Source organism: Allohahella marinimesophila (assembly GCF_039538005.1).
Lineage (GTDB): Bacteria > Pseudomonadota > Gammaproteobacteria > Pseudomonadales > Oleiphilaceae > Allohahella > Allohahella marinimesophila.
Genome location: NZ_BAABBO010000009.1, coordinates 115,344 through 173,014, shown reverse-complemented (window position 1 = coordinate 173,014; position 57,671 = coordinate 115,344). Strand labels below are relative to the sequence as shown.

49 protein-coding genes (2 of these 49 cut by a window edge) are annotated in these 57,671 nt (G+C 56.8%); 24 read left to right on the top strand and 25 right to left on the bottom strand.

The genetic code is table 11. The features are described 5' to 3' along the window. Window positions 1-355, bottom strand: partial view of a response regulator transcription factor gene (locus ABD735_RS09415; RefSeq protein WP_344805666.1) — the 5' portion only. The gene continues 332 nt to the left of window position 1, outside the view; the window shows 355 of its 687 coding nt (coding positions 1-355); the start codon lies at window positions 353-355; its stop codon lies off the left edge, out of view. A 145-nt stretch (window positions 356-500) separates the two neighbouring features. Here ABD735_RS09415 and ABD735_RS09410 point away from each other — a divergent pair, with 145 nt between their 5' ends. The 6 genes from ABD735_RS09410 to ABD735_RS09385 all read left to right on the top strand — a co-directional run bounded on the left by ABD735_RS09410 (window position 501) and on the right by ABD735_RS09385 (window position 6,908). After that, entirely contained in the window at window positions 501-1,181 is a 681-nt protein-coding gene (locus ABD735_RS09410) for a response regulator transcription factor (protein WP_344805664.1), read from the top strand. Then, window positions 1,181-3,718: a hybrid sensor histidine kinase/response regulator gene (locus ABD735_RS09405; RefSeq protein WP_344805662.1), complete on the top strand. Its 2,538-nt coding sequence runs from the start codon at window positions 1,181-1,183 to the stop codon at window positions 3,716-3,718. The genes ABD735_RS09410 and ABD735_RS09405 overlap by 1 nt, the downstream gene beginning before the upstream one ends. Window positions 3,719-3,752: 34 nt before the next feature. Further along, window positions 3,753-4,988 carry an RNA polymerase sigma factor gene (locus ABD735_RS09400; protein ID WP_344805660.1) on the top strand — a complete coding sequence of 412 codons (1,236 nt, stop codon included), beginning with the start codon at window positions 3,753-3,755 and terminating at the stop codon, window positions 4,986-4,988. A 117-nt stretch (window positions 4,989-5,105) separates the two neighbouring features. Continuing rightward, a complete protein-coding gene (locus ABD735_RS09395) occupies window positions 5,106-5,477 on the top strand; it encodes a YciI family protein (RefSeq protein WP_344805658.1) in 372 nt (123 codons plus the stop codon). A 134-nt stretch (window positions 5,478-5,611) separates the two neighbouring features. Further along, window positions 5,612-6,115 (top strand): hypothetical protein, encoded by a 504-nt coding sequence (locus ABD735_RS09390; protein ID WP_344805657.1) that lies wholly within the window; start codon window positions 5,612-5,614, stop codon window positions 6,113-6,115. 97 nt (window positions 6,116-6,212) lie between these two features. Next, on the top strand, window positions 6,213-6,908 hold the full coding sequence (locus tag ABD735_RS09385; protein WP_344805655.1) for a hypothetical protein: 696 nt from the start codon (window positions 6,213-6,215) through the stop codon (window positions 6,906-6,908). Between the two features lie 49 nt (window positions 6,909-6,957). On the opposite strand, the gene ABD735_RS09380 is transcribed toward ABD735_RS09385, so the two are convergent. From ABD735_RS09380 to ABD735_RS09370, 3 genes are all read right to left on the bottom strand, one after another. Beyond that, the gene (locus tag ABD735_RS09380; RefSeq protein ID WP_344805653.1) at window positions 6,958-7,311 is read right to left on the bottom strand and encodes a hypothetical protein; all 354 of its coding nucleotides are present in this window, start codon (window positions 7,309-7,311) and stop codon (window positions 6,958-6,960) included. Window positions 7,312-7,336: 25 nt separating this feature from the next. Beyond that, a complete protein-coding gene (locus tag ABD735_RS09375) occupies window positions 7,337-10,633 on the bottom strand; it encodes a TonB-dependent receptor domain-containing protein (protein WP_344805652.1) in 3,297 nt (1,098 codons plus the stop codon). Between the two features lie 159 nt (window positions 10,634-10,792). Then, window positions 10,793-12,784: a CHASE2 domain-containing protein gene (locus ABD735_RS09370; protein ID WP_344805650.1), complete on the bottom strand. Its 1,992-nt coding sequence runs from the start codon at window positions 12,782-12,784 to the stop codon at window positions 10,793-10,795. 89 nt (window positions 12,785-12,873) lie between these two features. Between ABD735_RS09370 and ABD735_RS09365 the strand changes: the two genes are divergently transcribed. The 3 genes from ABD735_RS09365 (at window position 12,874) to ABD735_RS09355 (ending at window position 17,068) form a co-directional block, all read left to right on the top strand. After that, window positions 12,874-13,524 carry a Crp/Fnr family transcriptional regulator gene (locus ABD735_RS09365; RefSeq protein WP_344805648.1) on the top strand — a complete coding sequence of 217 codons (651 nt, stop codon included), beginning with the start codon at window positions 12,874-12,876 and terminating at the stop codon, window positions 13,522-13,524. A 129-nt stretch (window positions 13,525-13,653) separates the two neighbouring features. Further along, window positions 13,654-15,246, top strand: coding sequence for an ABC-F family ATPase (locus ABD735_RS09360; protein WP_344806345.1), 1,593 nt, complete (start codon window positions 13,654-13,656; stop codon window positions 15,244-15,246). Window positions 15,247-15,427: 181 nt separating this feature from the next. Beyond that, on the top strand, window positions 15,428-17,068 hold the full coding sequence (locus tag ABD735_RS09355) for a M28 family metallopeptidase (RefSeq protein WP_344805646.1): 1,641 nt from the start codon (window positions 15,428-15,430) through the stop codon (window positions 17,066-17,068). Window positions 17,069-17,120: 52 nt separating this feature from the next. On the opposite strand, the gene arfB is transcribed toward ABD735_RS09355, so the two are convergent. The 9 genes from arfB to ABD735_RS20160 all read right to left on the bottom strand — a co-directional run bounded on the left by arfB (window position 17,121) and on the right by ABD735_RS20160 (window position 25,497). Next, on the bottom strand, window positions 17,121-17,531 hold the full coding sequence (arfB, locus tag ABD735_RS09350; RefSeq protein ID WP_344805644.1) for an alternative ribosome rescue aminoacyl-tRNA hydrolase ArfB: 411 nt from the start codon (window positions 17,529-17,531) through the stop codon (window positions 17,121-17,123). Window positions 17,532-17,604: 73 nt separating this feature from the next. Further along, the gene (locus tag ABD735_RS09345) at window positions 17,605-18,375 is read right to left on the bottom strand and encodes an NAD(P)H-binding protein (protein WP_344805642.1); all 771 of its coding nucleotides are present in this window, start codon (window positions 18,373-18,375) and stop codon (window positions 17,605-17,607) included. Window position 18,376: 1 nt separating this feature from the next. Then, window positions 18,377-20,119 carry an alpha-amylase family glycosyl hydrolase gene (locus ABD735_RS09340; RefSeq protein ID WP_344805641.1) on the bottom strand — a complete coding sequence of 581 codons (1,743 nt, stop codon included), beginning with the start codon at window positions 20,117-20,119 and terminating at the stop codon, window positions 18,377-18,379. Window positions 20,120-20,147: 28 nt separating this feature from the next. Further along, window positions 20,148-21,362 carry a glycosyltransferase family protein gene (locus ABD735_RS09335; RefSeq protein ID WP_344805639.1) on the bottom strand — a complete coding sequence of 405 codons (1,215 nt, stop codon included), beginning with the start codon at window positions 21,360-21,362 and terminating at the stop codon, window positions 20,148-20,150. 12 nt (window positions 21,363-21,374) lie between these two features. Continuing rightward, on the bottom strand, window positions 21,375-22,223 hold the full coding sequence (locus ABD735_RS09330) for an HAD-IIB family hydrolase (protein ID WP_344805637.1): 849 nt from the start codon (window positions 22,221-22,223) through the stop codon (window positions 21,375-21,377). 25 nt (window positions 22,224-22,248) lie between these two features. Continuing rightward, window positions 22,249-23,217, bottom strand: coding sequence for a hypothetical protein (locus ABD735_RS09325; RefSeq protein ID WP_344805636.1), 969 nt, complete (start codon window positions 23,215-23,217; stop codon window positions 22,249-22,251). Window positions 23,218-23,424: 207 nt separating this feature from the next. Next, on the bottom strand, window positions 23,425-24,264 hold the full coding sequence (bamJ, locus tag ABD735_RS09320) for a BamJ family beta-barrel-assembly machinery protein (protein WP_344805634.1): 840 nt from the start codon (window positions 24,262-24,264) through the stop codon (window positions 23,425-23,427). 112 nt (window positions 24,265-24,376) lie between these two features. Beyond that, on the bottom strand, window positions 24,377-24,880 hold the full coding sequence (locus ABD735_RS09315; protein WP_344805632.1) for a DUF4124 domain-containing protein: 504 nt from the start codon (window positions 24,878-24,880) through the stop codon (window positions 24,377-24,379). A gap of 14 nt (window positions 24,881-24,894) precedes the next feature. Beyond that, on the bottom strand, window positions 24,895-25,497 hold the full coding sequence (locus ABD735_RS20160) for a TIGR02444 family protein (protein WP_425548599.1): 603 nt from the start codon (window positions 25,495-25,497) through the stop codon (window positions 24,895-24,897). Window positions 25,498-25,553: 56 nt separating this feature from the next. Between ABD735_RS20160 and ABD735_RS09310 the strand changes: the two genes are divergently transcribed. After that, window positions 25,554-27,518, top strand: coding sequence for an ABC-F family ATP-binding cassette domain-containing protein (locus tag ABD735_RS09310; protein ID WP_344805630.1), 1,965 nt, complete (start codon window positions 25,554-25,556; stop codon window positions 27,516-27,518). On the opposite strand, the gene ABD735_RS09305 is transcribed toward ABD735_RS09310, so the two are convergent. Next, window positions 27,452-29,047 (bottom strand): Ppx/GppA phosphatase family protein, encoded by a 1,596-nt coding sequence (locus ABD735_RS09305; RefSeq protein ID WP_344805628.1) that lies wholly within the window; start codon window positions 29,045-29,047, stop codon window positions 27,452-27,454. The two genes, ABD735_RS09310 and ABD735_RS09305, sit on opposite strands and share 67 nt — an antisense overlap. Window positions 29,048-29,273: 226 nt before the next feature. Here ABD735_RS09305 and trxA point away from each other — a divergent pair, with 226 nt between their 5' ends. From trxA to ABD735_RS09285, 4 genes are all read left to right on the top strand, one after another. Continuing rightward, window positions 29,274-29,600 (top strand): thioredoxin TrxA, encoded by a 327-nt coding sequence (trxA, locus tag ABD735_RS09300; protein WP_344805626.1) that lies wholly within the window; start codon window positions 29,274-29,276, stop codon window positions 29,598-29,600. 315 nt (window positions 29,601-29,915) lie between these two features. After that, window positions 29,916-31,184, top strand: a complete 1,269-nt coding sequence (gene rho / locus ABD735_RS09295) for a transcription termination factor Rho (protein WP_344805624.1) — start codon at window positions 29,916-29,918, stop codon at window positions 31,182-31,184. A 35-nt stretch (window positions 31,185-31,219) separates the two neighbouring features. After that, window positions 31,220-32,725, top strand: coding sequence for a 4-hydroxy-3-polyprenylbenzoate decarboxylase (gene ubiD, locus ABD735_RS09290; RefSeq protein ID WP_425548598.1), 1,506 nt, complete (start codon window positions 31,220-31,222; stop codon window positions 32,723-32,725). After that, window positions 32,722-33,453, top strand: a complete 732-nt coding sequence (locus ABD735_RS09285; protein ID WP_344805623.1) for a CDP-6-deoxy-delta-3,4-glucoseen reductase — start codon at window positions 32,722-32,724, stop codon at window positions 33,451-33,453. Before ubiD ends, ABD735_RS09285 begins: the two co-directional genes overlap by 4 nt. Here ABD735_RS09285 and ABD735_RS09280 read toward each other — a convergent pair. The 7 genes from ABD735_RS09280 to ABD735_RS09250 form a co-directional block, all read right to left on the bottom strand. Continuing rightward, complete coding sequence (locus ABD735_RS09280; protein ID WP_344805621.1) at window positions 33,418-34,686, bottom strand: heme biosynthesis HemY N-terminal domain-containing protein; 1,269 nt, start codon at window positions 34,684-34,686, stop codon at window positions 33,418-33,420. The two genes, ABD735_RS09285 and ABD735_RS09280, sit on opposite strands and share 36 nt — an antisense overlap. A gap of 6 nt (window positions 34,687-34,692) precedes the next feature. Then, window positions 34,693-36,045: a uroporphyrinogen-III C-methyltransferase gene (locus tag ABD735_RS09275; RefSeq protein ID WP_344805619.1), complete on the bottom strand. Its 1,353-nt coding sequence runs from the start codon at window positions 36,043-36,045 to the stop codon at window positions 34,693-34,695. A 15-nt stretch (window positions 36,046-36,060) separates the two neighbouring features. After that, on the bottom strand, window positions 36,061-36,840 hold the full coding sequence (locus tag ABD735_RS09270) for a uroporphyrinogen-III synthase (protein ID WP_344805617.1): 780 nt from the start codon (window positions 36,838-36,840) through the stop codon (window positions 36,061-36,063). A 15-nt stretch (window positions 36,841-36,855) separates the two neighbouring features. After that, complete coding sequence (gene hemC / locus ABD735_RS09265; protein WP_344805616.1) at window positions 36,856-37,869, bottom strand: hydroxymethylbilane synthase; 1,014 nt, start codon at window positions 37,867-37,869, stop codon at window positions 36,856-36,858. An 83-nt stretch (window positions 37,870-37,952) separates the two neighbouring features. Continuing rightward, a complete protein-coding gene (locus ABD735_RS09260; RefSeq protein WP_344806341.1) occupies window positions 37,953-38,096 on the bottom strand; it encodes a LytTR family DNA-binding domain-containing protein in 144 nt (47 codons plus the stop codon). Continuing rightward, entirely contained in the window at window positions 38,096-38,779 is a 684-nt protein-coding gene (locus ABD735_RS09255) for a LytR/AlgR family response regulator transcription factor (RefSeq protein WP_344805614.1), read from the bottom strand. The genes ABD735_RS09260 and ABD735_RS09255 overlap by 1 nt, the downstream gene beginning before the upstream one ends. Further along, a complete protein-coding gene (locus tag ABD735_RS09250) occupies window positions 38,776-39,906 on the bottom strand; it encodes a sensor histidine kinase (protein ID WP_344805612.1) in 1,131 nt (376 codons plus the stop codon). Before ABD735_RS09250 ends, ABD735_RS09255 begins: the two co-directional genes overlap by 4 nt. A gap of 141 nt (window positions 39,907-40,047) precedes the next feature. On the opposite strand from ABD735_RS09250, the gene argH reads away from it, so the two are divergent. From argH to ABD735_RS09220, 7 genes are all read left to right on the top strand, one after another. Then, entirely contained in the window at window positions 40,048-41,517 is a 1,470-nt protein-coding gene (gene argH / locus ABD735_RS09245) for an argininosuccinate lyase (protein WP_344805610.1), read from the top strand. Beyond that, window positions 41,481-44,534, top strand: coding sequence for a class I adenylate cyclase domain-containing protein (locus tag ABD735_RS09240; RefSeq protein WP_344806339.1), 3,054 nt, complete (start codon window positions 41,481-41,483; stop codon window positions 44,532-44,534). Before argH ends, ABD735_RS09240 begins: the two co-directional genes overlap by 37 nt. A 49-nt stretch (window positions 44,535-44,583) precedes the next feature. Continuing rightward, window positions 44,584-44,808, top strand: coding sequence for an LPS translocon maturation chaperone LptM (lptM, locus tag ABD735_RS20155; protein WP_425548597.1), 225 nt, complete (start codon window positions 44,584-44,586; stop codon window positions 44,806-44,808). Between the two features lie 2 nt (window positions 44,809-44,810). Further along, the gene (gene lysA, locus ABD735_RS09235; protein ID WP_344805608.1) at window positions 44,811-46,109 is read left to right on the top strand and encodes a diaminopimelate decarboxylase; all 1,299 of its coding nucleotides are present in this window, start codon (window positions 44,811-44,813) and stop codon (window positions 46,107-46,109) included. Further along, on the top strand, window positions 46,106-46,936 hold the full coding sequence (dapF, locus tag ABD735_RS09230; protein ID WP_344805606.1) for a diaminopimelate epimerase: 831 nt from the start codon (window positions 46,106-46,108) through the stop codon (window positions 46,934-46,936). Before lysA ends, dapF begins: the two co-directional genes overlap by 4 nt. 47 nt (window positions 46,937-46,983) lie before the next feature. Next, the gene (locus ABD735_RS09225; RefSeq protein WP_344805604.1) at window positions 46,984-47,823 is read left to right on the top strand and encodes a DUF484 family protein; all 840 of its coding nucleotides are present in this window, start codon (window positions 46,984-46,986) and stop codon (window positions 47,821-47,823) included. A 136-nt stretch (window positions 47,824-47,959) separates the two neighbouring features. Further along, entirely contained in the window at window positions 47,960-49,567 is a 1,608-nt protein-coding gene (locus ABD735_RS09220; protein ID WP_344805602.1) for a GGDEF domain-containing protein, read from the top strand. A gap of 26 nt (window positions 49,568-49,593) precedes the next feature. Here the strand turns inward: ABD735_RS09220 and ABD735_RS09215 are convergent, their stop codons facing one another. Together ABD735_RS09215 and ABD735_RS09210 are read right to left on the bottom strand one after the other, a co-directional pair. Then, window positions 49,594-50,205 carry a response regulator gene (locus tag ABD735_RS09215; protein WP_344805600.1) on the bottom strand — a complete coding sequence of 204 codons (612 nt, stop codon included), beginning with the start codon at window positions 50,203-50,205 and terminating at the stop codon, window positions 49,594-49,596. A gap of 56 nt (window positions 50,206-50,261) precedes the next feature. Beyond that, the gene (locus ABD735_RS09210; RefSeq protein WP_344805598.1) at window positions 50,262-52,421 is read right to left on the bottom strand and encodes an ATP-binding protein; all 2,160 of its coding nucleotides are present in this window, start codon (window positions 52,419-52,421) and stop codon (window positions 50,262-50,264) included. 143 nt (window positions 52,422-52,564) lie between these two features. Here ABD735_RS09210 and ABD735_RS09205 point away from each other — a divergent pair, with 143 nt between their 5' ends. Further along, window positions 52,565-54,856 carry an ATP-binding protein gene (locus ABD735_RS09205; RefSeq protein WP_344805597.1) on the top strand — a complete coding sequence of 764 codons (2,292 nt, stop codon included), beginning with the start codon at window positions 52,565-52,567 and terminating at the stop codon, window positions 54,854-54,856. Here the strand turns inward: ABD735_RS09205 and ABD735_RS09200 are convergent. After that, window positions 54,853-55,053, bottom strand: a complete 201-nt coding sequence (locus ABD735_RS09200) for a CPXCG motif-containing cysteine-rich protein (RefSeq protein ID WP_344805595.1) — start codon at window positions 55,051-55,053, stop codon at window positions 54,853-54,855. The two genes, ABD735_RS09205 and ABD735_RS09200, sit on opposite strands and share 4 nt — an antisense overlap. 110 nt (window positions 55,054-55,163) lie before the next feature. On the opposite strand from ABD735_RS09200, the gene ABD735_RS09195 reads away from it, so the two are divergent. Then, window positions 55,164-55,736 carry a hypothetical protein gene (locus tag ABD735_RS09195; RefSeq protein ID WP_344805594.1) on the top strand — a complete coding sequence of 191 codons (573 nt, stop codon included), beginning with the start codon at window positions 55,164-55,166 and terminating at the stop codon, window positions 55,734-55,736. A gap of 11 nt (window positions 55,737-55,747) precedes the next feature. Here the strand turns inward: ABD735_RS09195 and ABD735_RS09190 are convergent, their stop codons facing one another. After that, window positions 55,748-56,410 (bottom strand): GntR family transcriptional regulator, encoded by a 663-nt coding sequence (locus tag ABD735_RS09190; protein ID WP_344805592.1) that lies wholly within the window; start codon window positions 56,408-56,410, stop codon window positions 55,748-55,750. A gap of 371 nt (window positions 56,411-56,781) precedes the next feature. Between ABD735_RS09190 and ABD735_RS09185 the strand changes: the two genes are divergently transcribed. Beyond that, on the top strand, window positions 56,782-57,671 hold the 5' portion of the coding sequence (locus ABD735_RS09185) for a L,D-transpeptidase family protein (RefSeq protein WP_344805590.1). Its footprint extends 16 nt past the window's final position; the window shows 890 of its 906 coding nt (coding positions 1-890); its start codon is at window positions 56,782-56,784; its stop codon lies beyond the right edge, outside the window.

Below are 57,671 nucleotides of genomic sequence, written 5' to 3'. Positions count from 1 at the left end.
GCAATAGCGCATCGAGGCGTTCAAGCAGGACCACGACAGAGAGCTGGGGCTGGCTCCGCTGAAATTCGTCAAGCAGCGCGAACACACTGCCGGACCTCAATTGGATATCGACAAAGACAAGGTCGAAACGGCAGCTCTTGAGGGCCGACCTGGCCTCACCGCCACTAGCCACCTGAACGATGTGGGAGCCTGGTATTCGGCGTTTGATAGCGGCTCGAAAGCCGTCGGCATAGAAGGGCTGATCTTCGATGAGCAGGAAACGCAGAGGTGTTTTCATGGGAGTGTCTTCATCCTTGAACGGCATCACGGTCACCCTGACAGCGTAGCGCGCACTGTCTCCGAGAGCCGTCATCATAGCGGACGAGTCTTCGCTGCCTATTGGCTATAAGGCATATCTATGATCGGAATGTGACCGTTATCCGGTCAGGCTTCGAATAAGCCTTTATGATTGCATTTAGTTAACCTTATAAAAATAGTGCAGCAGGATCAGGGACTTGGATATGACTGTTCACGAGGCGTATGCCCCTCAGCTTGAAGATGACCGCCAGCTACTGATGACCGAACCAATGCAGGGTCTGTTGTCGTTTCTGCTGATCGAAGACCACCCCATGTACGCCGAAGGTTTCCGATCCGCGGTGCACAGGATATTTCCCAAGGCTAGTCTTCAGGTCGCGACTAGCGGCTCAGCTGCGCGGCCACTACTCACACATCAACCTTTCGACCTGGTGTTTCTCGACATCAATCTGCCAGACGTAAACGGCCTGGATTTGCTGGTGGACCTTCAAAACGAGGGTATCTGGCAGCCCATCGCTATTCTGACGGGGGCGGTCGATGCACTGGCAGTAGAGACGGCAAGGCGTCGTGGCGCGCTTGGGCTGATTTCGAAGCGAAGTGACGATGCCAGTCTGGAGTCAATCTGCAGTCGATTGCTGGCAGGTGACACGGTGTTTGAAATGGGTCTGTCTCATGTCTGCCCTGGGGAAACGCTGGACGATATTACCTCGCGGGAGCTGGAAGTGTTGCAGAAGCTGGCAACCGGTCTGGAAAACAGCCAGATCTGCAAGGAACTCGGTATCTCCGATTCTACGCTCAGGACGCATCTGCGAGCCCTTTTCCAGAAAATGCAGGTGCCAAACCGAACTGCCTGCGTCGTCAAGGGAATCCGCCTGGGCTGGGTCTGATGTCTCCTGTTTTATCAGTCATAGGCCTGACCTTGCTCTGGCTGATCGCCTGTGCAGGCACGGCCTCGGCTTCTCTCGAAGACGAGTCGGCGAGCCCGGCGCTTTTGCTGACGTCAGCCGCCCTGAAGACCGGAAACCTCTCCCCATATCTTTATAGCCTGCCGGACCAGCCGCAGCGCTCACCGTCAAGTGTCATGTCGCTGCCACTGTCAGCCTGGGAGCCGCCTGACGGATCTGTCTTCAACGAAGGCTTCAATGGTCATGGATTCTGGCTCAGGGCAGACCTCGCTACTTTATCGATGCTTGCCGATGATGAATGGGTGGCGGTGCTGCATAACACGCATGTGAGCGAGTTGCGGGTCTGGTGGGTCGAGTACCCTGCGGCAAAGCCACTTGAACTGGACACATCACAGGACCGTCTGGCTTATCCTGGTCGCTACCACATCGTGCCCCTGAACATGGAAGCTGAGCGCCGGTACACGCTGTTCGTTTATATGAAAACTGACTGGGCCTCTCAGGCTCCGATGTCAGTGGTTCCGTATTCCAGACATCTTGTCAGCGAACTCGAAACGCTGTCTGCCCTGCATTTTGCACTCGGTGCGCTGGGTATACTGGCGACTATTTCACTGATAGTCGGGTGGGTGCTACGAGATGCTGCTTTGACCTATTACAGCGTGTTTATCGGCTGCATAGCACTGGTTCAGGGCAGTCTTCAGGGTGTGGGTGCACAGTGGGCTTTCTCTGATAACGAATGGCGTTCAACCGGGCTCATCTTTACCTTTATAACGCTGGCGGAGATGGCGGCAATTCTGTTCACCCGTGAGCAAATGCGCACTCGTGGCAATCGCTCGTCCTCGACCCGAATCTTGTCGACCATGATCTGTCTGTCCGCTTTCACATGGCTGTCAATGATCATGTTTCCCATCCCGGTTCACTGGTTCTGGCAGCTCATCATTCTCAAGGCCCTCGCCTTTGTCGCGGTCGGTGTATGGATCGGCATCTATAGCAGCCTGAGGCAACACTGGGCGGCCATCTATTATTCTGCAGGCATGGTCATCTTCTTCATCGGCACTGTTCTGCTGGCGCTCAATAAAGTTGGCTGGCTGCCCATGACCGTGTACACCGAGCATCTACAGCTATTCGGCAGCGTGGCGTCTTCAGTCATCTTCCTGCTCTCGGTGAGTGAGCGGGTCAAGTTGCAGCGTCGTTCGAAAATGCAGGCCAAGCAACGAGCGCTCGATTACGAATTGATGGCGCGCTCTACCCAGGCTCGTTTGCTCGCAGTGGAGCGCCAGACCTCGGAAGCGCTCGAGCAGCAGGTGAGTGCACGTACAGTAGAGCTTGAACTGGCGCTGGCAGAGCTACAGCGGGCGAAGCAGGAAGCCGAACAGGCAAACGAAGAGAAGGCCCGCTTTCTGGCGGCAGCCTCGCACGATATTCGCCAGCCACTACATGCCCTGGCTCTGCTATCGGAAGGGCTGCCGAAATCTGGCAGACGGCCCACCGGCAATTTGCTCGAGACCAGCCGCTATATGCGGCAGGCCGTGGGAGACCTGGTGAATCTCATCGATACCCTGTTCGATCTGTCGAAGCTCGACAACGATCTGCTCGAGCCTCAGTTGCAGTCATTGTCTCTCGGGCCGCTGTTGCTCAGCTTTACCGAAACAATGCGGCCTGTCTGCACCAAGGCTGGTGTCACGCTGGTCTTCGAACCTGTACGTCTTGAGGGCCTGGCTGCCAATGCGGACCCGGTGCTGATGTTTCGGATATTGTCGATCCTGGTGGACAACGCCGTTCAACATGCCAATTGCAGCCAGTTGACGATAGCCGTGTTGCCTAATAGCGAGCGCAGTACCTGTGAAATTCTCGTAACCGACAACGGCATAGGCATCGCTGCCCACGAACACGGCCCCATCTTCGAAGCCTTTTACCAATTGCATAATCCAGAGCGAAATCGAAGCAAGGGCATGGGGCTTGGACTGGCGCTCTGCAGACGCCTCACCGAAGTCATGGGGTTCTCGCTGACGCTGGAGTCCACGCCCGGTGCCGGATGCCAGTTCCGTATCGGCCTGCCTGTCGTGCACGAACAGCCTTCGACCCCACAGCTCATGGACGATTCGAGTCCGGACTGGATAGCGAGTTCAAAGCTCAGGGTGCTATTGGTAGACGATGATTATCTGGCGCGTAAAGCCACCAGATGCTTGCTGCTGAACTGGGGCCTGGACTGCCATGCCGTCGCTTCCACGCCCGCGGCGCTGCAAGCGCTCACGGACCAGTGGGAACCAGATTTTCTGGTGCTCGACTTTCGCTTGCCGGGGGAAGACACTGGCCTGACGTTGGCTCGCACTCTTCGTGCGCGCCTCCAGCGCGACATTCCGGTGCTCATCGTATCAGGTGATATTGGCGTTACCATAGACGACCGCTCGATTGTACTACTGCACAAACCCTTGAAACCCAGCCGCCTGCGGGCAGTCATCGAAGGTTTTATCCGCAACGCCGGCGATGTTGTGCCGGCCGAGGCAATATCGGAAGTTTGATTCGCAGCTGGCATTTCACATTTATGGATAGTCGATGCAGGTACTCGAGCAGATCTATCAACAGGAATCCCGGCGGATTCTGGCTACGCTGATCCGTCTGCTTGGCGACTTCGCCCTGGCGGAAGAGGCATTGCAGGAAGCGTTTGCAGCGGCCCTGAAACAGTGGCCCACGGCCGGTATCCCGCAGAATCCGCGCGCCTGGCTGGTCTCGGCCGGTCGTTTCAAGGCCATCGACCAGCTCAGGCGAAAGGCTCGCTTCGATGCCTCCCTGGCCGAGCTCCAGCTCGAACTACTGAGTGAAGCAGCACAGCTCGCGCCTACTGAAGAAGATGACAGCGAGATCGAAGATGACCGTCTTCGTCTGATCTTCACCTGCTGCCATCCAAGCCTGTCGGAAGAAGCTCAGCTTGCGTTGACACTACGTGAGGTGTGCGGTCTCACTACCGAGGAGGTCGGCTGTGCATTTCTCGTGAAACCCGCCACCATCGCCCAGCGTATCGTCCGCGCAAAGAACAAGATTCGTCAGTCCGGGATTCCCTACGAAGTGCCTGATGACGCGCAGATGCCGACGAGGCTTCGGACGGTACTGCATGTCATATACCTGCTGTTCAACGAGGGTTATTCAGCGTCTATGGGCGATACCGTTGTCCGACAGTCGCTGTGTGACGAAGCGATTCGCCTGTGTCAGCTGCTTCACGGCCTGTTGCCTGAGCGTGAAGTGGCAGGGCTGCTCGCACTCATGCTGCTACAGCACTCCCGCAGTGGCGCCAGAGTGTCTGCGGCGGGTTCGCTGATCACGCTTGAAAAGCAGGACCGAAGCCTGTGGGATCGAGAACGGATCACCGCTGGACTCGCCCTCATCGAGCCTGCGCTCTCTGGTGGGAATCCAGGGACCTATGCTGTCCAGGCTGCCATTGCCGCGCTTCACGCTGAAGCTGCCAACTACGCAGACACTGACTGGCCGCAGATCGCAGGACTGTATGGCGTCCTGCTCCATTTTCACCCATCGCCGGTGGTTGAGCTGAACCATGCGGTGGCTATCGCCATGGCTTTTGGCGAAGCGCAGGGCCTGGCGAGAATCGAGGCCCTGCTCAGCCGTGGGGAATTGACTGACTATCATCTGGCTTACGCCGCTCAGGCTGATCTCTATCGGAGGCTCGGAAATTATCCTGAGGCGAGAGCAGCCTACCAACGTGCGCTGTCTCTGACCCGGCAGGGACCAGAGCAGGCATTTCTGCACGCACGACTGGATGAACTGCCTGGGTCCTGAAAAATCTTGCCGAAGTTTGTCGATTCCGTATCCACCCAGTCGACTATTGAGTGTTCCCCGCCCGAAACGTGATAAGCGTTTCAGAAGGCCCTGGCTTATCAATCATGGAGTAGTGCAATGAAATACCTTGCCTTGGTGTATTACGACGAGCAGAAGATGAGTGCCATGTCAGAGAAGGACTGGCATGCACTGAACCGGGAATGCCTTGCCTGTGGCGAGAACCTTCGGGCGAGTTCGATCATGATCGGGGGCGAAGCCTTGCAGACAACTGACACCGCCACCACGGTTCGGGTCAGAGACGGAAAGGTCACGATCACGGATGGTCCATTTGCCGAAACCAAGGAGCAACTGGCGGGCTTTTATATGCTTGAGGCACGAGACCTGAACGAAGCCATTCAGGCGGCCAGCAAAATTCCGCCGGGCCGCTACGGATGCGTCGAAGTCAGGCCGGTTCGCGAATTGGATCCAGCGCTGTTCGAGGCGCGGTAATATTTCACATTGTTGAGCTGTACTGCTCGATACGCCAGCGAAGTGCGCCACTGGTAGCCTAGGTTCTGACGCGTTGATGTTCACGATCAACGCTTCAGTGAACCCTGACCCTACCAGAATGATGGAGCACTACAATGAAAACACCAAGCCTCAGACAGTCTGTAATCCTGCTGGCCTTTCCGCTGGTCACCGCCGTTGGTGTCTCGCCAGCCTACGCAGCAGATGCCAAGGTCTACCCCGGATCGATGGCTGTGAAATATTCAGGCCCGACCCCGACCTACAGCTGGGGGATGATCAATAATCCCTCCTCGAGCTCGTGGATGTATGTCGACCTGCCGGTCATCAATGACGATACCGGCAGCGGAATCGACTTATCCTGGGTGCAGGTCCTCGACCGCCACTACAGCAGCGACGTCCGCTGCTCCATCATCACCGTGTACTGGAACAATTCGGCCGATGCCATCTATGGCTATTTTGGTCCCAATCGTTACAGCACCGGCTCGAGCAACAATTCCCAGACGCTGTACACCGGTTCGGCTACCCATGGCAGCAGCCGACATGAGTATTTCAGCTGCGCAGTGCCGCCCAGCTATGCCGGTCAGACATCATCCATCGTGTCTTACTACGTTTCAGAATAGACGCCACTGGCCCGATGCTGACCTGCTTTGGGTTCTGACAGGCACATGGATGTGGCTGTCGTCGTCCAGCAGGGTATGACAGGGTAAGGAGATGATCATGAAAACATTTACAGGCGCAAGCCTTCCTTATATGGCAGCGGCTGCTGTCGGACTGGCCGTTCTCGGCTGGAGCCAGATGGGGAAACAGCACAGCGTTCAGCCCGAGGATTTCGCGCGTACGCCATCAGCACCGACTTCGCCGCTCGTTGCAGTGACGCAGCAGGAACAGACGGGCGGCGCAGCGGCAGAGATGTCTGCTGAGCTCATCACCGAGGTGAATACGCTACGTGAACATGTGGCGACGCTCGTCGAACACCAGAGCCTGACGCAGGAGGAGCTCGATGTTCTGCGAAACAGTATTGCTAGCGACGCATCGGTACTGGAGACTCACGACGAGCGCACAAGCACGCCGGAAGAGGAAGTCGTGGCTCTTGAAGCCCGCTTCTCGCAGATGGATGCCTATCTCGAGCGCGAGACGCCTGATCCCCAATGGGGCGCCGATACCAGGTCGAGCATCGAGAGCAGCATCGAGCAGGCGGAGCTGACAGGGGTGACACTGCTCGAGTCCAACTGCGGTACCACACTATGCAAGGTCAAGCTGAATCTTCCAGCAGATCTCACCCCTGAAGACAGTCTGCAACGGCTGGCTACCAGGCGTACCTGGGACGGCGCCACCATGTTCAGGCTTAGCGGAAGCGGCGAAGCGGATTTCTACATTGCCCGGGTGGGCCATGAGCTTCCGGTCGGGGAGTGATCAGCTGACTGGCCCGCATCCAGTGTGCGGGCGCCGTCAGGAAATGCCCTCAGTGAGGCAGAGGGATGAGATAGATGAACCCGCCAATCTTCAGCATGTACATGTGTGACCCCTCGTAGGACATCACGGTCATTGTTTCCAAAGAACGTATGGCCTGTGTCTTGACAGGAAAATCGATATCCCTGGGTTTGAGGGGCTCGCGATTTTCATCCACCACGACCGGCTTGCCTTCACGATCGAACATGATCGCGAATGGCAGGTATTCGCCTTGCATCTTTGAGTCAGTCGCTGTCCGCATACGCTGGTCATTCTTCTGTTCTGCTGCGCAAGCCGTCAACGATAGTCCCATCAGACTAGCGATCAGAAGCCCACACAGACGATTCTTTCCAGTCGATCTTGTCATGGCATTAATCCTTTGCATTGAGGAATCAGAACGAGAACTGCACTCGTCCATAGAGGAATCGGCCGGGATAGAACTGCAGGAAATCACCGTCCGAACGAATGATGGTGCGTTCGACATCACCGACATTGTCGATACCAGCCTCCACCATCCCAAAGCGTCGTGGCAGTCTGTACTGCAACGCGATATTGCCGATCCACACGCTTTCCCTGCCGCGCTGCGAAGCGGTCTGCAGGGTCTCGATATTGAGCAATGACGTTCGTGTCTGCTGGCGCAGATATTCTGCCTCCAGCGTCAGCTGCCAGCGCTGATGGAACAGATGGGCTGCGAGTGGTAGACGAGTAGTCTTTCGACGATCGGTCTCGCCGACGGCGCCTTGTAAGTAGGGCAGGTGCGCATGGTCGAACAGCAGCCGGCTGCTGAGCGTAAGCCAGGGGTTCACGATGTGGTTGAGATAGACTTCGGCCGATTTTTCCCTGACAGATCCAGATGCCGCCTGAATGGTCTCGTTACCGCCGGCGATGCGGAAGTCGAGCTCACGAAGCATGAGCTGTACGCCGGTGAAAGTCGCCGGGCCTGTCCTTGCGTCCACCCCAAGACCGTAGTTTTTGGCATCTGCAGTGTCGAAATCATCCTCGAACTGGTTGAAGCCAGCAATGCTGGTTGGCTCGATGGTCTGCTTCGCGACAGGCTCGCGTCTGAACGTGCGGAAGGCGGCCAGACGAAAGTCGAGCGTGGGAGCCGGCGAATATACCACCCCGAATTTCGGCGACCACTGTCGCAGGTCGCTGTCATCGTCAGATGTCAGCCGGTTTAAGGCGAGGCCGAGTTGCAGCGAGATGTCCGTCAGCGCGTGTGCTGTCAGATAGGTATAAGCGTTGTCCTGCTGAACGCGAGTGGCGGACTGAAACAGGATACTTAACGGTGGTCCGGGTGGAATTGACTGCACCGTCGTGGCGACTATATCGCGATCGCTTCTGAGTGTGCCTGCGCCACTGACCGTCCAGAACTCGCCGAAGTGACCGACGTGCTGTAATTCAAGCGAATAGGGACTGTCTTCCAGCTCAGAATCGATGGCGACGAACGGCGCCGGACTGTCGGCCTGGGTTTCAGTGAAACGCTGCCTGATCGCAGATACGAGCAGATGCTGGTCGGGTGCAATGCTGGTGCGACCACCCACACGCCAGGTATCTGTCCGTGTATCGGCATTCAAAGTGCCCAGGCTGTCTGGGTCGGCTAGAAAGCGCAGATCACCGCGTGTCCAGTCAAATCGGCGAAACTCGAACTGAAGGCTGGTGTCGGCCGAAGCCTGCCACTGTGCGAAGGCGTTATAGATCTTCTGGGTCTGTTCTGCATCGTCGCGAAAGCCTTCAGTGTCATAGTAATACTGCCCGAGGCTGAAGCTGACCGGCCCCTGCAGATAATTCACTACCGCATCGTTACCCAGCGTCGAATCAGCGCCGGCCAGCGCGCCAACTGTTCCGCTTAGTCCGTTCTTGAGATAGAGCGGGTGGAACTCGCTGAGGCCCGGCCGTTCAGGACCGAGGCCAGATACGATGTTGAGATCGGTTTCGCTGAGTTGCGGTGGGATAGGATACGCACTCAGAGGCTGCCATAACTGGGCCTGCAATAGCTCCGACACACTGGCGCTATCCAGCTGGGCCTGGCTGCGGTACACATCTGCCAGCAAACGGTGACCCTGAGCGTTCGTCGGATCCTGGCGAAGGGCGCGATAGCCTTCATTTACGACCTGTTCGCGTAGGCCGAGCTGGCGATAGGTCCGTGCCAGGGCTGCGGTTCTGGAAGCACTGTCGCTGGCCATGAGTGGTGGCGCCCGGATCACACTACGATTCGGGTCGAGGCTGCGCGCCTTCTCGAAATGGTCAAGGGCACGAACCGGATCGTTGTTCAGTAGTTGCAGTACGCCCTGATAGAACAGTGGTGTGGGATCGAGGGGGTCGAGGGTTTCGGCCAGCTGCCACTGTGTCGCCGCCCGGTCATCCTGGTACGCAGCAAAAAATACTTCACCGAGTACGCTTCTGAGCAGACTCCGGTTCGGGTGCAGACTGATGGCGAGGTCAAGCTCGGTTCGTGCATCCTCGGCTCGACCTTGGCGCAAGGCCAGGAGGCCAAGGCCGAGATGAGCTTCAACAGTGCCGGGGTCGGACTCTACCGCCTGCTTCAACAGATCTTCTGCATCGGAGAGCTCGTGATCGAATAGCACCAACAAGCCAGCAAGACTCAGGCCCCGGGCGTTCTCTGGCCCTAATGCCAGCGCCTTGTCGACCGCCTGCCTTGCACCTCGCAGGTCGCCCACCAGAAGCTGAGCCTCAGCGAATCTTAGCCATGCAAGGATGTTGTCGGGTGCGAGTGCGACAGCTTGACCTGCACTCTTCAGTGCAGCATTGAGCTGCGAAGCCGCCTGCCATGCGAGCGACTGTGCGATGACAGTGGCGGGAAGTTCAGCGGCTTCCAGCCCTTCGCGCGCCAGACTCAGTGCAGTGGCAGCCTGCCCGCGAGAGGATGCCGCTACGCTGAGAAGTGCAAGTTTCATGGCTCTGAGCTCGGGAATACCCGATTTCATGGCAGCCAGCGCCTGCTCCGCCTGCGAGACCTGACCCCGTTCGAGCATACGCGCAGCGGTCTCCAGCACAGAGGCAGCCTCGGCTTCGCGCGGGAACGCCTGCAACTCGTCCACCGTCAACACCGCTGGAAAGTGCAGGGACCACTCGACTTTGTCGGTGGGGATGCCAGAAGTTATTTGCAGGTCGGCCGTCTTGCTGTCTGCGAGTACCGATTGACCGGCTGCGAGCTGCAGGGTTCTGTCAGCATTCGATGCACTGAGTGCGCCTTCGATCACACCCACGCCACTGACATCGTCATCTGCCCAGACAATGAATTCGGTGCCGGATACGGCGGCATTCACAAAGGGGGCGGAAATACCGAACTGTACGCGGGTGCGACTGAAGAATCGCGCGACACCATTGCGGATCGTTAGCCAGAACGATTCGGTATCTGTCGATTCAGGAAAGCTGAGCAGAGTGCCCGGTCCAAGACGAACAATAGTGTTGTTGCTCAGACGAAGGGTGGCGCGACTATCGGTGCCGGTACGCAGGAGACTGCCAGGACAGATCTGCTGGCTGACTGCCACGATCTGCCATTGAGCGTCGGCAGCAGTCTGCCATTCAACAGCGCCGTCGGCAGTAACGAGTTCGGCCTGCCAGTTGTCACAGGCGAGCGTGGCCTGTGACAGCAGCGTGAGCCCAAGTGCCAGGGAGGACAGCAGTGTGGCTGAGCGAAAATGCCAGTACCGGGTCAAGCGCATGGATACTCCATAGACATGGGTAACGATGACGCCTCGACAGCTACTTCAGAACATACCTGAGACATACCCATTCTGGTAGCTGTACTCCGAAAAATCCAGCTAACTTTGCACACCGATCGGGCGGATTTGTAACTGCTTTCGGGCACTGACTGACAAGCGCTATTTGCTGTTGATCTCGATCGGAAGCAGGGGCCGAGTAGGCTCTGCGCTCTTTTCAGACCTCAGATATTCGCGATAGAACAGCGCAGGTCCGTCGCTTGGGCACTGGGAAAGACCATCGGCGAGATGCGCTAGCGCAGATGATATATTGTTCTGCGCAAGGCTTTGCTCCACTTTGTGGAAGAGTTCGAAATCAACCTTTTCCATAGGCGGGAGTGTGTACAGGCAGACCGTCCGCTGCTTGCCATACAGGCGAAACTGACCGAGATAGCGGAGTTCGTCAGCGCCCGTCTCCGTGCAGGAGTCGCTGACGAGTATGTCAGTTCCGAGCAGCTTGTTCAGGCCTTCGATACGAGACGCGGTGTTCACCAGGTCTCCCACGGCACGGTATTCGAAATGCCCCTCCGCGCCGTAATGTCCAAGCATGACATTGCCCGCGTGCAGCCCCATGCGGGTGTACATTGGCGTCGCCTGATGCTGTTCGTTGAAGCGCTGGATTGACGCTCGCAGGTCCCTCAATGCCGGTGTCAGTGTCTGCATGACCTCCTCCCGGCTGACATCTGTCCAGAGCGCAATCACGCCATCCCCGGCGACATCCGAGATGAGCCCCCCATGCTGCCGAATCGGTGTGATGAGGGCCTGGTAGTAATCGGCCATCAAGTCGCTGAGTGTGGGGGCTGACAAGCGCTCTGCAAGCGCCGTGTAGTTCGTCGCGTCAGTGACCAGGCAGACGCCGAAGAGCTCCTGCTGGCGCGGTAAACCCTGTCGCTGTGCAATCAGACGCTGAATCTCGCTGGGTGGCAGGTATTGACCGAAAGTCTCTTCGAGCGCCGCGCGCTTCCGGCGGCTTTCGCGCAGGTTGTGATGGAAGCTTGTCAGGGCCAGCGCAGGCAGCAGAAAGAGTAGCGGTATGACCACTGGAAGAAGCAGGTCGAAGATGATGAAGCAGGCATAGGAGAGCAGGGCGTAACAGACGGCGGCTAGTGTCAGACCGGTGGCTGAGTGCTTGGGCAAGCGCTGGACTATCACCCAAAGCAGGATACTCCAGACCACGAGAATCACGGCCTTTGCGGAGGGGGCAGGTGTTCTGATGGCGCGCCCATCACGGAGATTGGCATAAGCCGTAGCGGCCAGTTCGACGCCACTGAGATCAAGACCACTGTCCTCGCTGAAAGCGGTCACGAAATTGTCCCGCTGTCCGGGCTGAAAGCTGGCGGCAAATCCGATGAAGACGGCGGCATTGCGCAGCAATGGCAGATAGGCCTCAGGACTCGTCAGAAAGCTGTGCAGCGCAATAGTACTGATCGTGCGTGGGGGACCGTAGAAGTTGAATAATGGAAACTGATTCGCGACCACCAGCTGAGTATGAGGATGCGTTTGCTGCAGGACGGTGAGCGGTAGGATCGGCCGGGCGGGGGTACCGAGAAAGAGAGGATAGCGAGTGATGGTTGTGGGTACCTTGGGCAGCGCAAAGGGGGCGGTCGCTGTGGCGGCCTCTGCAAATAATGCTGCTGGCTCGACCACACGGTCAGCCAGTAAGGCTTGCTGATGCGTCCCGGTGTCGAGTGAATACACTCGCCGTTCGAGACTGGCGAACAGCGTGACATGGCCAGCGGTCCGAAGTGCCTCCGCAAAGCGTTGGTCACCATCAGTGTCAACCGATTCGGTATCGAAATAGATGTCGAAGGCCACGGCTATGGCATCGTCACCAAGCGCCTCGAGTGTGCTGGCATACAGCTCGCGGGACCAGGTCGTCATCTGTGCCGGCAAGTCCATCGCCTCGGCGGTCTCCTCGGTAATCGAGAGGATGACGACACCCTCAGGCGGCGGCAGCGGCCCCCTGAGCTGGAACAGGCTACTGAGCCCAAGCGTCTCTTCCTGAGCTTGTCCCCAGATGGAGAATTCGAGCACGAGGGCGAAGAGAGCGAGCACAGCGAGCTTGACCGTCAAGCGGCGGTCTGTTCGAGGACTGAGCATCGCTAAACGTGGCATGTTATAATGTACCCAGCCATGTATCGAGAACCGCAGGACTGCCAGCAGTCTGTCCACAGGTCCTCCTGAAATAGTCAGGCAGAATCATCATGAGCGCACTGTCCAAAGTACCTCTCTTCGCTGGCCTCGCTGCCTCCGATATCGACTTGCTCGAGTCGAGCGCCAGACCGCGTACCTTTCCCAAGCATACAGTCATCATGACCGAGGGTGACGAGACTGATTCGCTCTACGTCGTCGTCAGTGGTCGCCTCAGGGTGTACTGTTGCAACGACGATGGCAAAGAAATCACGCTGCGCGACCTGCATGAGGGCGACTGTTTCGGCGAACTGGCGTTACTCGGCGATACGGAGCGTTCGGCTTCAGTGATTACGGTCGACTCCGTGCGGTGTCTCGTTATCAGTAGTCAGGTTTTTCGGGAACTCATTTCGAGCTCGCCGGAACTGGCGCTGAATCTCATTCGAAATCTTGCTTCGCTGGTCAGGCATCTGACTGAAAATGTGAAGAGTCTTGCCCTGCTGGACGTATATGGTCGGGTCGCTCATACCCTGCTGGAGCTGTCCGATCTTCAGGAGGGGGAGCGCGTGACGTCGATACCGATGACACAGCAGGACATCGCCAGCCGCGTCGGCGCAAGTCGTGAAATGGTCGCCAGGATTCTGAAAGATCTGGAGGCGGGCGGCTATATCTCCACCAGCAACAAGCGGATTGTCATCCGTGAAAAACTGCCTGCGAAATACTGATATCACATTTGTAGTGTTCGATTAATAATTAAACAGCCGCTTCGATCTTCGTCGTGACTGTGGCATACTATGCGCCGCTTTTTCGGCACATTCCTGCTGCCATCTTACTTCACCATCCGGGGCACGCCTTTGTTATCTACCGCCAACATCACCATGCAATTCGGCGCCAAGCCGCTTTTCGAAAATGTCTCAGTCAAGTTCAGCGACGGCAACCGCTATGGTCTGATCGGCGCGAATGGCTGCGGCAAGTCAACCTTCATGAAAATTCTTGGCGGTGATCTCGAGCCGACGGCCGGCAACGTGTCCAAGGATCCTGGAGAGCGCATCGGCAAGCTGCGGCAGGACCAGTTCGCCTTCGAAGAATTCAGCGTCATCGATACGGTGATCATGGGTCATACGGAGCTCTGGTCGGTGAAGGCCGAGCGTGATGCCATTTATGCCAATCCAGACATGACGGAAGCTGATGGTATTCGTGCCGGCGAACTCGAATCCGAGTTCGCTGAAATGGATGGCTATACTGCCGAAGCACGGGCCGGTGACCTGCTGCTTGGTCTGGGTATTCAGACCGAACAACATTACGGTCCCATGAGTGAAATCGCCCCCGGCTGGAAGCTGCGAGTGCTGCTTGCGCAGGCGCTGTTCTCCGATCCGGATATCATGCTGCTGGACGAACCGACTAACAACCTGGATATCAATACCATCCGTTGGCTCGAAGGTGTGCTGAACAACCGCAACTGCACCATGGTCATCATCTCGCACGATCGTCACTTCCTGAACAGTGTGTGTACACATATGGCGGACCTTGACTACGGCGCCATCCGTGTGTATCCCGGCACCTACGATGAATACATGATTGCAGCCACGCAGGCCGCTGAGCGCCTGCAGGCTGACAATGCCAAGAAGAAGGCGCAGATCGCTGAACTGAAGTCCTTTGTCAGCCGTTTTTCTGCCAATGCCTCCAAGTCAAAGCAGGCGACGTCACGGGCCAAACAGATCGACAAGATTCAGCTGGCCGATATCAAGCCATCAAGCCGGCAGAACCCTTATATCGTTTTTGATCAGGACAAGAAGCTGCACCGTTTGGCACTTGAAGTGGAAGGTCTGGCGAAAAGTTTTGACGAAGAGTTGTTCCGCGGCCTGAATCTGACAGTCGAAGTAGGTGAGCGCATCGCCATTATCGGCCCGAACGGTATCGGCAAATCAACACTGCTGAAATGTCTTGTCGGTGATCTCGAGCCGAATGCCGGGACAGTGAAGTGGTCGGAAGGTGCAGAGCTCGGCTACTACGCACAGGACCATGCCGCTGACTTCAAGAGCAACGATACGCTCATAGAATGGATGCAGCAGTGGGGGCGTGAGGGCGACGATGAACAGGTCATCCGTGGCACGCTCGGTCGCTTGCTGTTCTCACAGACTGAAGTGAAGAAAGCCGTTAACGTTATCTCGGGTGGCGAGCAGGGCCGAATGATCTTCGGCAAGCTCATGCTGCGAAAACCGAACATCATGCTGTTGGATGAGCCGACCAACCACCTTGACATGGAGTCGATCGAGTCACTCAACCTGGCTTTGGAAAACTATCCTGGCACCCTGCTGTTCGTTAGCCACGATCGTGAGTTCGTCTCATCGTTAGCCACGCGAATCATCGAGTTGACGCCCTCGGGAATCGTTGATTTCCATGGTACCTATGATGACTATCTGCGAGCACAGGAGCAGGCGGCATAGGCCAAATGGCCTTTCAGAAATTACTTACCAAAAGCATCTGTAAAAGCCAAACATTACGGATCAGTATAGAAAGCACCTGAATAGATATTCCAAGCGGTATCAGGATCTTGGAGGCGGTCTGGTCACAAGCCAGCCCGCCGGATCGAACGCGTTCCACACCGGAACGATACAGGAGCTTTCAATGCAACTTTCACAACAATCAAGACTACGGGTACGGCCTGCGGCCATGCTGCTTCCTCTGGTAGCTGCCACGCTCTCCCTGGGCGTACAAGCCTCTCCCCTGAAGAACTCAACCGCTGTAGATAATTTCTGGAGTGGTCCAGCCAAGTTCTTCGAATGCCGCTTTGGTATCCTCAATAGCACGCCTTTTGGTCTCCCACGCTGCATGGCGGCAGATAATATTGTCGAGCATCTCAAGATGTTTGATGACATCGCCAAAGCCAATGGTGGTAACAGGGCCGCAGGCCTGCCTGGTTACGATGCTTCGATCGACTACGTCAAGGCGGAGCTCGAAAAGGCTGGCTACGAGGTGAAGTTGCATGCCTTCCCCTTCAACGCCTTTTACCCACAAGGTCCGGGCGTCTTGCAAATCGACGGCACGTCTTATGTGTTCGATACCGACTTCACATATCTCACGCAAACTGAAGCCGGAGATGTGACAGCGCCTGTTCAGGCGGTTGATCTGCAGCTGGGAGAAGGCAATACCTCATCGAGTGGTTGCGAGCCCGAAGATTTCGCTGAATTCACAGCAGGAAATATTGCCCTCGTGCAACGTGGCACCTGTGCCTTTGGCGACAAGGCTACCAATGCTGCAGCGGCTGGTGCCACGGGTGTCATCGTCTTCAACCAGGGTGACGTGCTCGATGATGAGGGCCGTACAGGTCTGATCAACGCCACACTGGGCGATGCCTATGCAGGTGGGATTCCGGTTGTCTTCGCGACCTACGACCTCGGCCTCACGCTGTCAGAGAGCGCCGGCGTTCCAGTGAACCTGGTGGCAGATGTCGTGCGTGAGCAGACTGAAACCTTCAACCTGACTGCTGAAACCAGTGGTGGCAATCCGGACAATGTCATCATGGTCGGTGGTCACCTGGACTCTGTCTTCGAAGGACCAGGCGCGAATGATAACGGTTCAGGTAGCGCGGCGATCCTCGAGCTGGCCCTTCAGATGAAGAAAGCCCGTTTACGTAACAAGGTTCGCTTTGCCTTCTGGGGTGCTGAAGAAGCTGGTCTCGTCGGTTCGACCCAGTATGTGCTGGGGCTCACTGATGCCGAGAAGGCGCAGATCAAGGTCTATCTCAACTTCGACATGATCGCCTCGCCCAACTATGGCTACTTCATTTACGACGGCGACGGCTCGACCTTTGGCCTGGAAGGGCCTGCAGGCTCCACGGCCACGGAAAAGCTGTTCGAGAAGTATTTCGCCATCCGCGGCCTGCCGTTCGAGGGTTCCGAAATCAGCTTCCGTTCTGACTATGCGCAGTTCTTCGAAGAAGGCATTCCCTTCGGCGGCCTCTTCACGGGTGCCGAGGAGCTGAAGACTGAAGAACAGGCTGAAAAGTTCGGTGGAACCGCAGGGGAGGCCCTCGACCCCTGCTATCACGCTGAGTGCGATGATATCAGTAATATCGATATGGAAGCGCTCGAAATCAACGCGGACGCCATGGCCTTCGTGACCAGCTGGCTATCTTTGACCACCAAGCCGATCGATGAAGAAATTGCCGTCACACCCGATCCGGAGACGGGCGACAATCGCATGGCGCTCAGCGTCAAATCCAGCGCGTTCGACAAGACTCACTGGGGCCATCACTGGATCAAATAGACTTCCTTCATAAGCCCCGAAAGGGGCTTTTTTTCGCCTGCAGGTTTGACCGCTAAAGCACCTTTCCCCGTAGGGACTTGGTCTTCCCGCGCTGCGTCTTCTTGTCTACACGTTTTCGCTTGGCGGATCGGCTTGGCTTGGTTTTTCTTCGCGCTTTCTGAATCGCTGTGGCCTCGCGGATGAGGTTGGCCAGACGTGCCAGCGCAGCCTGTCTATTCAGCTCCTGACTGGTGTGTTCCTGCGCCTTGATGATGACAACGCCATCCTTGGTCACACGATAGTCACTCATTTGCAGGAGACGTTGCTTATGGAAGTCGGGCAGCGTCGAGGCCTTGATGTCGAAGCGCAGATGGATAGCGGTGGACACCTTGTTGACGTTCTGGCCACCGGCACCCTGGGACCGCATGGCCTGAAGATCGATCTCGGTATCCGGTATCGAGACTGATTCAGAGATAAATAACATGCTGTACTCCATTCCTGCGGATCTGTCGGGCAGTGTAACGCGCCGCGAATGCGCCCTCTGAGAGCAGCGAGCCCTAAGCCGGGCTCATCTCCTCAGGTTTGGTACTGACGCGCTCGAAGGCCAGGAAGGGATGTGAAAATTCATCGAAGGCCAGTTCGATCATCGCCGCGGCGACTTCGCTGGCGGCTATTGGCTTGTAGTGCCTTGCCGGCCCGACGAGTGCAGGCTTGATGACCCGGCCCAGCAGCTGACCAACGCCCTCAGCTACCCGTGTTTCCTCGCGCTCACCCAGCAGGAGCGATGGTCTTACAGCGATGGCGCGCAGATTGGATTTCCGGTCGGTCAATTTTGCAATATCACTCTCGGTTTCGCCTTTCACTTTTAGATAGAAGCTCGTTCGACTCTTTTCGTCGGCACCGATGGATGAGACCCAGATGAACCGCTGTGCACCAATGTTCCTCGCGAAACGTGCCGCCGCGACGACGAAGTCATGATCGACCCGGCGAAAGGCTTCCTTGCTGCCGGCGGTCTTCATCGTCGTTCCAAGCGCGCAATAGACATGTACGACCTTGCCATCCGGTGTGGTCTGGAAAATCTGGCTGATGATATCCGGATCGGCAAGGTCGGCTGGTGAACAGCGGATCTGCCGCAGCCGCAAACGGGCCGTCATATCCGGAATCATCTCGCTGAGCAGGTCTGCATCGAGCTCATTTCGCACGATAGCCACGACCAGATCGTAGCGACCCGACTCACAGGCCTGGCGAAGGATGTTTCTGCCAACCAGGCCAGTAGCGCCGAATACAATGGCCTTGGTCCTGACTATGTCCGCAGTCTTCTCCGTCAAACTAACTTCCCTCGTAATTCGATAACCAGATGAATTGATATGGTGCCAGCTTAATCGGAGTCATCCTGTCTTCATAGCTCTTTCCGCCAACGAGATCCCGCCAGACCTGGGTGGCAAACAGGTTCAACTCTGACAGGGGAATCGTCTGTGGCTGATTGCTGATATTGAATACAGCGAAGATGGTCTGCTTTCGCTCAGGACTTTGTCGCCAGAACGCAAAGATGCTCGGGCCGAGATGCAGAATGTACTGGATCGCGTTCGGGTGAAAAGCTGGCTGTCGCTGTCGCAGACGAATCAGCTTGCCGATGGCAATAAGCACTTTCGCATGATGCAGGCTCTCGTCGTGCAGGCGAGACTCGAGCTCTTCGGCGTCCCACAGGTGTCGGTTGATCGAGCGGAAGTGCCCGGTATTAGCCACGCGCGCGTGGTCATTTTCGGTAGCGATGAGGCTATGGAAGTAGAAGGCAGGCACGCCTTCCAGTGCGAGCATGACAGCATGCGCACAGACGAACCGGTCGAACTGAAACTCGTCAGGTCCCGATTTGCTGGTCCCCGCCATTGCATTCCACAGGCTGATATTGATCTCGTAAGGCTTCTGTTCACCATCGAGGCCGGTGCGATAACTGACTTCACCACCGAACTCGCGCATCGTGCCGACCAGGCTCTGGATTTCCCACTCAGAGAGCAGGCCTTCAGCTGGCCGAAGCCCGATGCCATCATGCGAGGCAATAAAGTTGAAGTAGGCGGTACCGGCCTGAGACGGCGGCATGGTGAGCAGCCAGCTCTTGAGATAGGTGCAGTCGCCTGTCAGCAAGGTGTTGATCAGCAGTGGTGGCAGCGAGAAGTTGTAGATGAGATGGGCTTCGTTGGCGTTACCCAGATAGGACAGGTTTTCGCTATTCGGAATATTGGTCTCAGTGATGATGACAGCCTCGGGCTGCCTATGCTCGATCAGCAACCTGAGCAGGCGAATGATCTCATGAGTCTGCGGCAGATTGATGCAGGTGGTGCCCGGCACTTTCCACAAAAACGCCACCGCGTCGAGCCGGAACCAGGTTATTCCCTTGTCGAGATAGAGCTTGATGATGGTAAGAAATTCGCACAAGACATCGGGATTGCTGAAGTCCAGATCCACCTGGTCGTGGCTGAACGTGCACCAGACATAGCGGCTGCCCTGTTCATCGACTACTTCCTTGAGTAGTGGCGATGTCCTAGGTCTCACCACAGCGGTCAGGTTGGCATCAGGCTCAGCTTCGAAAAAATAACTGGCACCCGGATCCAGGCGCTTCTTGTAGTTGTCGAACCAGCGCGATCGGCTGGAGCAGTGGTTGATCACGAGATCGCCCATGACCTTGAAGTCACCGGCCAGACGCTCGACATCTTCCCAGCCGCCATGAGACGGATTGACCTCCGTATAGTCCATGACGCTAAAGCCATCATCGGAACTGTAGGGGAAAAAGGGCAGCAGGTGGACCAGGCTGACAAGACCCTGGTAATGCTTGTGCAAAAATCCGTGCAGCGTCGCCAGCGGCGCTTCGTCCGGACGCCTTACACAATCGGCGTAGGTGATAAGCGCGATATCCTTCTGGTTCCACAGGTTGCGGTGCGGCATAGGCGTCGATTCATCGCCCTCCAGGCCGATGCTCTTCAGGCAGCGGGCGGATACCGTTCGCGTGTCGTGCTGTGGATACAGTACTCGCAGATGCTGCTCTATTCGGGCTTCAAGATCAGTCTGTGCTTCCATTACTCGTCCTGTTTCTTTTCAATCAAGATCACCGCTGCATATCGGCCTCGACCGCAGCTTCGAAGCGTTCAAAAATATCGGGTAGAGCACTGGTGACACGGTTCCAGCTATTGATGAAGGGCGCTTCCATGGGATTGGCCAGAAAGTGGGAGCCGGCGTCCATGATGTTGCGCGCAAACAGTTCCACAGCCTGCTCCTCCTTGTGAACATCCAGCTTCAGGCCGTTCATTTCGGCGTCGTTACGATAGGTTTCCACGAAATCGAGTGCCATTCGGAAGTACGTCGCCTTGATCGTACGGAAGGTTTCCGGACTGAAAACGGTGCCGTTGGTGGCCAGCTTTCTGAAAATGGCCTTGCAGATGTCGATGGACATTTTCGATAGGCCCTGCGAGGCATCATCCGGAGAAAGATCCTGATGCTTGTGGTCGTAGGCGTCAGCGATATCGACCTGGCACAGCTTGTTGGTGGCGAAGTTTCTCTTCACTTCGCTCAGGATGCCGATCTCTAGACCCCAGTCACTGGGAATTCGGATATCGGTAATCACGTCCCGGTGAAACGAAAACTCGCCTGCGAGTGGATAGCGATAACTGGCCAGATAATCCAGATAGTCATGAGCACCCACCACCTTCTTGAGCGATCTCAGCAGTGGTGTGACCAGCAGCCGGCTAACGCGGCCATTCATCTTCCCATCCGCCGTCCTGGCATAGTAGCCCTTACAGAACTTGTAGTTGAAAGCTGGGTTGGCAATGGGATAGATCAGCCTGGCCAGCAGACTGCGATCATAGGTGAGGATATCGCAGTCGTGCAATGCAATGGCCTGGCTGCGATTGGAGGCCTGGATATAGCCCAGACAATACCAGACATTGCGACCCTTGCCTGGCTCCCTAGGCGCCAGGCCTTCCGCTTTGAGCTCGGCATCGAGCGCCTGCAGGCGCGGCCCGTCATTCCAGAGCACGCGATGGCGTTGAGGCAGCGCAGAAAAGAATTCCAGCGCGTGATGGTACTGATCCTCTGTGGCCCGATCGAGGCCAATGACGATCTCCTCGAGATAGTCGACCTTCTGCAGGTGCGAGAGAATATTGGGCATGGCTTCGGTAGCCAGCTCTGAATACAGGCATGGCAGTACGAGCGCCATGGGTCTGCTTTTGGCAAAGCGCCTGAGGTCACTCTCCAGCGCTTCAGTACTGCGGTTGGACAGATTGTGTAGCGTGGTGATCACGCCATTCTGGTAGAAGTCGGTCATATTGTTTTCCGTTCAGCCTGGTAGAGAAGTCTTGATGGCGTCATCAGGGGGCGTCTGTGGCGTCATCAGGGCGTCGACTTCAGCAGCCATCGCTTCCGCCCAGCCTTCAGGACCATAGCCTTTGGCGATTCTGATGTTCGCCTGGCCGTTGATCTGAGGCGTGACATGCGCAGGTGAGCGGATCAGGTACGCACGATCAGCGGCCTGGAGCATGGCGATATCATTCTGGCTATCACCAAGCGCGACGGTGTCTACAGTGGCATCCCACTGGGTGGCATAATAATCGTTCAGCCATGCCATTGGCGTAGCCTTGTTGAACTCACCGAGAATATGCACGAAACGACCACCACGGAGCACGTGCAACCCACAATCCGCCATCGCTGCAAGAAAATCTGACATCTTCCCAGGCGAGTCCTGCCAGGTGAGTGGCTCGGAAAACTGACGCTGCTTGGCGAGCGCTGCATCGCCCTCGTCAAGTCCAGTGGCAGCGGCGACTTCGGCCACGCTCATGTCATGAAAGCCCTTGAACCTGAATTGACGCCTGACGCCTTCAAGACAAGTCATGATGTGGTCGTGTCCTGGGCCAAAAGTCATCTTGGGCTGTTGCGTGCTCTCATCAGGAAAATACAGCGCCGCCCCGTTTTCCACGATGTACGGGTCGGTATGCTCGAGCGACAGTCTGAGTGACTCCAGTTCGGCCGCGGTCTTGCTTGTATTCCACACTACCGGCACACCGAGCTGTTTCAGCTGCTGGCGCAGCGAGGCGGTGGCACTGGTATCGTAGGAATCGTGATCGAGCAGTGTGCCGTCGAGATCGGTGTAGATCAGCAGTCGCCGTTTTCGGCTCGGTTCTATCGTCATGTGTGTCATATCCCTGTGGAGCGAACTACGCAGGCTTGTTCGGCTTGATGAGGCTGCGCATGGAATGATCCTCATTCAATTCTAATACCATGTCTGCCTTTTCTGGTAAAACCTCGAGATTCCAGCGTGTCAGACGTTCGTAATGTGAAATGAAGCGATGGATCTGTCTGGCGTCCATAAGTCCCGCAGGCGGTTCCTCGCCACGCTCCACGTAACCGGCCCTGAGCTTCTCCTCCTGCTCCAGACGCCACTGATGCACCTTGGTGAAATCAGGTGCTCTGATCAGTAGTAGATGATCGAGCAGCGAGAACCACTCCGCATAGGCGCCTTCGAGCTCGGCATTGACGTAACGGCGCCAATCACCATTCGGGTCTTCGTCTGCTTCGAGCTGGTTTACGGCTGTGGTGAGTGCTGACGCCGGTTGCGGTGGCGTGCCCACACACCAGCCTTCAAACAGAACCACATCGATATCACCTGGAAGCGGCCCTGCTCGAAACAGGTTCGAGATATCATCTCTTGCCTTATCGAATACCGGCAGATTGAGCGGCTCCTGCGTCGACCGTTCGTGAGAGGGCTGCTTCAGTGTGCGAAAAAGGCCGATGCCACTGTGTACATCGTGAGTGCCTGGCACACCTCTCGTTTTCAATAAGGGGTGGATGTCTCTTGCCAGTTGCAGACGCCTTTCATGGCTGAGATAAAAGTCATCGATCGACAGTGTAAGGCAACGCAGATTGAACATGGACTCGAGCATGATACTGAGGAAGTGCACCATTGTGGACTTGCCACTGCCCTGCGAACCACAAACGCCCCAAATTAGTGCGCCGTCCTTGTCGCCTCTCTTCTCGCCTGAAAGGGCAATCTCCTGCGCAATGGGTAGAACAATGCGTGAGCAGTCTTTCAGAAACTGCGGTGGAAGGCGATGTTGCTGTATGGCCTGCTCGAGCAAACCGCGTATCGGCAGCAGCTTGCTGCTCTCTGCCAGGTCTTCGGTCATTGGCGAAGCTATCCCCCGGATCCGCGTCGTGATGTGACTGTAGTACGGCTTTAATGCAGGAACAGGACCAGCTGACGATGAAAAGATCGGCATGTAGGCCAATTGCTTTCAGGAGAGGCAGATATAGCCGGGCGAGCGGGAATAGACGAACACAAAAAAGCCGGACCATGATTCATGGTCCGGCTTTGTCAGAGCGCTGGCAAAGGTTTAGCCGGCGTCTTCCTCAGACAGCTCAGGGGCCATTTCCGGCTGCTGGGCTGCTTCAGGCGTTTCTTCGATATTCAAAAGCTCTACATCGAATATCAGTGTTTCATTCGGTCCAATGCGGCCATTGCCTTGCGGGCCGTAAGCCAGATCGGCCGGGATAAAGAGCTGGTATTTAGCGCCCTTCTTCATCAGCTGCAGACCTTCTACCCAGCCAGGAATAACGCCAGCCAGCGGGAACACTGCAGGCTCGCCGCGCTCGACTGAACTGTCGAAGACTTCGCCGTCGATCAGCTTGCCAGTGTAGTGAACTTCAACGGTGTTTTCGGCCGTAGGGGACTCGCCTTCGCCTTCTTCGATCACCTTGTACTGAAGGCCGGAATCTGTGGTCTTCACGCCTTCCTTGCTCTTGTTCTCTTCAAGGAATTTCTGGCCTTTTTCGAGATTCTTTTCAGCCAGCTCAGTGAATTCCTTCTGCTGCTTTTCCTGCTGCTCAATCTGGTACTGCTGCATCAGCTGATTCATTTCCTCGTCATCAATCTGCGAGGGCTTTTCATGATAGGCATCTTCTACCCCCACCATGAATTTTTCCATGTTCAGATCCTGCATCTGCATATTCATGCGGCGACCGAGCATCTGTCCAAAGCTGTAACTGATCTTGTCGATATCCGTAGTGAGTTCGCCGCTGGCTGCGCCTGAATCGGCTGGCGCTGCAGTGCTGGATTCAGCTGGGGCGGCGGCATCGGTCTTTTCTACCGAGTCGCTCTCACCAGAGCAGGCGCTTAATGAAACAAGCGCGATACATGAACCCGCAAGCAGGGCTTTGAAGGATAGTGTTGTCATTGGCAGTGATCCCTTTTTACTTTTTGAGTAAGCGTCAAGCGCTGTAACGGGCCATTGTGTCGTCTCGCGGAGAGTGACGCAACTCGCTGAGCTGAAAAGTCGGTAATGCGCGTTAGCGCTCAATCAACTCATCTAGCTGGTTACGGCGCTGTTCCATGATTTCCCGTGCTTCATTCGCCTTGCGGATGGCGCTGCCATCCAATAGCTGGGGGAGCCCCGATTGCGGAAGTGTGAAGGTGCTGTCCTCTCCTGAGGCCTTGGCGTCTGTTTGCCTGGCAGTCGTAGCTGATGCTTCTGAGGGGCGCTCAGAGTCAGCGGTTCCGGCTGCTTCGGACCGTGGGCTTTGCAGTATGTTGACGTTGCTATTGATTTCCATGACCTGCAGGTCGCTGGCATTGGATGGCGGGTGATCGCTGTACTGCCAGGTGCCACTGCTGTCGCGCCACTTGTACACTGTTGTGATATTCGCGGAACTGGCGCGTTCCGGGGTCACTGACAGCACCGGCGCGGAGCCGCTCTTGCTGCCGCCAGGCAGAAAGGATTCGAAATAGAATGGCAATGCGATTGCGGCTGCAATCGAAAGCACAGTCAGGAGTCTGAATAGCCATTTCAGCATAGCATCACTCTGAACTAGTTCGCCGGCTTCATAAGGTGCCTTGCTAACTGTAGTCCATAGTCCTGCATTTGTACTGAACTGGCTGTCAGAGAGGCTGCCGCCGGCACTGCGCCAGTGTGGGCGCAGGTCATGTAGGCTAACAGGTTCTGTAGAGCGAAATTCTGGATGCAATTCTGGTCTGTCCCCCTTACCTCTGTGCTCAGGCCGACTGCAAGAGCGTCTGTCGCGACAAGTACTTCAAGTTGGCGCCGCTCGCATGAAAGTTCGAGTGCGGCTAGATCAGCCCGGATTGCAGATAGTGCGCCTGCAGTCTGGGCGGGTATGGTTCGCTTCAGATGTCGGATGGGGCTTACAAAGGTGTGTTGCCAGTATCTGCTGCTGTCGCAGATAGCCTGCCATTGCTGCCACTTCGGTCTCAGGACGTGCCTGCTGGCGAGCCAGCCAGCGTACAGGAGACAATTCGTATCGAAGCCATGGCAATTCTGCAGTGTCATGCACAGGTCGGCTATAGGCTGTTCAGCATATTTATTGTACGCGAAAGCCCATAGTTCAGCGGCCTGTGCCTGCTGTTCAGATGTGAGCGGAGTTAGATAGGACTGCAGTTGCTCTGCTATCATGCTGGCCTCTTAAAAGTGCGCTTCGGCGCGTATCCTGTTCCCGTCATGGTTCCAGTATGTTGCAGTTCCAGAGTTTGTCAGTCCAGCGCGGTGGCCGCTACCTCATCCGCGATGCTTCACTCAAGATCCCGGATGGCCAGCGTGTCGCTCTGGTCGGCCGCAACGGCAGCGGCAAATCCACCCTGTTTTCGTTGTTGCTCGGTGAGCTGACGCCAGAGCAGGGCGAATATAATCTGCCAGGCGGAACCCGCATTGCTCACATGGCGCAGGAAACCGAGTCGACTTCGAGGTCGGCGCTCGACTATGTGGTTGATGGCGACAGGAAGCTGCGCGATGTTCAGCGTCGTCTGGAGGCTGCGGAACGGATAGAAGATTATGACACCGCGGCGAAGCTCTATGGTGACCTTGATGTTCTCGATGGCTATACGGCAGACGTTCGGGCAGAACAGCTGCTCGCCGGTCTTGGCTTCAAACCCGAGGAAATGCACCGACCTGTGTCGGCATTCTCTGGTGGCTGGCGCATTCGGCTGAACCTCGCCCAGGCGCTGATGTGCCCTTCGGACCTGCTGCTGCTCGACGAGCCGACCAACCACCTCGATATCGACGCCATGGTCTGGCTGGAAGCCTGGCTGACACGCTACCCGGGCACGCTGCTACTCATCAGCCACGACCGCGATTTCATAAACCGGACCTGTGGCGCCGTACTGGCGCTGGAGAATGCCCAGCTGCAACTCTACTCAGGCGATTACGATCGTTATGAAATGGCACGCGCCGAACAGTTGGCCCAGCAGCAGTCTCTCTATGAGAAGCAACAGGCGAAAGTGGCGAGCATTCACCGCTTCGTTGCCCGCTTCGGTGCCAAGGCCACCAAGGCATCACAGGCACAGAGCAAGCTCAAGGCCCTGCAGCGGATGGAGCTGATTGCCGCGGCACATGTAGACTCGCCTTTCGATTTCGAGATTCCGGCCTCGGATAAAGTCTCGACGCCTTTGCTGGTGCTTGATCGGGCCAGTCTCGGCTACGGCGATGTCACCGTGGTCAAGGGCGTCAATATGACGATACTGCCGGGCTTGAGGCTGGGTATTCTTGGCGCCAACGGCCAGGGCAAGTCGACATTGATCAAGACCCTGGCCGGAGAGTTGCCCTTGCAGGCTGGTCAGCGAACCACGGGCGCTCATCTAAAGATCGGCTATTTCGCCCAGCAGCAACTCGACTATTTGCGACCTGACGACACGCCTTTGCAGCACATGCAGCAGCTGGAACGCGAAACCGATGGGCAGGCCCGCGAGCAGGCCCTGAGGAACTTTCTTGGTGGCTTCGCCTTCGACGGCACCCAGATGACGCAAAAGGTGGCCGATTTTTCAGGCGGAGAGCGTGCCCGACTCGCGCTGGCGCTCATTGCCTGGCAACGTCCGAACCTGCTGCTGCTCGATGAGCCGACCAACCACCTCGATATGGAGATGCGACAGGCGCTGGCGGTGGCGGTGGAACAGTTTGCTGGCGCCGTGGTGCTGGTATCGCACGATCGCCACCTCCTCAATGCCCTGGCCGAAGACTTTGTCTGGGTGCGCGATGGTGCAGTGCGGCATTTCGATGGCTCGCTCGAAGAATATGAGCGCGGTTTGCAGGCGGAAATAAAGGCGCGTGCGGCCGGCGGCAAGGCAGCCGCAGGGGTCGAGACCAAGGCTATTAAAATACAGCAAATAGAAAAGTCACCCGAACAGCAGGCCGCCGACCGCGCAGAACAGAAAGCTCAGGAAAAGCAGCTGGTGTCATTGAAGAAAAAGGCGGCGACGGCGGAGCAGACTATGGCTGAAACTCAGGCGGCGCTGGCTGCCGTCGAGGACATCCTGGGTGATAGCACCCTGTACTCTGAAGGCGAGGCTGCCCGATTGGAGGCGGCGTTGAAAGAGCAGGCGACACTCAAGAGTCAGCTGGATGAACGCGAGGCGGGTTATTTGGAATTGCTGGAGTTGATAGAGGCGCTCGACTCGACGATCAACTCGACCTTGATGCGCTGAAGATAGCTTGCCTCAGCCGAGAAATCAGCCTGAGACAGTGGTCGCTCGGACAGCCACTCGTCCTGGAAGCTCAGGCGGTAGACGTTGTCTTTCAGCGAAATGGCCAGTGCTGCAGGCTCGTTCAGCGAACGATCATGGTGAATGATAACCGCCAGGCGCAGAATGACTGCCAGCATGATGACCCAGGGGCGATCGTCTGGCAGCAGATCGGCAAAGAGTTCGTCAGACAGTTTACGCCGGTGAGTTCTCGCAAGAATGCTCAGTAGATGCTGCACCCTTTTCGAAAAACCATGCAGATCGCTGTGTTCCAGCAGGTAGGCGCCGTGCCTGTGATACTGGGTGTGGGAAATCGCCAAGCCGATTTCGTGTACCCGTGCTGACCATTGCAGAACATCCCGCCAGTATCCGGCCAGCGCCTCGTCGGTCGCATTCGCCTTGATGAGCTGATCGAACAATCTGCAGGCTGTCGCTTCCACCGCTGCAGCATGCGTGGTCTCGATCTGATATCGCGCCTGCAGGCTACTGATGGTGCGCTCTCGCACGTCCTCATGCTGAGTTCGGCCGAGCGCATCGTAAAGCAGGCCTTCACGTAGCGCACCGTCGCAGAACTCCATCTCCTGTATCTTCAGCGTCTGGAAGGCCGCAATCAATATGGCCAGGCCGGAAGCAAAGATGGTCTGGCGTTCCTTGCGGATATTCAGTCGGTCGAGCGTGGCGGTGTAAGTCTTGAGCTTGTCACCCCCCTCCATGAGCTGTTTTTGCAGCTCGAGCATGGTGGGCAGGGTGATGGCGTGAGGTGAAAGCTTGTTCTCCTCAAGCGCCTGCTGAATGGCCTTGATAGAGCCGGAGGAGCCTGTGCACTGCTGCCAGCCAACCTTCTTGAAGCGCTTCTTTATGGCGAGCAGTTCACGTGAGGCTTCAGTGATGGCTGCCTTGAACTGCTCGGGAGACGCCGTGACTTCATTGTTCTTGTTGGTGAAGAAACGGTCCCGGTAGCCCACGCAGCCCATGTGCATGCTTTCGAGCTCGATAGGTTCGAAGCGGTCGCCAATCACGTACTCCGTGCTGCCCCCGCCGATGTCGATCACCAGTCTGCGTCCTGCGTCATCAGACAGGGAATGGGCAACGCCGAGGTAAATCAGTCGTGCTTCTTCTCTGCCGCTTATGATGGCAATCGGACTGTTGAGAATGGCCTCGGCCTTGACGACGAAGTCCTGCGCATTTCGCGCCACCCTCAATGCATTGGTACCGACGACCTGGATCCGCGAGGGGTGAATGCCCTGGAGCCGTTGCGCAAAGCGCTGCAGACATTCGAGCCCGCGCTGCTGCGAAGCCTCGTCCAGCATCATCCTGTCGTCCAGTCCGGCACCGAGTTGCACCTTTTCCCCGATTTTTTCGATAGGGCGAATTTCGTTATGAACGAGCTGCGCGATCACCATGTGAAAACTATTGGAACCCATGTCGATCGAGGCGATGTTGATGGGCTCGGCGGCGCTGTACGCGGTTTTCACGCTGGAGGCTTGGGGCATGGTGCTTGAGGGTGTCCGTTTGGCTTCGGTCAGATTCCGGGTGTACGCTATGGTCCGGCGCCCGGCAAGGATAGCTCAGTTTTACCCTCGTCTGAAGCAGGAATGCAAGCCACGCTGGCATCAAGGAACAGTCCGGCACTTGTATTTGTCCGTAAAGTCCATATATTAAAATTCTGCCCTTGCTACGTAGCATCCACAAGCATCCGAATCAGGAAGGAAACCTCTTATGTCTAAGCAGATAATCAGTGTTACTGACGACACGTTCGAATCCGAAGTACTGCAGGCTGACGGCCCTGTGCTTGTCGATTACTGGGCGGAATGGTGTGGGCCCTGCAAGATGATCGCACCAGTGCTCGAGGAAATTGCCGACGAATACGGCGACAAGCTCAAGGTATGCAAGCTGAACATCGACGAAAATGAGCAGACGCCGCCGAAGTTCAGTATTCGCGGTATTCCAACGCTGATGCTGTTCAAGAACGGCAACGTCGATGCAACGAAAGTTGGCGCGCTGTCCAAGTCACAGCTGACCGCGTTTCTCGACAGCAACCTGTAATTCAGCTTCCCTCAAAGTATTAAGGTAGTTTATAGTCGGCAAAATAATTTCAGGTTTTTGTTGCCAGCAGACATTAAATCTACTAAATATAAGTCCTGAATGCTGCAGCGGGACCCTCCGCTGCATTGAGCTTTCCATACGCTTCAAGCCTGTATCTTCCGGTATAACATTCACCGGCCGGTCTCATGACCTTTGAAGTGCACCAACGTTCCCTTGATTTGACGTTGAGTACTACAGGCTTCGCAGCCCCCCGAGCTTTCCTTACACACACCCTGAAGAACCCACAATCACTACACTACAAGACACGCCTACATCATGAATCTAACCGAACTCAAGACCAAATCCGTACCTGAACTCCTGCAGATCGCCCAGGATATGTCCATCGACAATCTATCCAGGTCTCGCAAGCAGGACGTCATATTTGGCATTCTCAAAAAACACGCGAAGGGTGGTGAAGATATTTCGGGAGATGGTGTCCTCGAAATACTTCAGGATGGCTTCGGGTTCCTTCGATCGGCAGACAGTTCTTATCTGGCTGGACCAGACGACATTTATGTCTCGCCGAGTCAGATACGACGATTTACGCTGCGAACCGGCGACACGGTGTCCGGCAAGATCAGGCCTCCGAAGGATGGCGAGCGCTACTTTGCGCTGCTCAAGGTCAGCGAAATCAATTTCGACAAGCCTGAAAATTCCAAGAACAAAGTCCTCTTCGAAAACCTTACACCGCTCTTCCCCCAGGAACGTCTCCGCCTCGAAGCTGGCAACGGCAGCACCGAAGATATCTCCGCACGAATTCTTGATCTCGTGGCGCCTATCGGCAAGGGCCAGCGTGGGCTGATCGTATCGCCGCCAAAGGCTGGTAAGACGCTGCTCATGCAGAATATTGCGCAGTCCATTACGCGTAACAATCCCGAATGTCATCTCATGGTCCTGCTCATCGATGAGCGGCCTGAAGAAGTGACCGAGATGCAGCGAACGGTGCGTGGGGAAGTTATCGCCAGTACTTTCGATGAGCCACCAGCCCGTCACGTTCAGGTGGCTGAAATGGTCATCGAGAAGGCCAAACGTCTCGTCGAACACAAGAAAGATGTCATTATCCTGCTCGACTCGATTACCCGTCTGGCGCGAGCCTACAACACCATCGTGCCAAGCTCCGGCAAGGTACTGACCGGTGGTGTCGATGCGCATGCGCTCGAGCGTCCAAAGCGCTTCTTCGGTGCGGCCCGTAATATCGAGGAAGGTGGCAGTCTGACCATTATTGCAACCGCACTGGTCGACACAGGCTCGAAGATGGACGAAGTCATCTACGAAGAATTCAAGGGCACGGGTAACCTCGAAGTCCATATGGACCGCAAGATTGCCGAGCGACGAACCTTCCCGGCTATCAACATCCGCCGTTCAGGCACGCGTCGCGAAGAATTGCTGATGTCTGAAGATGAGCTGTCAAGAGTCTGGATTCTGCGCAAACTGCTGCACAGCATGGACGACGATGGCGCTGCGGTTGAATTCCTCATCGACAAACTGAAAGATACCAAGACCAACGAAGACTTCTTCCAGTCCATGAAGAAGCAACGGAAGTAGACTTCCCGTAATGCCAACAGGACAAGGATAGCGCTGTGATCGAGCTCCCCGAGCGAGCCCATAAGTACTCGGATCTTCGTGACTTCATTGCGCTGCTTGAAAAGCGTGGCGACCTGATCCGCATCAAGACCCCAGTCAGTCCTGTTCTCGAAATGACAGAGATCAGCGACAGGGTGCTTCGAGCAAAGGGGCCTGCGCTTCTGTTTGAAAATCCAACGGGCTTTAAAATTCCCGTACTGGCCAATCTTTTCGGTACACCAGAACGCGTTGCGCTCGGCATGGGCGCAGAGTCTGTGCATAGCCTTCGAGACATTGGTCGTCTGCTTGCCTTTCTGAAAGAGCCTGAGCCTCCCAAGGGGCTTCGCGATGCCTGGAGCAAATTGCCGGTGCTGCGGCAGGTCATGAAGATGAGCCCCAAGGTCGTGAGTGGCGCGCCGTGTCAGGCTGTCGTCATCGAAGGCGATGCCGTCAATCTTGCAGACTATCCGATTCAGACCTGCTGGCCTGATGATGCTGGCCCGCTGATTACCTGGCCGCTCGTGATTACGCGCGGGCCCGATCCAGACAAGCCTCGGCAGAATCTTGGCATTTACCGGCAACAGGTGATTGGGCGAAATAAGGTCATCATGCGCTGGCTGTCTCATCGTGGCGGCGCACTGGATTATCAGGCCTGGCAGAAGGCCTACCCTGACAAGCCGTTTCCAATTGCTGTAGCGCTGGGCGCCGATCCTGCGACGATACTTGGCGCCGTCACGCCGGTTCCTGATTCGCTCTCTGAGTATGCGTTCGCCGGATTACTCAGGGGTTCGCGGACGGAACTGACCCAGTGCATTGGCAGCGACCTTCAGGTGCCTGCGAGTGCGGAGATTATTCTCGAGGGATTTATCTATCCAGGCGAAACTGCGATGGAAGGGCCTTTCGGCGATCATACCGGGTATTACAACGAGCAGGAGCGCTTTCCGGTCTTCACCGTTGAGCGCATCACACAGCGTCGTGACCCGATCTACCACAGCACCTATACCGGCCGTCCCCCTGATGAGCCTGCCGTTCTCGGCGTAGCACTGAATGAGGTCTTCGTGCCGCTGCTGCAAAAGCAGTTTCCGGAAATTGTCGACTTCTATCTGCCGCCTGAAGGCTGTAGTTATCGGCTCGCTGTTGTGAGTATGAAGAAGCAGTATCCAGGTCACGCCAAGCGGGTGATGATGGGTGTGTGGTCTTTTCTGCGACAATTCATGTATACCAAGTTTGTTATTGTCGTCGATGACGACGTCAACGCCCGTGACTGGAATGACGTCATCTGGGCGATGACAACGAGAATGGATCCGGTACGCGATACCGTATCTATCGAAAACACCCCCATCGACTATCTCGATTTCGCTTCGCCGGTCAGCGGACTCGGTTCCAAGATGGGTTTCGATGCCACCGGCAAATGGCCGGGCGAAACCTCGCGAGAGTGGGGCAGGCCATTGTCCATGGCGCCGGAAGTGAAAAAGCGGGTTGATGAGCTGTGGGATTCCTTAGGGCTTGGGAGAGCTGATTGAAGACAATAGAATGCAAGGTAAACACCATCGAGCGCTTGAGCGGTGATAATTATCGCGTGGAACTCGAACCGGATCTGAGCTCAGTGAAGCAGCCTTTATTTGCTGCGGGACAGTATCTGCAATTGCTGGTGCCTGGTGTCGCCGACGGCTTCTTTTCCATTGCCAGTGCACCACAGGCTGCGATCATCGAGCTGCACATCGAGGCCCCGGAGGCGCTCGAAAACTCGACTGCGATTCTGAACTATCTAAAGACACAGTTTAAGAGTGGAGAGCCCCTGCAGGTGGCATTGCCGCTTGGCAAAAGCTGTCTGGATCACGCCCCCGATTTCGATATCGTTCTGATCGCAGCGGGTACCGGATTTGCCCAGATGAAGTCGATCATCGAGTTTCTACACCAGTCGGCGTACAAGCGCACGGTATCCTTGTATTGGGGCGTGCGAACAGCGAGCGACATGTATGCCCGCTCGATCGCTGAAGACTGGATGAAAAAGGGTAAATTGCGCTTCGTTGCTGTCACGGCGGATAACGCGGATAACGAATGGCAAGGGCACCACGCGGAGTTGATCCGCGCGGCGATCGAGGGTCGTCATGACTGGAGCTCGTCGATGGTGTTCGCTAGCGGTTCACCGACAATGGTGTACAGTGCGCTTGATGCACTGGAACCATTGGGGCTGCCGGAAGACCGCTTCTACTCAGACGTGCTGGAGTACGCGCCCAGAGCTCGCTAGGCGCTTTTCAAGTTGATCATGCTGCAACGCCAGTTCCAGCATGTGACTGCCCGATTCGAAATCCCCCTGTCTGTTTGCCACACGACCAAGCGCGCCATAGGTGTCGCTGCTTTCGCGTGACTGCAGGCTCTTCTCGAGGCAGGCCCTGGCTTCGTCCAGGTTGCCAGAGCGCTCAGCGGCGATACCCAGCGCCAGCAGCAAGTCAGGATCTTCATCCCGGCCTGCGCGCCATTTCGAAAGGTCCGCATGGGCCTGCTCGGCATCGCCGCTGGCGGACGCCGCTTTCACATACAGCAGCCCCAGATCGCCTTGCCAGTTGCGGGTAAGCGCCTTGCGAAGCACGGTGACAGCCTGGCCGAGTGAGCCAGCTCGCATCAGACCGGCAACATAGCTCCGAATGAACACAGGGTGCTGGGCATACTGCTGTGGCAAGGAGTGCCATACATCATCCAGCTCGGCGGTGCCGGATCCGTTGTCCAATGTGTTTTCAGCTGTGATGCCTGCTGTTGTCGCCTTGCTGTCGAGCAGGTTGAACCAGGCAGACTGCCTGAGACCATTCATCTGATCTTCGGTGAGCTTGCAGTGTTTGTCGATCTCGGGGAGCAGCTTCACGAGTCCTGCCCAATCACCTGTTTCCAGCATGCACTGTCGTAGTAGCCTCAGGACCGCAGAGTGTCCTGCTCGACGTCCATTGAGCTGCACCAACAGCGCCTTGGCTTCGTCGAATTGTTCACGGGCGATATACATCTGCGCCTGCGTGAGCTCAACCGCAAAGTCACTGTTAGGCATGACCGCCTTGGCCTTGTTGAGCAGCTGATTACTGCGGGCGACATCGCCCTGCTCACTGGCCGCCTGCGCTGCTGTGAGATAACTCATCATCGGCACTTCAGATTTGTCCGCCGAATTCACCAGGCGTCGCTCAGCCCGGTCCCAGCGGCCTTCAGCAAAGTCGAGAAGCCCTCGCTGTGTGCGCTTGTGCGCACGGGAATCGGCATAGCCCTCACGCCAGGAACGAAAGCCAGCCCTGGTCGCTAGCAGCGCGAACAGAGTTTTCAACACCAGCTGAACCAGTAATATGGTGATCACTATCAGAATCAGAGCGATCCACACGGTGGTTTCCACCAGATAGTTCATCCATGAAACCCGGATGTAGCCTGGGTCGAGCTGCACGAGGTAGCCAAGGCCAAGGCCGACGGCAACCGCCAGCAGTACGTAAATGATTAACCTGCTCATGTAGCGCTACTCCCCGCTTTCGTCTGAAGGCGGGTTAGATGACGGCCCGATCTGGTAAACCGACTCGAGCAGGCCTTTCAGCTGTCTCAATGAAGCGGAAATATCTGGCAGTTCCGGGTCCACCGAGATGGCTTTGAGACTCTCGATACTATCAAGCAGGGCATTGGTCTGAGAGCTGTCTTCCACGAAGTAGCTACGGATCCATTTCTCCGCCTTGTCCAGACTGTTCGAATAGATCTCCTGATTCTGTTCCAGTAGCGCCAGCTCCGCCTGCTCGATCATCAGTCTGAGATTCTGGCGAAGATAATGCGTCTGCTCGGGGGCAAGCAGCGGTGCGATTGGCTCGTCCAGGTCCCGGACGATGACGAACCTGTTCAGGGTCTCCTGCGCTGTCGTCAGTGCCTTGCGATACCAGGGTTGGTCCGCCTCTTCCGCCGCACTGGTATCAGTCTGCTCAGCGTCAGGATTGATCACCAGACCATCGCCGGATTCCATCGTCTGCTTCGCAAGGGGTGACTCTTTCAGCATGAGCGACTCGTCCATGCGAGTGATCTGTTCCGCCAGTGCTTCCAGCTTGAGGTAAGCGCCAGTGACATCAACTTCACCAAGCGACTTGAGCGCGAGCATTTCCGACGCGATGGTCTTGCGAATCGGAATAACGGCCACTTCGTCGGTTTCCTTCAATGCTTCATCTGCCGCGATGAGGATGGCCAGGGCACTGTCGACATCCTTTTCCAGCAGAACACGCTGGTTCGCCAGTCGCAGAAGATACTCTGCTTCGGCCAGTAGCCAGTCAGTTCGGCTCGTGGCCTGGTCTGCCAGTAGCTGCTGAGCGGTCTTGTCCAGTTGCGCAGACAGTTCATCGATACGCGTATCATAGGCCTGCAGCTGCTGCTGCAGAGTGCTCATGGATGAGGTGAACGCACTCTGATCGCTTCGCACCTGCTGAGTGGTGGATTCGACCTTTGACAGCTGGCTTTCAACAGACTGGTCGATTTCGCCGCGTAGCGTTTGCAGATGATTCCAGGCATACCAGGCGCCTGCACCAAGCGCAATGAGCAGCAGGAGGAAGGCGAGCCAGAGTGGCCACACGCGCGTTTTGCCTGCCGACCTGGGCGGGGTAGGGGGCGGTGGCGTTGCGCCTGAAGTAGTGGCAGCGGACCGGGAGCCGTTTGTGGACGATCGGGGCGTGGCTGGACTTCCGCCTGTAGCATTGGCATTGCTGCTGGAAGCGTTCGGAGTCTGCGGCTTTGAAGTGCCCGCTGCCGCCCTGTCCGGGGCGCCGGATGCCAGTGGAGAGCCTCCGGCAGGTAGATCGGAATTCTGCACAGGTTTGTCTGAGTGTGTGTCGTCTGCCACGTTACATCCTTTTTTTTATGTCCCGGCTTCGGATTCGAGCCCAAGCAACTTTATCATGTTGGTCGGACGTAAATCATCCGTAACCTTGTATTTTACATGCGCATCCCGCAGTGGCTCGGCAACCCGCTCGCTGGGTACGAAAAACGACGCGTGCGTGAGCTTGGGCCGTTTCAGCGCCAGCAGGGCCTGCAGTGTCTCCAGCGATAGCGCGACCACGTGAGTGGGGTCGAAACGCTCAAGCTGCTCCAGCTCAGCTGTCGGGTGCTCGACGTTCTTACGCTCGTAACACAGTAATGTATCGACTTTTGCACCACGGGCTCCCAGGGTGTCCGCCAGTGTACTGCGTCCGCCCTCGCCCTTTACCAGCAGAATTCGTCTATGCGTCACGTTCTGCAGGGTGGCCAGTGCGAGCAGATGCTCAGAGCTGTGTCCAGCCTGAGGCAGCACGATGCGCTGACTGAGCGGCCGTAGGGCCTCGGCGGTGCCACTGCCCAGTGCCATCAACGGCAGACCGACCGGCGTTTGAGGCCAGTACTGGTCCAGATAGTCCACCAGTTGCCTGGCAGCGGCTTTGCTGGTCACCAGAATATTGTCGTAACAGTGGATGTCCGTAATAGAGCTGCGCTGCGCAGCCGGCGGCTTCGAATAGAGCAGCAGTGATTGCATCGGAAAATTCATCACACCGGCACCAGTGCGATGCAGGGCCCTCAGTAGGGGATCTTCCGGCTGTTGCAGTGGCTGACCGTCGTCCCGTTCGACGAGCGGTCGCGATAACAGGATCCTTGTGGTCTGCATCGACGTCACCATGGCTTAACGACTGTGGTCCGGTGGCGAATCACCGTACACCGCTTCGAGTATGGCACCAGCGCCTTGACCGAGAAGATTTTCGGCGACGCGCACGCCCATCATTTCTGCGGCCTTGCAAAGGTTTTCAAAGGCATCAGGCGCCAGTCCGTCCAGTTCGGGGGCGCCGGAGGCTGGGGAGTGCTCGCTCAGCTGAATACTGTCCCTGGCGTGGAGAACGCGGCTGCCATCGACCTCGGCCACGAGTCCTCTGAGCTGAAGTGAGCCATCGAGCAGCTCTCCGTATCCCGCGATGGGCACTTGGCAGCCGCCATTCAGACGGGTATTCATTGCGCGCTCGCAGCGAACGATCAAACTGGTTTCGCGATGTCGCAGGGGCTCGATCAGCTGGGCTACGCGCTCGTCGCCGCTGCGAATTTCGATACCCAGTGCGCCCTGACCAACAGCGGGCAGGGACACTTCGGATGGCAGGCTGCCACGGATGCGGTCATGGAAGCCAAGTCGCTTGAGGCCGGAGGCGGCCAGGATAATGGCGTCGTAGAGGCCATCGTCAAGTTTGGCCAGGCGGGTATTGACATTGCCACGCAGGCTCTTGATCGAGAGGTCGGGCCGGCGCTCTGCAATCTGGGCGGCACGCCGCAGGCTGCTGGTGCCCACTACGGCGCCAGCTGGCAAAGCATCGAAATCCGCATACTTGTTGCTGACAAAGGCATCGTAAGGGCTGTCACGCTCAGTGATGACCGGGAGGTGCAAGCCTTCGGGGAAGGCCATTGGCACGTCTTTCATTGAGTGGACCGCAAGATCGGCCCGATTGGCGAGCAGCGCGGTTTCAAGCTCCTTGACGAAGAGTCCCTTGCCGCCAACCTTTGCCAGCGGCACGTCGAGAATGATGTCACCCTGCGTCTTGATTTCGAGGAGGTGAATCTGCAGGCCCGGGTTCAGGGCTTCCAGTTCCCGTTTTACGTGATTGGCCTGCCACAGCGCGAGCGCACTGCTACGGGTGGCGATGGTAAGTTCCATGGTCTCTCTTTCGTCAGCATTGAACGGATGGCAAGTAATCCGCACAGGCTACCAGACCTGTCGCCATTCAGCATGCTTTCAGCTTAGTCAGTATTGCCCGCCAGTGCGCCACGCACCTGCGGCAACAGTCTGCGGCTCACTGGCAATTGCTCGTCGACAAAGCGAAGTACGGCCATATACTGGCCCTCCTCGATGCGTTTTAGCGCCTTGAGATAGGCCGGATTGATCAGGGTGTTTCGGTGAATTCTGATGAAGTGGCTGCTATAGCGCTCTTTAGCGCCTTGAGATAGGCCGGATTGATCAGGGTGTTTCGGTGAATTCTGATGAAGTGGCTGCTATAGCGCTCTTCGAGCTGACGAAGTGACAGGTCACAGACACACTCGCCAGCGAGATGTCTGAGGCTGACGTACTTGCTGTCGGCTCGCGCATAGAGCACATCAGCCAACTCGATGCGATGATTGCCCCTGGCGCTGTCGACGGTGATGAAATCAGCGCCATGCTCGTCTGGTGCCGTGGGCTGCAGCGAACCAAGCCGGGCAAATTGCGCCTGATTGGTGACGACGCTGCGCGCAAGGGCCTGCAGCAGATCCTCCTTTTCGATCGGCTTCATGAGGTAGGCACTAGCTGAGGCCTGTATTGCCGCGAGTGCATATTCATCATAGGCGGTGGTGAAAATGATGGCCGGCGGACGGGTGTTGCGACTGAGCTGGCGGGCGGCCGTCAGGCCATCCATTCCAGGCATGCGAATATCCAGCAATACGATATCGGGCTTGAGGCTTTCGGCCAGCATCAGCACCTGTTCGCCATTGACTGCCTCGGCGCAGACCAGGTAATCCGTATCCGCCAGCAGTCGCTGGATGCGCTTCCTCGCCAGCGGCTCATCGTCGGCAATCAGCAGCTTCAGGCTCATGTGCTTCGCGGCTCCACGATAAGGCCGAAGGGTGTGGTCTGGCTGTGCAGCGGCATGCGCAGTGTCACCGTATAGACCTCTTCAGTTCGACTGTTCTTGAGCACCGCCGCATCACCAAAAGCGGCCTCCAGGCGCTGTCGGGTATTATCGAGCGCCATGTGGTTGCCGGCGCTACTGCGCTTGTCATCGACGTCAACGATATCGGGACCGACACGAGTCTGCTGAGGGCTGGCGATGGGGTTGCTGATCATGACATAGCAGAAGCGGTCGCGTTCCGACAGTTCAAGGCTGAGCGTACCGCCTTCTGGCAGGGGCTGTATCCCATGATAGACGGCGTTTTCCACGATAGGCTGCAGCGTCAGCGGCGGCAGCCGCGCGTGGGCTGCAAAGGCTGGCAGTACCTTCGGCCAGTTCACGAGCAGACGGTCTCCCAGCCGCAGCTTTTCAATATCAAGGTAGGCTTTGCAGATGCTCAGTTCCTCAGCCAGTGAAATGAGCTGATCACTTTTTCGCAGGGCCACTCTGAACAGCTTGGACAGATCGAGTACAGCCGCTTCCGCAGCCACAGGGTCTTCCGGTATCAGGCTGGCGATCGAGTTCATGCTGTTGAACAGGAAGTGCGGCCGGATCCTGGCCTGCAGGGCTTCGAGACGAAATTCGAGCTCACTTTCCCTGCGTTGACTGGTGAGGAATTGCAGATAGAAATAACGCAGCATCAGGCCAGCTACCAGTGCACTGATCAGCCCGGTGTGCAGCACGAACTGAAAGGGGCCAGCCAACTGCCTGACCAGGTCTGGAAATAGCAGCGCGGCGGCCGTCGAGCAGAAGACGGTCACCAATATGCTGATGAGCCAGGCCAGACTGCCCTGCCACGCGATACTGAGATGCCGTGCGAACGACTGCATGCGGCAGACCAGAAAGGTGCTCGTGAGTACAACCCAGAGCATGAACAGGGCGGTGAGTGAAAAATAGATAGTGTCGAACTGTCCCGGACCTGAATGCAGCAGCGTGAACAGTACCGAGCCGAGCAAGGCACCCAAGATAATGGGCAGCACGGCGTGACGCTGACAGATGTCAGGCAGGAAGCTTGGGCTCCCTGTGTCCGCAGGTCTTTCGCTAGAATTCACGCCATCGTGCCCTCTTTGGTATACTCAACAGAATAGCAGTCAGAAGAACTCCTCGCCCTGCCACCGCTCGCAAGACAACTGGCCCCCGGCGTTTCATTATCACGCGACTTTTCCCGCGACCAAGAGAGACAACACATAGCCATGGCCGATCCGAAAGACCAGTCGACCCAGTCCGCACCTGCTGAAGCAGGGGCTTCCAACGCCGCACCGTCCAATCCAGCCCTCTGGGGTGGACGTTTCACTGAAGCGACCGATGCCTTCGTTCAGGCCTTCACCGCATCCGTGACTTTCGACCAGCGCCTGGCCAGCTATGACATCCAGGGATCGCTTGCGCATGCAAAGATGCTGGCTGCGCAGTCAATCATCACCGACGAGGACTACCAGGCCATCGTCGGTGGGCTGAGTCAGATCAGTGCTGAAATCGAGCGGGGCGAATTCCAGTGGTCAATCGCGCTCGAAGATGTGCACATGAACATCGAGTCACGCCTGACCCAGTTGATTGGTGCTGCTGGCAAGAAGCTACACACCGGCCGTTCGAGAAACGATCAGGTGGCAACCGACATCCGCCTGTTTCTTCGTGACGAAATCGACGCCATCGCCAGCCAGCTGCTTGAGACGATAGCCGTTCTGGGCCAGCTGGCGGACCGTGAACACGCCACCATCATGCCCGGTTTCACGCATCTGCAGACGGCGCAGCCAGTGACATTTGGCCACCATATGCTGGCCTGGGCCGAGATGCTCAAACGTGACTATGGCCGTCTCATCGACAGCCGTGCCCGCTGCAACAGCATGCCGCTTGGCTCGGCCGCACTCGCCGGCACACCGTATCCGCTCGATCGTCAGATGACCATGAGCGAACTCGGCTTCGAGACGATGTCGGCGAACTCGCTGGATGCGGTCAGCGACCGCGACTTCATCATTGAGTTCTGCAGCTTTGCCAGCGTGTTGATGATGCACATGTCGCGCTTTTCAGAAGAACTGATCCTCTGGACATCTGCGCAGTTCGGCTTTATCAATTTGCCAGACAAGTTCTGTACCGGTTCGTCGATCATGCCTCAGAAGAAGAACCCCGACGTGCCGGAACTGCTCCGCGGCAAGACAGGGCGGGTCTACGGTCATCTGATGTCGGTCCTGACACTGATGAAGTCGCAGCCATTGGCTTACAACAAGGATAACCAGGAAGACAAGGAGCCACTGTTCGATACGGTCGATACCGTTCGCAATTCACTCACGGCTTTCCGCGACATGATGGCGGCAGTGACGGTCAATCCACCGGCCATGCGCCAGGCAGTGGCACGTGGTTTTGCCACCGCAACCGACCTCGCTGATTACCTCGTCGGCAAGGGCTTGCCTTTCAGGGATGCGCATGAAGTCGTCGGCAAGGCCGTTGGCTGGTGCGTCGAACACGGTGGTGATCTGTCAGATCTGCCACTTGAACAATTACAGGCCTTTCACCCATCCATAACTGCCGACGTCAGTGAAGTACTGACGCTGGAAGGCTCGGTCAATGCGCGCAGTCTCCCCGGTGGCACGGCGCCCGTTCGGGTAGCGGAGGCTGCAAAGGCCACCCTCGCCTGGGTCGAAGAACGCAGGGTGGGAGCGCGCTCCTGAAAGGTCGCTCTCGGCCGCTGGCACCGGACTATAGGACCGGCGTCGATCGCAAGGAGCTGAAGATCCTGCGGGAGCGTTTTCTCACGCTCTCTGAAACGCGTTTCGAGCGCATACTCGAACAATACAACGACCGGCAGTCGGTGTTTCTCAGCGTTCTGCCTGTGCTGTTTCATGTCAACCATCCCCTTCTGCCGGGCTTTACGACCCGCTCAGCGCCCTGCGGCATCGTCAATTTCAGCATCGATAAGCCGCGGCTCAAACAGTTACAACGCTTGTCGCGCAGTTTTCAGCATCAGCCCGCCGATAAACTGACCCGACCAGATGTGATTGGTCTCTATATCATGGGCAGCCCCGGTACACTGGCGCAAAGCAGCTCAAGTGATATCGATGTCTGGCTGGTCTATCGCAATGGCCTCACTGTCGAAGCGATCTCTGCTCTGGATGCCAAGGCGAAGGCTGTGTCGGCTGCGGCGGCCGAGCTCGGCATCGACCTTCATTTCTTCCCCATGAATGCCGCACGCTTTCGCAAGCAGGCCCAGCAGCGTCAGGCTGACAGTGAAGATTCCGGAACAGCCCAGCATTATGTGTTGCTCGATGAGTTCTACCGTACCTGCGTCTACCTGGCAGGTGCCTGGCCGCTGTGGTGGCTGATACCGCCAGACTGCGAGAAATCCTACGACGCCACCGCACGCCTTCTCGCTGAAAAGCGCTTTATTCGCAGTGGCGACTACGTCGATTTCGGTGGCTGCCGCGAGGTGCCTGAGAACGAATTCATCGGCGCTGGGCTTTGGCAGCTTTACAAGAGTATCGACTCGCCATACAAGTCTTTGCTGAAGCTCTCGCTCATGGAGTGTTATGCACGGCGCAGCGAGCTGCTGGATGCGCCTGAAGTCTCGACCATGCCGTTGTGTGTCAGCTTCAAGGCGCAGATTTACCGTGATGAAGTGGCAGCAGATCAACTCGACCCCTACCTCATGCTCTACTGGTATCTTGAGCGATGCCTTACACATCTGAACATGAGCGAGCGGCTGGCGCTCGTCCGTCAGAGTTTTTATCTGAAGGCAGGGACCAGGTTGTCGAGGCGTGCCGGTAGCGCCCGGGCAGACTGGAAGGCTCGCCTGCTTCAGCAAACCGTTGATGGTTTTGGCTGGTCTGCTGATTTCCTTCGCTATCTCGATCGTCATGATCAATGGAAAACCAACGAAGTCGTCGTCGAGCAGCGGCGACTGGTGCAGGCTCTCACTGCCAGTTATCGTTTTCTGTCCTCCCTGGCGCGAAGCCGTCAGGCGACAGCTGCCATTAGCGCAAGAGACGTGCATCTGCTGGGTCGCAAGCTGTATGCCCAATTCCAGCGCAAGGCTGGCAAGCTCGAACTCATCAACTCAGGTATCAACTCTGACCTGAGCGAGCAGCAGCTCACCTTCGAGCTGGTCATCAACGAGGGTGGTGCGCAGTGGGAAGTCAAAAACGCTGAGCACCAGCTGCTGCGTGAGTCGGAAAGTCTGATCGAGCTGCTGGCCTGGTGTCATCTCAACGGTCAGCTCCGTCCCCATACCAGTGTGCGCATGGTCGTCGACGACAGACGTGATGCTGAGCAAGCTGCGCAGTTCCACGCCTACCACGCCATATCGCTGGCAGAATTGCAGCAGCTCATTCAGACACTCAATAGCGAAATCGGCTTCACTGCGAGCGATATGCCTGCGGCGCCACAGGCCTCTTATCTTGAGCCCGCGACTTTGCGCAAAACCATTATCTTTCTCAATGTTGGTGTCGATCCACTGGCCAGACTGACAGAAAAGGGTCTGAGCAAGGTGTCCAACCGGACCGATCCGCTATCGTTTTCCGAAGAGCGTGTCGGTCTTGTGAGCAGCGTGGACCTATTGATCAGCAACAGCTGGAACGAAGTCTCCGTGCTGCGCTTCGAGAGCGGCGATACGCTCATGCAGTGTCTGCGGTTCCTGTTGGCTTCAAAAAACTCGACGCTGCCGGTGGTGGTCTGCTTCTGTCACAGCAGGGCACTGGCGCTCTCACAAAGGGTCGGGCAGCTGTGTCGTCAACTGCTCTCTACGTCCTGGGATCGATACGTGATCGAACAGGACAAGCGGCGCTTCCTGCTGGAGCGCGACACCAATTCAGCGGGCAACAATGCTGAGGTGAAATTGCTGGCGCTCGATGATGCCGCTGCACTGATCCAGGCGCTCGGGCGTCCACGTGCCCGCTTCATGAAACTTGTCATCGACGACTACGCGCTCGGCAAACATACGCTCAAGGCGGTTGCCCCGCTCAATGAGGCGGAAGCCATCCAAATCTGCTTCGACTACTCGCAGGCCAACAGGGCGGGCTATTGGGTTTTCGATGCCTTCGGCACGCTCTGCAGCGGTGAAACCGCGTGGGGCAGCAGCTGGATCGGTGACTCGACGGGCAGGCGCTGCAGCAACGGCCTGCTGACTTTCATCCGCAACGCGCTCGATAAACTGCAGATGCAGATTGGCGTCGTTCCGCAGGGTGCTGTCTCTCAGATCAACTGCTTCATCGTAGGTGACCTACCGGTCAGGCGTGGCCTCACAGTTTCTGCGCGAGACGAAACACAGAATGCGCAGCAGCTCGCCCGGGAAACGACGCGCCGCACAAGTCCAGTCTCTCTGGAACACCAGACCTGGGAGGGGGAGCTGACTGAAATCCGGATCGTGGCCCACGTGCTCGATCCGGCGGATCGCGGGCTGGACAGTTTCACTCTGAATGGCTGCATCCTGGGATTTGATCTGTATTGTGAGCATATGGAATTCGCGCACAAGACTGGCCTTGATGGCAGTATCGCTGAGCTGGCCCGGTATCTTTCCAGTGGCGTGAGAGGGGAGGCGGCGGTCGGCTCGACCCTGCGACCTTTCACGATCACGGATCTCAGCCTGCCAGTCGACGCTTCGGGCGACCGGATTGGGCGTGAGCTGGCGGACTACCTCAGGTGCCGCGACTGGGTCGAGCGTGGTCTGTGGCGAAATGCCACGGCCTCTCTCTGATGTTCCGGACGAGCGCGTACGGCTGGACGTTTTGATCTCCCTGCTCTGAATGTATACTCTTTTGAGGGCGGCCAGGGCCGTCTCATTCAAGTTTTCAACCACACACTGGACCTTTGCCTTGTCATCCACACTTGTCGTTATTTTCAGCGCCAGCTTGCTACTCCTGTCCTGTGGGCAGAAAGGTCCGCTGGAACTTCCGCCGCGTGACTCCGCGTTGGCATCGGGGACCGTGTCGTCTTCCTCTCCAGTTCAAATCCTGCATGTGAGCAGCTGACTATGGATCATTTTGAATACCGCACCGATGCCGATGGCCGGCGCACGCTGTTTGCCGAAGACTGCAATGTGGCTGAGCTGGCGAAGGCCCATGGCACGCCCTGTTACATCTACTCAGCGGCTACCCTGACCCGCCACGTCAAAGCCTATCTGGCGGCGCTCGGTGATTATCCCGGTATGATCTGCTACGCCGTAAAGGCGAATTCAAACCTGGCCGTACTGAACGTGATGGCGCGCCTTGGAATTGGATTCGATATCGTCTCCATCGGTGAGCTCGAGCGCGTGCTGGCCGCCGGTGGTCAGGCCGACAGAATGGTGTTTTCAGGCGTTGGCAAGCAGCCTCACGAGATGCGCAGGGCACTTGAGATAGGCGTCTACTGTTTCAATGTGGAATCCTTTGCCGAGCTTCGCGCTCTGGCCGATGTGGCTAGCAGCATGAACAAGACTGCACGCGTGTCCGTGCGGGTGAATCCGGACGTGGATGCCGGCACTCACCCCTATATCTCGACGGGTCTGAAGGAAAACAAGTTCGGCGTCAGTTTTGATGATGCGCGGGCCATGTATCGTTTCGCGGCCGATCATTCTGCGCTGGAGGTCACGGGTATCGACTGCCATATCGGTTCGCAGATCACCCAGACGGCGCCCTTCCTGGATGCCCTGGAAAAAGTGTTGGCCATGATCGATGAACTGGCCGCTCAGGGCATTTCGCTGACCCATATCGATCTTGGCGGCGGCCTGGGTGTGCAGTACACCACGGAAACGCCACCACATCCGCGAGACTATGCAGCGGCCATCGTGAAGCGGCTTCAGGGTACTGGTCTGAAGCTGCTGCTGGAGCCGGGTCGGTCGATTGCAGCGAATGCCGGCATTCTCGTCACGCGGGTCGAGTACCTCAAGGAGAATCAGGGACGCCATTTCGCTTTGGTCGATGCCGCCATGAATGATCTGATTCGGCCGAGCCTGTACAACGCGCATCAGCAGATCATTCCGGTCACTGAGCCCATAGTCGATGCTGCCGAAGCAGGCCGTCGAGAAGCCGAGTTCGACATTGTTGGACCAGTTTGTGAATCAGGCGACTTTCTTGGCAAGCAACGCCGGCTCAGTCTGGCTCATGGCGACCTTCTCGCGGTGCGCTCAGCCGGGGCCTATGGTTTCGTGATGTCGTCCAATTACAACACACGTGCGCGGGCGCCCGAGATCATGGTCTCTGGCAGTCAGCATTTCGTGGTGCGACAGCGTGAGAAGATTGCAGATCTTTTCGCTGGCGAGCAGGTGCTGCCAGAGCAGGTCACCCTGGGATGAAACTGCCATTCAGCAAAATGCACGGTCTCGGCAATGACTTTATGGTGCTCGATGGCATCAGTCAGGCCATTGAGCTGACGCCGGCGATCATCAGACGCTTTGCAAGCCGGCAGTTCGGCATAGGCTTCAACCAGCTCTTGTTGGTCGAGCCGCCTCAGCAACCCGATATCGACTTCAAGTACCGAATCTTCAACGCCGACGGCTCCGAAGTCGAACAGTGCGGTAACGGTGCACGCTGCTTTGCCAAGTTCGTCAGGGACAAGGGACTCACGATCAAGAGCCGTATCGCTGTCGAAACCCGGAACGGCATCATTCATCTCCATGTAGAGCCCTCGGGCATGGTCCGGGTGGATATGGGTGTGCCCATACTCGAGCCTGTAAAAATCCCGTTCAAGGCTGAAAAACAGGCTGTGGATTATATTATCAGAGACGGTGAAGACAGCTTTGAAATAGGCGCCGTATCCATGGGAAATCCTCATGCAATCATGCTTGTAGACGATATCAACCTGTTTCCGGTGAGGCAGGTCGGGCGTCGGATTGAAGCCCATCAGGACTTTCCACAGCGGGTAAATGCAGGCTTTTTGCAGGTGGTTCACGCAAAGTTCGCTAAACTCAGGGTGTATGAACGCGGGGTCGGAGAAACGCTCGCCTGTGGAACCGGTGCCTGCGCCGCCCATGTATATGGTCGGCTGAAAGGTTTGCTGGGTCCTGAAGCTGAAATCAAGCTACCGGGCGGCAGCCTTCATCTGAGTTGGGCGGGTGAGGGCGCCAATGTCTATATGACTGGTCCGGCCACCCACGTGTTCGAAGGCGTTATCGATCTGTAGACGCCAATCCGGCAGGGCCGGCAACTCAAAACAATTATGGTAAAGCTATGACTGAATCGTCCGCCAGGCTGAGTAGCTCTGGCAAGTCTGCCAAGAACGCTGGTGAGTCAGGTACTGCCGCCGAAGGCAGCCTGCATGCATCCGGCGCCGTCAAGCGCGGCAGCGAAACAAAGCCCCGAGCACCATCGGCCATCGAAGTGGCAGCCTATCTGCGGGCCAACCCAGACTTCTTTCTCGAGCATGAAGCACTGTTGACCGAGCTGAGGCTCCCGCATGAGTCAGGTGCCGCGATTTCACTCATCGAAAAGCAGGTCGCTGTTTTCCGTGCTCAGCGGGACAGCTATGAGCAACAGCTCAACAGTCTTATCGAGACGGCCAGGGAAAATGACCAGCTTTTCAACAAGTCCAAGCGTCTGCTGACCAGCCTGCTCGAAGCCAGGACACTCGATGAGATTCTGGTCGTGCTTCAGGACGGTTTCCTGCGCGACTTCCGTGTCGACTTCTGTTCCCTCATCGTGTTCGACGACGCCATTCAGGGCGCTTCAGCGCGTTCCGGTGCACGCGCCAGCAATGTACAACGCTCGACGGCCAATGCCGCCGGCGAAGCCCTTGAAGACATGTTGTCAGTCGGGCGGGTCAGTTTTGGACGTCTCACGGCAAAGCAGCGCGAATACCTCTTCCCGGTATCCTCTGAAGCCGTCGGGTCCTGCGCCGTCATCCCGCTGCAATACGAGTCGCCACTGGGTGTGCTCAGTATTGGTAGCCGCAAGGAAGATTACTTCGACAGCTCCATGGGGTCGATGTTCCTCACCTATATAGCCGATACGCTATCCAGACTGTTGCCACCCTTACTCTACAAGGAATCGATGGCGCTCCGCAGCTCCTGAGGCTGCGGTCCTCCTTTTCTGCCAGCTCCCATTTGCACAATTAGCCGACTCGCATGCGCTCTGCCTATTGCTATACTCAAGGCAATCTGCTGGTTTTCTGGCAGAAATAACAATCATAAAACGGAAGAGTATGCCCGTGAGCAGTGACCAGAACCAATGGAAGAACAAGTACAACGAACTTCTTGCGCAGTGGGATGAAAAAGAAGGCAAGGCTTCGGAGATGATCAGCATCATGCAGCGGCTGGTGACACGCGTAAGCCTTGCTGCAGAGGGCCAGAACCGCTCCCTCGATTCCGATCTCAAGGAGCTTCGCAGCCTCCTCCGCGCCACTGGAACCTCGCCAAGACAACTGACCCAGCAGCTTGAACGCATAGAAAAGCGTGTGCTGGAGCTGGATGAAGCCCGCAACGCCAGCATAGAAGTGTTGGGCGAAATGGCTCAACTGGTCGAGCGCCGGGCCGGAGGTGACGCTGCCCCAGTGGCCGATGGCGCGCCGGTGGAAGAGCGCCGAAGCCGAAAACCAAGCCTGTTTGGCCGCCTCCTGGCCGGCCTGTCCTCCGATACAAAACAGGCAGCACCGGTCTCAGCCAAACCAGCCAGTATCACTCGCAAGAGCAGTGCAAGCGGCAGCAGTTTCGATAGTCTCCCGCCTGGCATGCTGTCTACCGACCTTGATGCCACGCCCTCCACCCCGGGTCTATCGGCCTTTGGCGAGCACGTTCAGAAAACCCTGCTTCACCTGTTGTCTTCAATGACCCTGCCTGACAGTGCAGTGCGCGATCTGGAAAAAGCGCGCGAGAAGATTCTTGCGGGCGCGAGCGATAGTGAGCTCATGCTATTGCTCGACGAAGTTGCTGCGCTGGTCATCGCCGCGCTCGGCAAGGGTCAACGCGATTTCGAAACTTTCCTGCGATCGCTGGACGATCGGCTCTCGGGTATTCACGCGTTCATCACCGAGGCACACAAGCATCAGGAAGAAGCCCTTGGTAGCAAGCAGAGTTTCCGCAAGGCGATCAAGGATCAGGTCTCCACAATTCAGAGTGACGTGGCCGAGGCTGACAGTCTCAGCCACCTTCAGGCTTCTGTCAGAACCCACCTCGACTCACTGATTACATCACTCGATGCCTTCGTCGAGCATGAGGATCAGCGCGAACAGACTCTGCTGAGCAGTCTGGCCTCGCTCAAGGTCAAGACCGCAGAGCTCGAGTCCCAGACGGCTGAGCTCAAGATCCGTTTGAAGGAAGAGCGCAACCGCGCGCTCACCGATGGCCTCACAGGGGTGCCGAATCGCGAAGCTTTTGAGACACGCATTCTGGAAGAATTCGAGCGCTGGTCGCGCTATCGTAATCCGCTCACGGTGGCCGTCTGCGATATCGATCTCTTCAAGCGTATCAATGACAGCTACGGCCATCTGGCGGGAGATCGTGTCATTCAGATCGTCGCCAAGGAGCTGGCCAAACGGCTTCGACGGACCGACTTCTTCGCGCGATATGGTGGGGAGGAATTCGTGATCATCTTCCCTGAAACCAAGCTGGAAGCTGCCGAAGTCGCCCTGGAGAAGATGCGAAAGGTGGTCAGCGAATTACCCTTCCATTTTCGCGGCGAACAGGTGCAGGTGACTGTGTCTTTCGGTGTGACCGAGTTCACTGAGGGTGATACCCGCCAGAGCGCATTCGACCGGGCCGACGGCGCCATGTATAGCGCGAAGGACAACGGCCGGAATGCGGTAGTAGCAGCGAGCTAAGCGCAGTTCACTGCGGATGGGGGGCGCTAGAGCAGGTGCAGTTCTCGTGCCCGGCGCACGGCCTGGGTCCGATTCACACTTTCAAGTTCCCGAAAGATGGCAGCGATATGCGCCTTGATCGTACCCGGGGCGATGTGCAGCTGATTACCGATCTGCTTGTTCGACATGCCTTCAGCCAGGAGACCCAGGACCTCCAGCTGACGCGGTGTGAGGTTGATGTTCAGAGTCTGGTCACCACGCTTGACCGACTTGAGCTGCGGTGGAATATAAACATCGCCACTCATGACTTTCTTGATGGCTTCGGCAATTTCGCTGTTGCTGGAAGACTTGGGTATGTAGCCGATCGCGCCATTCTGTAGCGCGGACTGCATGACGGTGAGTTCTTCGCTGGCCGAGACCACCATGCAGGGCACTTCCGGAAACTGTTCCCGGCATTGTTGCAGCAACGACACGCCACTGCTTTCAGGCATGCGCAGATCGAGCAGCAGAAGCTCGATGTCATTGTGGTTTTTCAGAATCTCAAGAACTTCGTCGCCCTGAGCAGCTTCCTGGATTTCACAGTCAGGATACAAATCATGAAGAATGAGCTTGAGGCCGCTTCGGAAGATACCGTGGTCATCGGCGATTGCGAAATTCATGGATTACCCTTTTCAAAAAATAATCTTTGTCAGATCACGACGTCTGTAATCCGGTCTCAGGCGCCACCGCTTGCAGCAACTGCTTCGTTCGTCTGGCTGCTGACAACGGTCGAAACGGCTGCTCGCTTCGACAGCGCAGTCTGGCAGAGCGCTCTCAGCCGGGCTGGTTTCACCGGCTTGAACATGACCTGATAGCCCGAATTCGTGGCCGTTCTGATTCGCTCTGGCGCTGTTTCGCCGGTAATGATCAGAGCCGGTCTCGGTGAGCCGAGCATTTCATTGAGCTGCTGCACGGCTTCGATACCCGACGCCCCATTTTGCAGCCGATAATCACTGATGATCAAGTCTGGCTTGTCGCTTCTACCAGAACAGAAGTCCTTCGCCTCGGCAATCGTTTGAGCCAGCAAGGGCTGAAGATTCCAGCTTTCGAGCAATGAGCTCATGGCTAACAGGACCGTGTTGTCATCATCGAGCACCAGCACTTTCTGGCCGTCAAACCGGCTGAGCGCGGACGCAGTAGACTGTGTCAGTTGCGTCTGATGCAGGCTATAGGTGCGCGGTAGGATAATGTCAAAGCGTGTCCATTCGCTATAGACCGAATGGAGGCGTATATCATGATCGAGCACTTCACAGGCGCGCTTGACGATGGCAAGCCCGAGACCGATGCCCTTGCTGCGATCGCGCTCTTCATTATCGAGCTGAACGAATTCCGAAAAGATCTGTGCCTGTTTGCTCTTGCGGATACCGATGCCCTGGTCCATCACGAAGAATCTGACCTTGGCACCGTCACGTCGGCAGCCTACAAGAACGGCACCCTTCTCGGTGTATTTGATCGCATTCGACAACAGGTTGCGCGCTATCTGCTCGAGCAACTGCGGGTCACTGCAGACCAGCAGCTTCGAAGGCAGGATTCTGAGGTCCAGCGATTTGTCCTCTGCAGACTGTCTGAAGAGGAGTTCCAGTTTGTCGAAAATATCCTGCATGGCGACGGGTTGCATGTTGGCTTCGGTCACGCCGGCCTCGAGACGAGAGATGTCGAGCAGAGAGTTGAACATGGTCTGCATCGACTCGAGGGATTTCTGCAGGTCTTCGTAAATACCACGACCACGTTCACTGCGCACTTCCCGGTCAAGTGCTTCCAGGAACAGGTTCATCGCATGGAGAGGCTGTCTCAGGTCATGGCTGGCCGCTGCGAGAAAGCGGGTCTTGTCCCGATTGGCCTTGTCGGCTTCCCAGCGCGCCTGCCTCGCCTTCAGCGCAAAATTGCGTGCATCGAACTTCTGCTCGAGATAGCGCTCATTGAGCTTTCTGATTTCAGCAGTCCGATGCTGGACCTGCTGCTCCACCTCCGTCTCGTTGCGCCTGATCTGTTCCTGCAGCGATTTGACCTTGCGTTGGAGGCTGTCGACGCCGAGGAGCAACTGATTGTAGTGGGCTGCAATCATGTCGAACTCATCGCGCACCTGGGTGCTGCCGCTGAGAGGCAGCAGGTGCCTTGCCGGTGCATGGGTATCGAGGTTGGCCAGACGTCGCAACAGACCCTGCAGGCGGCCTTCGATTCGGAAGCGTAGCGATTGATAGTAGAAAAAAGCGAGCCCGAGGAAGAGCAGTAACAGCGACCCGATGAGGAGCCGCGCAGACTGGAACACCCCGCGAAAGGTGTTCGCAGGATTCAGGTACAGCTTGAGGTAGCCGCTTCGATCTGCAGAGCTGAGCGTGCGGCCTGTCTCGCCGGCCTCCGAGGGGACGTTCTTGAAGTCGAAGATCTGCGTATCGAAGGCCAGGTCCGGATCGGCACCACCAATCCGCGTGAGGTCCTTGCTGGCTATGTTGGCGAGGTCCAGCGAGTCGGCGCCGACTTCCAGGTTGTCGCTGTCCAGGCCGGATATCTGATGTGGCTCCGCGCGATATTCCAGCCAGGGTGTTTCGCGTTCCCGGTAAATCTGTGCCACTTTAATGGGCAATACATCGTTGAGTGCGCGTAGACCAATAAAGGCCGCATTCTCGTCGCCATTTTTCACGGCCGCAGATATCTGAGGCAGCACAAAGTGCACGGCCGTGGCGACTTCCTGTTTCTGACGGTCTGCCAGTACCTGACTGAACGCGAACCAGACCGCCGACAGCGATGCGATGGTCATGACCACGAGCAGGATCAGGAACCTGTTCAGCAGGCTCGGCACCAGGATCGACGGAATGCGAGCCTTATTATTGAGCATTGACTACAGACGTTAGTGACATATTTTCGTTATCATCCGGAGCACTGGTATTACCGTTCGGATGTCGACCGGCGGAACCGTCCCGACCCCACTTGGATCAGAATGCCTAAAACTTTCAGACTATATCATTTTGCCCGCTGACAATGTTACGAATATCCAATAACAGAGGCTGTGTCACAGCGCACGATGCATTAAGTCTGCGCGTCGTCAAATGCGTGCTGGTAGTGCTGTTATTGATGCTCGCCATTCCCTTGTCTCAAGTGACTGCAGCGCCCAGTGAAGGTCAGCAGATTTCGGAATCCCAAGGGCAGAGCGGCGGCACTGCGGACTTGCTGACGCCCTTCGAGCGTTCCTGGTTGAATGCGCAGCCTCAGCTCGTCATCGGCAATGACCCCAACTGGCCTCCCTTCGAAATGCGTAACGATCGGGGCGACGTCGTAGGCATCGTCGCCGACTACGTCGCGCTGCTCGAAAGTCGACTGAATTACACATTTGGCAGAGTGGCGGCCAATGATTTCGCCTCGACCATACAGGGGCTGGAAGATGGCAGCATCGACATGGTTTCGGCAGTTGGTGTGACACCGCGCCGTCGCGGCAAGATGAGCTTCTCGAATACCCTGTTGAGCTACCCCATCGTCATGGCGGTGAGAGACTCGCAAAACTTCGTCGGCTCGCTGGATGATCTTGGCAACGAACGGGTGGCGGTGGTGAAGAACTATGCCAGTCAGGATTTCCTGCTGACCAACCACCCACAGCTCAACATGTTCTTCGTCGACACGCTTCAGGAGGGCTTGCTGTCCCTGTCCAATGGTGAGATCGATGTGCTCGTCAGCAACATTCCCAGCATCACCTATCTCGTCAACAGACTGGGCATCAGTAATATCAAGCTGACCGGTATCACGCCCTATACCTACGAAGTGGCCATCGGCATGAGCCGGGACTCTCCGATGCTCAAACGCATTCTCGACAAGGCGCTGTTGACCGTGACCCCGGACGAGCAACAGGCCATCTATCGCAACTGGCTCAGCTTCAGCTATGAGGAAGCAGTCGACTACGGCCTCGTCTGGCGGGTAGTCGGCATTGCCGCGCTGGTCGTCGCCATCTTTCTGTACTGGAACCGCAAGCTTTCGCGTGAAATCGACGAGCGCATGCGCTCCGAAGTTCGTCTGCGCAAGAGTGAGGAGCGGCTGCGCTCAGCCATCAAGCGTGCGGAAGTACTCGCGAAGGAGGCTGAAGCGGCGAACAAGGCCAAGAGTGAATTCCTCGCGAATATGTCTCACGAGATCCGCACCCCGATGAATGCGGTGATCGGCTATACGGAGCTGCTCGAAGGGCTGATTCAGGATGCCAAGCAACAGTCTTATATCGACGCGGTCAAGAAGGGCGCCAGGGCGCTGCTATCGGTCATCAACGATATTCTCGATCTCTCGAAAATCGAGTCGGGGAAGATCAGTATCGAGTTGGGACGGGTCGATGTCCGCCGGCTCATCAACGATGTCGCTACGCTGTTTTCAGCGCGCTGTGCGCAGAAGCAGCTCGACTTCCGGGTGACTGTCGACCCTGAGGTGCCGAACGCCTTGAGTCTTGACGAGGTGCGGATTCGTCAGGTTCTGCTCAATCTCGTCGGGAATGCCATCAAGTTTACTCACAAGGGTCATATCGCCCTGTCGGTGGCCGCTGTACCTGGCGCGGCGAAAAGTAATACGGTGGAGCTCGTCATCGGGGTGGAAGACTCTGGAATAGGCATCGCTCCCGATCAGCACGCCCGGATATTCAACGCCTTCGAGCAGCATGAGGGGCAGAGCAATCGACAGTATGGCGGTACGGGGCTGGGGCTGGCCATCACCAAGAAGCTGGTCGAGATGATGAATGGCGAAATTGGACTCGTCAGTGAGCAGGGTAGCGGCGCACGTTTTGAAATCCGGCTGCATCATGTTCAGGTGGTCGAGGAGCAGGACGACGAGCCGCTGCAATTGACCACACGATATGAATCTGCCGGGACAGCAGAGTCGAAGAGCCTTGGGACCACGGCACCGAAGCCACGGCTGCCAGCCACCGTCGATCAGGTCAATGGTGGGTCATCTGATCGCGGCACGCGTAAACCCGCATTGGCGGCGAGTGGCAGCCGCAAACAGGGGGACCGACTGGAGCGACTGCTGTCAGGCGAGTTCAGAGAGCTGCATGACTATCTGCTGGACAGCGGTGACCTCCAGGAAGCCGCCAGTTTTGGTGAGCGGCTCACTGCATTGGGCATACAGTTCGACAAGCAGACGGTCATCGATTATGCCCAGTCGCTTCTGCATGCGGTCAATCAATTCGATCTGGACGCCATGAACGCCATCCTGCTGGCCTATGACACCCTCCTGGAGACGCTCGCTACTGACTCGCTCGCTGATAGCGATGACGCTGTATCGCCCACTGACGGTGGCCGCTAATAGATATCGTCCTCACTGCTGACCTCCACGCGTAGCAGATGCCCCATTTCGTCGCAGACTGCCATCATGCGTATCGGACGGCAGCAGACCTGGCAGTCTTCCACATAATCCTGCCCTGAATCGGTGGTGTCGACCAGTACCGAAATCATTTCGCCGCAGTTGGGGCAGCTAATCAGTGCACTTTCCACACTAGGCATGGCTGTTTCCTCCACTGACTAAATTTTTGGGCATCGACCGTCTACTGTCTATACTGATGTAATAGTTTATCCGTTCAATCATTGTATCAAATGTCGCGATAGAGGTTCGAATGCCGGAGTCCTCAAGATTTGACCTCGTCTTTTCCGGACGAATCCTGCCGCAGTTCGATCTCGGGCAGGTAAAAGCGAACCTGCAACGGCTGTTCAATGCGAATGATGCTCAACTTGCCAGGATGTTCTCTGGCGAACCCGTAGTGCTCAAGAGCAGGTTGACGGAAGAAGACGCGGAAAAATATCTGCTGGCGCTCAAGCGGCAGGGGGCGGAGTGCGATTTGCGAGCCAGGACGGTGACTGAATCAGGCGAGCTGCCTGGTCAAACATCATCTCCTGACAACGACACACCGGCAGCAGCGGGCGAGCCCTCGGCCACTCGGGCTGAAGAAGTACCCAGCACGATCGAGCCTGCCGCTGAGCGTAGCGTTATCGATGATATTCTGGCGGGCATCAACTGGGATCTGGCGCCTGTAGGCAGTCGCATGGGCCCCAGCAGCGAGAGTGCGCCTGCAGCAATTCTGCAGACAGTCAGTTTTGACCTGGCGCCTACGGGCAGCACGATTGGGGAAAAAAAGGTTGAGAGCGCACCGGTGCTACCAGATATCTCTCATCTCAGCGTGAGCAAATAAGTCGGCCGTCACTACGGCCTTTTTGGCTTGATACAGGCCAGCACCTGCTCGCACTGCTTGGTACCGTAAGCTTCCAGTAGATCGATCAGCCCGGCTTCGTCATGAGTGCGTATCAAATCAAGTGACCGGCGCATGTAATCAAGATTGTCATAAATGATCTGCGGACCCTGCTGCAGGGCGAGGAAACTGCAGCGTTTGGCCGATGGCCACAGGTTGTTGATCATCTCGACGATGAAGTGGTTACGGGCATACACGAGGGAGGCCTGGGTGTATTCGATTCCCAGCTCGTGGAAACGTTGCAGCTTGCCCGCTTCGAAGGAGGCTTTCATCTCCAGATAAAGCGTTTCCATGTGCTGCATGTCCTCATCACGCCATTCGCGCACAAGTTTACGTCCGGTGTTGCCGAGAATGAGGAGCAGGGTTTCGTAAAGTGCTTTCACGAAGTCTTCATCGAGCGTAGTGACAAAGGTGCCTTTACGCGGAATGATCTTGACGAGATAGCGTTTTTCGATCAGCAGCAGTGCCTCGCGTACGCAGCCATGGCTGACGTCGAGCTTCTTGGCCATGCTGCTTTCGATGATCCGCTCGCCGGAATGCATCTGCCCGTGAACGATCTGGTCTTCGAGATATTGGGCTACTTGCTCTGTGAGCGTTTCCCTCGCTGAAAACTGCATTGATATGGATGTCCCGTCTGTGCCTCAGGATGAGGGTTCGCGCCGGCCAGTATTACACCATAAAAACGGTGGACGACAATAATTCTGGCATAAAAAAGCGGAGCCGAAGGGCTCCGCAAGCGCAGCAGAAAAGGATATGTACAAATGACATAACCTGAACCAAGCTTAGCGGCTCGCAGGGCTTTTTCCAGCGGAAAGCTGTATGGAACCACAATGTTTTGTAACCAGACTTAAAACCAGTTTTAAATTTCATTGAGCAAATTACTGTAATTTCAGAATTTCGGAGTCCTTACTTGGCACGCACATTATCTCGATCCCGTTGTCTCCTTGTGGCCCTTTTGGTTGGTCTTTCCTCAGTTTCGGCAGCGCCTGTGTATTCGGCGCCCTCAGCGCTCGATAGTTTCAAGGGTACGCCGGCCCTTTACCGGTGGAATGGCAAGAGCCCTATCATCGGTGCCGACCACACCATCAAGATCAGCTCGGAGGATACCTTCGTCGATCTGGCTGAGTTGATGGGTTTTGGTTACAACGAGCTCATAGCCGCAAATCCGTCCGTTGATCCCTGGGTGCCGGAAGATGGCAGCCTGCTGGACCTGCCTGGCAGTTTCATTCTCCCGCCTGGCGCTCGAGAAGGCATCGTGATCAATATCCCGGAATATCGGCTGTACTATTATCGGCCTCAGAATAAGGCTGTGTTGAGCTTTCCAATCGGGGTTGGCACAGCTGATTTTCCTACGCCCGTCATAGACTCAACCGTTATCGCCAAACTTGAGAATCCCGCCTGGTATCCGCCGAAATCTATTCGTGATGAACATCTCCGGGAAAATGGTGAAGTGCTGCCAATGGTTGTACCGCCGGGTCCTGAGAATCCCCTGGGCCCATTCGCCATGAAACTCAAATCAGATGGCTATCTCATTCATGGATCGAACAAGAGAATCGGGATTGGAATGCAAGTGAGTCACGGCTGCATCCGGCTCTATAACCCTGATATCGAGCGGCTGATTCGAATGGTGCCAGTAGGCGCGCCAGTGCGAATCATCAATCAGCCGGTCAAGGCGGCGGTAGACGGTGGCCGAGTCTGGGTCGAGATTCACCCCGGTGCCGACAATGAGCTGGCAGAAATAGGGAAAGCGCTGTCTATGGAAATGGCACGGCTGGAGGCTAGCCTGGATGCCAACTCGGCCCTTTCCGTGGACGCATCGAAAGTGAGGGCGGAGATGCTCAGCCCTTCCGGAAAAGTTGTGCAGGTCGGGGTGGTGGT

What these genes read in the sequence shown, in the direction of transcription:
- ABD735_RS09215 (WP_344805600.1), bottom strand. Translation starts at nt 50,205, where the DNA reads ATGAATTTCGCAATCGCCGATGACCACGGTATCTTCCGAAGCGGCCTC.
- ABD735_RS09210 (WP_344805598.1), bottom strand. Translation starts at nt 52,421, where the DNA reads ATGCTCAATAATAAGGCTCGCATTCCGTCGATCCTGGTGCCGAGCCTG.
- ABD735_RS09340 (WP_344805641.1), bottom strand. Translation starts at nt 20,119, where the DNA reads ATGGAAGCACAGACTGATCTTGAAGCCCGAATAGAGCAGCATCTGCGA.
- ABD735_RS09305 (WP_344805628.1), bottom strand. Translation starts at nt 29,047, where the DNA reads ATGCCCCAAGCCTCCAGCGTGAAAACCGCGTACAGCGCCGCCGAGCCC.
- ABD735_RS09270 (WP_344805617.1), bottom strand. Translation starts at nt 36,840, where the DNA reads ATGCAGACCACAAGGATCCTGTTATCGCGACCGCTCGTCGAACGGGAC.
- ABD735_RS09395 (WP_344805658.1), top strand. Translation starts at nt 5,106, where the DNA reads ATGAAATACCTTGCCTTGGTGTATTACGACGAGCAGAAGATGAGTGCC.
- ABD735_RS09380 (WP_344805653.1), bottom strand. Translation starts at nt 7,311, where the DNA reads ATGACAAGATCGACTGGAAAGAATCGTCTGTGTGGGCTTCTGATCGCT.
- ABD735_RS09205 (WP_344805597.1), top strand. Translation starts at nt 52,565, where the DNA reads ATGTTACGAATATCCAATAACAGAGGCTGTGTCACAGCGCACGATGCA.
- ABD735_RS09195 (WP_344805594.1), top strand. Translation starts at nt 55,164, where the DNA reads ATGCCGGAGTCCTCAAGATTTGACCTCGTCTTTTCCGGACGAATCCTG.
- ABD735_RS09190 (WP_344805592.1), bottom strand. Translation starts at nt 56,410, where the DNA reads ATGCAGTTTTCAGCGAGGGAAACGCTCACAGAGCAAGTAGCCCAATAT.
- ABD735_RS09335 (WP_344805639.1), bottom strand. Translation starts at nt 21,362, where the DNA reads ATGACCGACTTCTACCAGAATGGCGTGATCACCACGCTACACAATCTG.
- trxA (WP_344805626.1), top strand. Translation starts at nt 29,274, where the DNA reads ATGTCTAAGCAGATAATCAGTGTTACTGACGACACGTTCGAATCCGAA.
- ABD735_RS09315 (WP_344805632.1), bottom strand. Translation starts at nt 24,880, where the DNA reads ATGCTGAAATGGCTATTCAGACTCCTGACTGTGCTTTCGATTGCAGCC.
- ABD735_RS09405 (WP_344805662.1), top strand. Translation starts at nt 1,181, where the DNA reads ATGTCTCCTGTTTTATCAGTCATAGGCCTGACCTTGCTCTGGCTGATC.
- ABD735_RS09255 (WP_344805614.1), bottom strand. Translation starts at nt 38,779, where the DNA reads ATGAGCCTGAAGCTGCTGATTGCCGACGATGAGCCGCTGGCGAGGAAG.
- ABD735_RS09375 (WP_344805652.1), bottom strand. Translation starts at nt 10,633, where the DNA reads ATGCGCTTGACCCGGTACTGGCATTTTCGCTCAGCCACACTGCTGTCC.
- ABD735_RS09400 (WP_344805660.1), top strand. Translation starts at nt 3,753, where the DNA reads ATGCAGGTACTCGAGCAGATCTATCAACAGGAATCCCGGCGGATTCTG.
- rho (WP_344805624.1), top strand. Translation starts at nt 29,916, where the DNA reads ATGAATCTAACCGAACTCAAGACCAAATCCGTACCTGAACTCCTGCAG.
- lysA (WP_344805608.1), top strand. Translation starts at nt 44,811, where the DNA reads ATGGATCATTTTGAATACCGCACCGATGCCGATGGCCGGCGCACGCTG.
- bamJ (WP_344805634.1), bottom strand. Translation starts at nt 24,264, where the DNA reads ATGACAACACTATCCTTCAAAGCCCTGCTTGCGGGTTCATGTATCGCG.
- ABD735_RS09225 (WP_344805604.1), top strand. Translation starts at nt 46,984, where the DNA reads ATGACTGAATCGTCCGCCAGGCTGAGTAGCTCTGGCAAGTCTGCCAAG.
- ABD735_RS20160 (WP_425548599.1), bottom strand. Translation starts at nt 25,497, where the DNA reads ATGATAGCAGAGCAACTGCAGTCCTATCTAACTCCGCTCACATCTGAA.
- ABD735_RS09355 (WP_344805646.1), top strand. Translation starts at nt 15,428, where the DNA reads ATGCAACTTTCACAACAATCAAGACTACGGGTACGGCCTGCGGCCATG.
- dapF (WP_344805606.1), top strand. Translation starts at nt 46,106, where the DNA reads ATGAAACTGCCATTCAGCAAAATGCACGGTCTCGGCAATGACTTTATG.
- ABD735_RS09370 (WP_344805650.1), bottom strand. Translation starts at nt 12,784, where the DNA reads ATGCCACGTTTAGCGATGCTCAGTCCTCGAACAGACCGCCGCTTGACG.
- ABD735_RS09385 (WP_344805655.1), top strand. Translation starts at nt 6,213, where the DNA reads ATGAAAACATTTACAGGCGCAAGCCTTCCTTATATGGCAGCGGCTGCT.
- ABD735_RS09325 (WP_344805636.1), bottom strand. Translation starts at nt 23,217, where the DNA reads ATGACCGAAGACCTGGCAGAGAGCAGCAAGCTGCTGCCGATACGCGGT.
- arfB (WP_344805644.1), bottom strand. Translation starts at nt 17,531, where the DNA reads ATGTTATTTATCTCTGAATCAGTCTCGATACCGGATACCGAGATCGAT.
- ABD735_RS09200 (WP_344805595.1), bottom strand. Translation starts at nt 55,053, where the DNA reads ATGCCTAGTGTGGAAAGTGCACTGATTAGCTGCCCCAACTGCGGCGAA.
- argH (WP_344805610.1), top strand. Translation starts at nt 40,048, where the DNA reads ATGGCCGATCCGAAAGACCAGTCGACCCAGTCCGCACCTGCTGAAGCA.
- ABD735_RS09280 (WP_344805621.1), bottom strand. Translation starts at nt 34,686, where the DNA reads ATGAGCAGGTTAATCATTTACGTACTGCTGGCGGTTGCCGTCGGCCTT.
- ABD735_RS09310 (WP_344805630.1), top strand. Translation starts at nt 25,554, where the DNA reads ATGTTGCAGTTCCAGAGTTTGTCAGTCCAGCGCGGTGGCCGCTACCTC.
- ABD735_RS09390 (WP_344805657.1), top strand. Translation starts at nt 5,612, where the DNA reads ATGAAAACACCAAGCCTCAGACAGTCTGTAATCCTGCTGGCCTTTCCG.
- ABD735_RS09330 (WP_344805637.1), bottom strand. Translation starts at nt 22,223, where the DNA reads ATGACGATAGAACCGAGCCGAAAACGGCGACTGCTGATCTACACCGAT.
- hemC (WP_344805616.1), bottom strand. Translation starts at nt 37,869, where the DNA reads ATGGAACTTACCATCGCCACCCGTAGCAGTGCGCTCGCGCTGTGGCAG.
- ABD735_RS09365 (WP_344805648.1), top strand. Translation starts at nt 12,874, where the DNA reads ATGAGCGCACTGTCCAAAGTACCTCTCTTCGCTGGCCTCGCTGCCTCC.
- lptM (WP_425548597.1), top strand. Translation starts at nt 44,584, where the DNA reads ATGTATACTCTTTTGAGGGCGGCCAGGGCCGTCTCATTCAAGTTTTCA.
- ABD735_RS09410 (WP_344805664.1), top strand. Translation starts at nt 501, where the DNA reads ATGACTGTTCACGAGGCGTATGCCCCTCAGCTTGAAGATGACCGCCAG.